This is a genomic window from Microbulbifer aestuariivivens (assembly GCF_039545115.1).
Taxonomy (GTDB): Bacteria; Pseudomonadota; Gammaproteobacteria; order Pseudomonadales; family Cellvibrionaceae; genus Microbulbifer; species Microbulbifer aestuariivivens.
In genome coordinates this window covers 1-57,671 of record NZ_BAABRT010000003.1, presented here as the reverse complement: position 1 = coordinate 57,671, position 57,671 = coordinate 1, and the positions used below count along the sequence as shown (strand labels likewise).

Annotated in this window: 50 protein-coding genes and 1 other RNA gene (1 of these 51 running past the window's edge); 38 read left to right on the top strand and 13 right to left on the bottom strand. The window is 59.1% G+C overall.

The window, feature by feature from the left end; genetic code table 11:
- The 3 genes from murA to hisD all read left to right on the top strand — a co-directional run.
- Nucleotides 1-703 carry the 3' portion of a UDP-N-acetylglucosamine 1-carboxyvinyltransferase gene (gene murA / locus ABEA58_RS02555; RefSeq protein ID WP_345548569.1) on the top strand. The gene continues 560 nt to the left of window position 1, outside the view, so only the last 703 of its 1,263 coding nucleotides appear in the window; the start codon falls outside the window, past its left edge; its stop codon occupies nt 701-703.
- Nucleotides 704-814: 111 nt separating this feature from the next.
- A complete protein-coding gene (gene hisG / locus ABEA58_RS02550) occupies nt 815-1,453 on the top strand; it encodes an ATP phosphoribosyltransferase (RefSeq protein ID WP_345548567.1) in 639 nt (212 codons plus the stop codon).
- Between the two features lie 82 nt (nt 1,454-1,535).
- The gene (hisD, locus tag ABEA58_RS02545; protein WP_345548565.1) at nt 1,536-2,840 is read left to right on the top strand and encodes a histidinol dehydrogenase; all 1,305 of its coding nucleotides are present in this window, start codon (nt 1,536-1,538) and stop codon (nt 2,838-2,840) included.
- 369 nt (nt 2,841-3,209) lie between these two features.
- Here hisD and ABEA58_RS02540 read toward each other — a convergent pair whose 3' ends face one another.
- Nucleotides 3,210-4,352, bottom strand: a complete 1,143-nt coding sequence (locus ABEA58_RS02540) for a S1C family serine protease (RefSeq protein ID WP_345548563.1) — start codon at nt 4,350-4,352, stop codon at nt 3,210-3,212.
- Between the two features lie 123 nt (nt 4,353-4,475).
- Between ABEA58_RS02540 and sat the strand changes: the two genes are divergently transcribed.
- Nucleotides 4,476-5,666, top strand: coding sequence for a sulfate adenylyltransferase (gene sat / locus ABEA58_RS02535; RefSeq protein ID WP_345548561.1), 1,191 nt, complete (start codon nt 4,476-4,478; stop codon nt 5,664-5,666).
- 150 nt (nt 5,667-5,816) lie between these two features.
- On the opposite strand, the gene ABEA58_RS02530 is transcribed toward sat, so the two are convergent.
- Nucleotides 5,817-6,275: a Z-ring associated ZapG family protein gene (locus tag ABEA58_RS02530; protein WP_345548559.1), complete on the bottom strand. Its 459-nt coding sequence runs from the start codon at nt 6,273-6,275 to the stop codon at nt 5,817-5,819.
- Between the two features lie 227 nt (nt 6,276-6,502).
- Between ABEA58_RS02530 and zapE the strand changes: the two genes are divergently transcribed.
- The 9 genes from zapE to ABEA58_RS02485 all read left to right on the top strand — a co-directional run bounded on the left by zapE (nt 6,503) and on the right by ABEA58_RS02485 (nt 14,987).
- The gene (zapE, locus tag ABEA58_RS02525; RefSeq protein ID WP_345548557.1) at nt 6,503-7,621 is read left to right on the top strand and encodes a cell division protein ZapE; all 1,119 of its coding nucleotides are present in this window, start codon (nt 6,503-6,505) and stop codon (nt 7,619-7,621) included.
- Between the two features lie 203 nt (nt 7,622-7,824).
- Entirely contained in the window at nt 7,825-8,253 is a 429-nt protein-coding gene (rplM, locus tag ABEA58_RS02520) for a 50S ribosomal protein L13 (protein WP_345548556.1), read from the top strand.
- A gap of 14 nt (nt 8,254-8,267) precedes the next feature.
- Nucleotides 8,268-8,660, top strand: coding sequence for a 30S ribosomal protein S9 (gene rpsI, locus ABEA58_RS02515; RefSeq protein WP_345548554.1), 393 nt, complete (start codon nt 8,268-8,270; stop codon nt 8,658-8,660).
- Nucleotides 8,661-8,976: 316 nt separating this feature from the next.
- Nucleotides 8,977-9,576 (top strand): ubiquinol-cytochrome c reductase iron-sulfur subunit, encoded by a 600-nt coding sequence (petA, locus tag ABEA58_RS02510; protein ID WP_345548553.1) that lies wholly within the window; start codon nt 8,977-8,979, stop codon nt 9,574-9,576.
- Nucleotides 9,573-11,774, top strand: coding sequence for a ubiquinol-cytochrome c reductase (locus ABEA58_RS02505; RefSeq protein ID WP_345548551.1), 2,202 nt, complete (start codon nt 9,573-9,575; stop codon nt 11,772-11,774). Before petA ends, ABEA58_RS02505 begins: the two co-directional genes overlap by 4 nt.
- Before the next feature lie 113 nt (nt 11,775-11,887).
- Nucleotides 11,888-12,514: a glutathione S-transferase N-terminal domain-containing protein gene (locus ABEA58_RS02500; protein ID WP_345548549.1), complete on the top strand. Its 627-nt coding sequence runs from the start codon at nt 11,888-11,890 to the stop codon at nt 12,512-12,514.
- Between the two features lie 26 nt (nt 12,515-12,540).
- Nucleotides 12,541-12,936, top strand: coding sequence for a ClpXP protease specificity-enhancing factor (locus ABEA58_RS02495; RefSeq protein WP_345548801.1), 396 nt, complete (start codon nt 12,541-12,543; stop codon nt 12,934-12,936).
- Nucleotides 12,937-13,064: 128 nt separating this feature from the next.
- The gene (locus ABEA58_RS02490) at nt 13,065-14,258 is read left to right on the top strand and encodes a GGDEF domain-containing protein (RefSeq protein ID WP_345548547.1); all 1,194 of its coding nucleotides are present in this window, start codon (nt 13,065-13,067) and stop codon (nt 14,256-14,258) included.
- Between the two features lie 111 nt (nt 14,259-14,369).
- The gene (locus tag ABEA58_RS02485) at nt 14,370-14,987 is read left to right on the top strand and encodes a Yip1 family protein (RefSeq protein WP_345548545.1); all 618 of its coding nucleotides are present in this window, start codon (nt 14,370-14,372) and stop codon (nt 14,985-14,987) included.
- A 164-nt stretch (nt 14,988-15,151) separates the two neighbouring features.
- On the opposite strand, the gene ABEA58_RS02480 is transcribed toward ABEA58_RS02485, so the two are convergent.
- Both ABEA58_RS02480 and ABEA58_RS02475 read right to left on the bottom strand, forming a co-directional pair.
- Nucleotides 15,152-17,125, bottom strand: a complete 1,974-nt coding sequence (locus ABEA58_RS02480; RefSeq protein ID WP_345548543.1) for a M48 family metallopeptidase — start codon at nt 17,123-17,125, stop codon at nt 15,152-15,154.
- A gap of 11 nt (nt 17,126-17,136) precedes the next feature.
- A complete protein-coding gene (locus tag ABEA58_RS02475; protein ID WP_345548542.1) occupies nt 17,137-17,733 on the bottom strand; it encodes a LemA family protein in 597 nt (198 codons plus the stop codon).
- A gap of 233 nt (nt 17,734-17,966) precedes the next feature.
- On the opposite strand from ABEA58_RS02475, the gene ABEA58_RS02470 reads away from it, so the two are divergent.
- Entirely contained in the window at nt 17,967-19,157 is a 1,191-nt protein-coding gene (locus ABEA58_RS02470) for an acetyl-CoA C-acyltransferase (RefSeq protein ID WP_345548540.1), read from the top strand.
- Nucleotides 19,158-19,263: 106 nt separating this feature from the next.
- On the opposite strand, the gene ABEA58_RS02465 is transcribed toward ABEA58_RS02470, so the two are convergent.
- The 4 genes from ABEA58_RS02465 to ABEA58_RS02450 form a co-directional block, all read right to left on the bottom strand.
- Nucleotides 19,264-19,854: a BON domain-containing protein gene (locus tag ABEA58_RS02465; protein ID WP_345548539.1), complete on the bottom strand. Its 591-nt coding sequence runs from the start codon at nt 19,852-19,854 to the stop codon at nt 19,264-19,266.
- A gap of 3 nt (nt 19,855-19,857) precedes the next feature.
- Entirely contained in the window at nt 19,858-20,448 is a 591-nt protein-coding gene (locus ABEA58_RS02460) for an SIS domain-containing protein (RefSeq protein ID WP_345548537.1), read from the bottom strand.
- Nucleotides 20,449-20,521: 73 nt separating this feature from the next.
- Nucleotides 20,522-20,920, bottom strand: coding sequence for a YraN family protein (locus ABEA58_RS02455; RefSeq protein ID WP_345548535.1), 399 nt, complete (start codon nt 20,918-20,920; stop codon nt 20,522-20,524).
- Entirely contained in the window at nt 20,907-22,826 is a 1,920-nt protein-coding gene (locus tag ABEA58_RS02450) for a penicillin-binding protein activator (protein WP_345548533.1), read from the bottom strand. The genes ABEA58_RS02455 and ABEA58_RS02450 overlap by 14 nt, the downstream gene beginning before the upstream one ends.
- 37 nt (nt 22,827-22,863) lie before the next feature.
- Here ABEA58_RS02450 and rsmI point away from each other — a divergent pair, with 37 nt between their 5' ends.
- The 21 genes from rsmI to mutT all read left to right on the top strand — a co-directional run bounded on the left by rsmI (nt 22,864) and on the right by mutT (nt 49,328).
- Nucleotides 22,864-23,706: a 16S rRNA (cytidine(1402)-2'-O)-methyltransferase gene (rsmI, locus tag ABEA58_RS02445; RefSeq protein ID WP_345548531.1), complete on the top strand. Its 843-nt coding sequence runs from the start codon at nt 22,864-22,866 to the stop codon at nt 23,704-23,706.
- 81 nt (nt 23,707-23,787) lie between these two features.
- Nucleotides 23,788-24,144: RNase P RNA component class A (rnpB, locus tag ABEA58_RS02440), an RNA gene on the top strand.
- 945 nt (nt 24,145-25,089) lie between these two features.
- Nucleotides 25,090-25,533, top strand: a complete 444-nt coding sequence (mraZ, locus tag ABEA58_RS02435) for a division/cell wall cluster transcriptional repressor MraZ (protein WP_345548529.1) — start codon at nt 25,090-25,092, stop codon at nt 25,531-25,533.
- Nucleotides 25,534-25,552: 19 nt separating this feature from the next.
- A complete protein-coding gene (gene rsmH / locus ABEA58_RS02430) occupies nt 25,553-26,494 on the top strand; it encodes a 16S rRNA (cytosine(1402)-N(4))-methyltransferase RsmH (protein WP_345548526.1) in 942 nt (313 codons plus the stop codon).
- Nucleotides 26,491-26,766 carry a cell division protein FtsL gene (ftsL, locus tag ABEA58_RS02425; RefSeq protein ID WP_345548525.1) on the top strand — a complete coding sequence of 92 codons (276 nt, stop codon included), beginning with the start codon at nt 26,491-26,493 and terminating at the stop codon, nt 26,764-26,766. Before rsmH ends, ftsL begins: the two co-directional genes overlap by 4 nt.
- A gap of 28 nt (nt 26,767-26,794) precedes the next feature.
- On the top strand, nt 26,795-28,558 hold the full coding sequence (locus ABEA58_RS02420; protein ID WP_345548524.1) for a peptidoglycan D,D-transpeptidase FtsI family protein: 1,764 nt from the start codon (nt 26,795-26,797) through the stop codon (nt 28,556-28,558).
- Nucleotides 28,555-30,063, top strand: coding sequence for a UDP-N-acetylmuramoyl-L-alanyl-D-glutamate--2,6-diaminopimelate ligase (locus ABEA58_RS02415; RefSeq protein WP_345548523.1), 1,509 nt, complete (start codon nt 28,555-28,557; stop codon nt 30,061-30,063). The genes ABEA58_RS02420 and ABEA58_RS02415 overlap by 4 nt, the downstream gene beginning before the upstream one ends.
- Entirely contained in the window at nt 30,063-31,448 is a 1,386-nt protein-coding gene (locus ABEA58_RS02410; protein ID WP_345548799.1) for a UDP-N-acetylmuramoyl-tripeptide--D-alanyl-D-alanine ligase, read from the top strand. The genes ABEA58_RS02415 and ABEA58_RS02410 overlap by 1 nt, the downstream gene beginning before the upstream one ends.
- Complete coding sequence (mraY, locus tag ABEA58_RS02405) at nt 31,448-32,533, top strand: phospho-N-acetylmuramoyl-pentapeptide-transferase (RefSeq protein WP_345548522.1); 1,086 nt, start codon at nt 31,448-31,450, stop codon at nt 32,531-32,533. The genes ABEA58_RS02410 and mraY overlap by 1 nt, the downstream gene beginning before the upstream one ends.
- A gap of 151 nt (nt 32,534-32,684) precedes the next feature.
- Nucleotides 32,685-34,070, top strand: coding sequence for a UDP-N-acetylmuramoyl-L-alanine--D-glutamate ligase (gene murD / locus ABEA58_RS02400; protein WP_345548520.1), 1,386 nt, complete (start codon nt 32,685-32,687; stop codon nt 34,068-34,070).
- Complete coding sequence (gene ftsW, locus ABEA58_RS02395; RefSeq protein ID WP_345548518.1) at nt 34,067-35,305, top strand: putative lipid II flippase FtsW; 1,239 nt, start codon at nt 34,067-34,069, stop codon at nt 35,303-35,305. The genes murD and ftsW overlap by 4 nt, the downstream gene beginning before the upstream one ends.
- The gene (gene murG / locus ABEA58_RS02390) at nt 35,305-36,417 is read left to right on the top strand and encodes an undecaprenyldiphospho-muramoylpentapeptide beta-N-acetylglucosaminyltransferase (RefSeq protein ID WP_345548516.1); all 1,113 of its coding nucleotides are present in this window, start codon (nt 35,305-35,307) and stop codon (nt 36,415-36,417) included. Before ftsW ends, murG begins: the two co-directional genes overlap by 1 nt.
- Nucleotides 36,418-36,462: 45 nt before the next feature.
- Nucleotides 36,463-37,929 carry a UDP-N-acetylmuramate--L-alanine ligase gene (gene murC / locus ABEA58_RS02385; protein WP_345548514.1) on the top strand — a complete coding sequence of 489 codons (1,467 nt, stop codon included), beginning with the start codon at nt 36,463-36,465 and terminating at the stop codon, nt 37,927-37,929.
- A gap of 102 nt (nt 37,930-38,031) precedes the next feature.
- Entirely contained in the window at nt 38,032-38,844 is an 813-nt protein-coding gene (locus ABEA58_RS02380; protein WP_345548512.1) for a cell division protein FtsQ/DivIB, read from the top strand.
- 136 nt (nt 38,845-38,980) lie between these two features.
- Nucleotides 38,981-40,216, top strand: a complete 1,236-nt coding sequence (ftsA, locus tag ABEA58_RS02375; RefSeq protein ID WP_345548510.1) for a cell division protein FtsA — start codon at nt 38,981-38,983, stop codon at nt 40,214-40,216.
- 119 nt (nt 40,217-40,335) lie between these two features.
- Entirely contained in the window at nt 40,336-41,541 is a 1,206-nt protein-coding gene (gene ftsZ, locus ABEA58_RS02370; protein WP_345548508.1) for a cell division protein FtsZ, read from the top strand.
- Nucleotides 41,542-42,009: 468 nt separating this feature from the next.
- Nucleotides 42,010-42,921 carry a UDP-3-O-acyl-N-acetylglucosamine deacetylase gene (lpxC, locus tag ABEA58_RS02365; protein WP_345548506.1) on the top strand — a complete coding sequence of 304 codons (912 nt, stop codon included), beginning with the start codon at nt 42,010-42,012 and terminating at the stop codon, nt 42,919-42,921.
- A gap of 237 nt (nt 42,922-43,158) precedes the next feature.
- The gene (locus tag ABEA58_RS02360) at nt 43,159-44,097 is read left to right on the top strand and encodes a M23 family metallopeptidase (RefSeq protein ID WP_345548504.1); all 939 of its coding nucleotides are present in this window, start codon (nt 43,159-43,161) and stop codon (nt 44,095-44,097) included.
- Between the two features lie 161 nt (nt 44,098-44,258).
- Nucleotides 44,259-47,006: a preprotein translocase subunit SecA gene (gene secA, locus ABEA58_RS02355; RefSeq protein ID WP_345548502.1), complete on the top strand. Its 2,748-nt coding sequence runs from the start codon at nt 44,259-44,261 to the stop codon at nt 47,004-47,006.
- A 330-nt stretch (nt 47,007-47,336) separates the two neighbouring features.
- Nucleotides 47,337-48,539: a bifunctional glutamate N-acetyltransferase/amino-acid acetyltransferase ArgJ gene (gene argJ, locus ABEA58_RS02350; protein WP_345548500.1), complete on the top strand. Its 1,203-nt coding sequence runs from the start codon at nt 47,337-47,339 to the stop codon at nt 48,537-48,539.
- Nucleotides 48,540-48,920: 381 nt separating this feature from the next.
- A complete protein-coding gene (mutT, locus tag ABEA58_RS02345) occupies nt 48,921-49,328 on the top strand; it encodes an 8-oxo-dGTP diphosphatase MutT (protein WP_345548499.1) in 408 nt (135 codons plus the stop codon).
- Nucleotides 49,329-49,489: 161 nt separating this feature from the next.
- On the opposite strand, the gene yacG is transcribed toward mutT, so the two are convergent.
- The 5 genes from yacG to pilB all read right to left on the bottom strand — a co-directional run bounded on the left by yacG (nt 49,490) and on the right by pilB (nt 54,674).
- Entirely contained in the window at nt 49,490-49,714 is a 225-nt protein-coding gene (gene yacG / locus ABEA58_RS02340; protein ID WP_345548497.1) for a DNA gyrase inhibitor YacG, read from the bottom strand.
- 102 nt (nt 49,715-49,816) lie between these two features.
- Nucleotides 49,817-50,434, bottom strand: a complete 618-nt coding sequence (gene coaE / locus ABEA58_RS02335; RefSeq protein ID WP_345548495.1) for a dephospho-CoA kinase — start codon at nt 50,432-50,434, stop codon at nt 49,817-49,819.
- A 301-nt stretch (nt 50,435-50,735) separates the two neighbouring features.
- Complete coding sequence (locus ABEA58_RS02330; protein ID WP_345548493.1) at nt 50,736-51,620, bottom strand: prepilin peptidase; 885 nt, start codon at nt 51,618-51,620, stop codon at nt 50,736-50,738.
- Between the two features lie 2 nt (nt 51,621-51,622).
- A complete protein-coding gene (locus tag ABEA58_RS02325) occupies nt 51,623-52,834 on the bottom strand; it encodes a type II secretion system F family protein (protein WP_345548491.1) in 1,212 nt (403 codons plus the stop codon).
- Nucleotides 52,835-52,961: 127 nt separating this feature from the next.
- On the bottom strand, nt 52,962-54,674 hold the full coding sequence (pilB, locus tag ABEA58_RS02320; protein ID WP_345548490.1) for a type IV-A pilus assembly ATPase PilB: 1,713 nt from the start codon (nt 54,672-54,674) through the stop codon (nt 52,962-52,964).
- A gap of 578 nt (nt 54,675-55,252) precedes the next feature.
- On the opposite strand from pilB, the gene ABEA58_RS02315 reads away from it, so the two are divergent.
- The 3 genes from ABEA58_RS02315 to ABEA58_RS02305 all read left to right on the top strand — a co-directional run.
- Entirely contained in the window at nt 55,253-55,717 is a 465-nt protein-coding gene (locus tag ABEA58_RS02315; protein WP_345548488.1) for a pilin, read from the top strand.
- A gap of 63 nt (nt 55,718-55,780) precedes the next feature.
- Nucleotides 55,781-57,181 (top strand): O-antigen ligase family protein, encoded by a 1,401-nt coding sequence (locus tag ABEA58_RS02310; protein WP_345548486.1) that lies wholly within the window; start codon nt 55,781-55,783, stop codon nt 57,179-57,181.
- Nucleotides 57,182-57,573: 392 nt separating this feature from the next.
- Nucleotides 57,574-57,671, top strand: a 98-nt coding sequence (locus ABEA58_RS02305) for a transposase (RefSeq protein WP_345548059.1), incomplete at its 3' end; no start/stop codon positions are given.

The window sequence follows — 57,671 nt, the reverse complement described above, 5'->3', positions numbered from 1 at the left end:
CGCCCGCGAGCCGGAGATCGTCGATCTGGCGGAATTTCTTATCGCCATGGGCGCCCAGATCGAGGGTGTGGGCACGGATACCCTGCGTGTACATGGCGTGCCGAGGCTGAACCCCTGCACCTTCAGCGTCATGCCGGACCGTATCGAAACCGGCACCTTCCTGGCGGCCGCCGCTGCGTCCCGTGGCAAGGTGCGCCTTACTCATACCCGCGCGGACATTCTCGACGCGGTACTGGTCAAGTTCGAGGAGGCCGGTGCCCACCTGAGCACCGGGGGCGACTGGATCGAGCTGGACATGAAGGGTAACCGCCCCAAGGCGGTGAGCTTTCGCACCGCGCCCTATCCCGCGTTTCCCACCGACATGCAGTCCCAGCTGATGGCGATGAACGCCGTTGCCGAGGGCAAGGCGACGGTGGTGGAAACCATCTTCGAGAACCGCCTGATACAGGTGCACGAGCTGAACCGTATGGGGGCCAATATCACCCTCGAGGGCAATACCGCCATCGTAACCGGGGTGGAGAAGCTCAAGGGGGCTCCGGTGATGGCCTCGGACCTGCGGGCCTCGGCCAGCCTGGTGATCGCCGGTATGATCGCCGAGGGCACCACCGTGGTAGACCGGATTTACCATATCGACCGCGGCTACGAGTGCATCGAGGAGAAGCTCCAGCAGTTGGGTGCCCGCATTCGCCGGGTACCCGGTTGATAGCCTGAGATCAGCGGCCGTCGCGATCTTTCCGGCGCCGCGCGGCCTGTTCGCGCGGTGCAAATGACAACAACGACTATTCACTCAGATTAAGTGCCATAAGCAAGTGCCATGCAGATCACCATCGCTCTGACCAAGGGGAGAATCCTCAAGGAAACCCTGCCGCTGCTCGCCGCTGCGGGGCTTGAACCGGCGGAAGATATTTTCAGCAGCCGCAAGCTCATTTTTCCCACCAATCAGGACGGCGTGCGGCTGTTGGTACTGCGCGGTTCCGATGTGCCGACCTATGTCCAGCACGGGGCTGCCGATATGGGGGTGGCGGGTAAAGACACCCTGCTCGAGCACCGCACCGACGGTATCTATGAGCCGCTGGATCTGGGCATCGCCCGCTGCCGACTGATGACCGCGGGCATTCGTGGCGCCAGCCTGCCCCAGGGCCGTATCAAGGTGGCCACCAAGTATGTGGAGAGCGCCCGCCGTTACTACGCCGCACAGGGGCGTCAGGCGGATATCATCAAGCTCTACGGTGCCATGGAGCTGGCGCCGCTGATGGAGCTTGCGGATGAGATCGTCGATATTGTCGATACGGGCAACACCCTCAAGGCCAACGGACTCGAGGCGCGGGATACCATCGCCCAGATCAGCAGTCGGCTGATCGTCAACAAAGCCTCCATGAAAATGAAATACCAGCCGATCCGCGCGCTGATCGACAAGCTTTCCGCCGCCGTGGCTGCGGAGTCCGCAGCCTGATCGGCGCCGCTGTGGCTTTGCGTCCGTCAGCGGATCAACAGAATAGTTAACCAGCAGTCAGTACAAGAGCAGGGTTGCCAGCATGCCCGTCATTCGCCAGTTAGACAGTCTCGCCCCGGATTTCGATGCCCAGCTGGAAATGCTGCTGGCCTGGGAATCGGTGGCGGATCGGCGAGTCGAGGAAACCGTCAACGAGATTATCCGGCAGGTGCGCCAGCGGGGTGATGCCGCGGTCATCGACTATACAAACCGCTTTGACCGCCGGCAGTTGCAGGCGGCGGCGGACTTCACCCTGTCGGCATCCGAGTTGCAGGCGGCACTGGAGCGGATTGAGCCAGAGGCTCGCGACGCTCTGCAAGCCGCCGCCGAGCGCGTGCGCACCTATCACAACCATCAGCGCCAGGAGTCCTGGCAGTACCGTGAAGCGGACGGCACCGTGCTGGGCCAGCAGATCACCGCCATGCAGCGGGTGGGGATTTATGTACCCGGTGGCAAAGCCAGCTATCCCTCTTCGGTGCTGATGAACGCGATCCCCGCCAAGGTGGCGGGAGTCGATGAAGTCGTGATGGTGGTGCCGGCGCCCGATAATCAGATCAGTGACCTGGTACTGGCGGCGGCTGCCATCGCCGGCGTGGACCAGCTGTTTACCATCGGCGGCGCCCAGGCCGTAGCGGCACTGGCCTATGGCACCGATGCGGTGCAGAAAGTGGATAAAATTGTCGGCCCGGGCAATATCTTCGTCGCCTCGGCCAAGCGCGCGGTGTTTGGCCAGGTGGCCATCGATATGATCGCGGGCCCGTCTGAAATTCTGGTGATCTGCGATGGCGCCACCGATCCGGACTGGATCGCCATGGACCTGCTCTCCCAGGCGGAGCATGACGAGCAGGCGCAGTCTATTCTGGTCAGCCCGGATGGTGCTTTTCTCGAGGCGGTGGCGCTCTCCCTGGAAAAATTGCTCGCTGAGCTGCCGCGCCGCGACATCGCCGCCACTTCGCTGGCGGAGCGGGGCGCATTGATCGCGGTGGATTCCATCGAATCGGCCATCGCCATTGCCAACCGCATCGCGCCGGAGCACCTTGAAGTGTCTGTGGACGAGCCGGAGCGCTACCTGCCGATGATCCGCAATGCCGGCGCCATTTTTATGGGACGCTATACCGCGGAGGCATTGGGTGACTACTGCGCTGGCCCCAACCACGTACTGCCCACCAGCGGGACGGCCCGCTTCTCATCGCCGCTCGGGGTTTACGATTTCCAGAAGCGTAGCTCCATCATCCACTGCTCCCCGCAGGGCGCGGACAAACTGGGGCGTGTGGCGGCCACCTTGGCCCGTGGCGAGGGACTTGAGGCCCACGCACGCTCCGCCGAATACCGGGTGGAGAAGGGGTAAAGGCGTCGGTAAGGTGAGGCCGCAAGGCATCAGGGGGCGATGCTGCGAGCGGCTTGGCGTTTAGCGGTGTAGCAGCATACATGCATGAAGTCTGGAGCGAAGCCTGTAGTGAGGCCCATAGTGGGGCCTGGAGTGAGGCCTAGCTAGATGGAAGCCTAGAGTGAAGCCGGAGAGAGACGGGCAAGCCCCAAAAGCGCACAGATTCCCGAGGTGGCGGAAGTGCCCGACCGCCTCAGCTGCTTAACGCCCGCTCAATCGGCCACGTCCCTGGCGCGCCTACGCACTCTTCCCTGTTGTTCCTGTGTTGTTCCTGTGCTGCTCCTGTCGCTCAGTTGGTGACAACTGGGCCAAGATTGCAACGGTGCCCGGTCAATTGCCCCGTCGCGGTTTGGGCTCTTCCGAAACCCTGGCGTTTACCGTGCGCGGCTCGCCCTCGCGAATATAGGTAATGGCCACGGTATCCCCCGGTCGCAGGGTGGCCATCGCCGCCACGCCGCGTTTGCCGTCATTGATGGGCAGCCCATCGATATGGGTGATAACGTCGCCGGGCTGCAGACCCGCCTGGTGGGCCGGTCCCTGGTTGTAAATCGCGGTGATAATCACCCCCGCGCTTGAGCCAAGGTTAAACGCCCGCGCCAGCTGCGGGGTGACTCCCTGCGCCTCGATCCCCAGCCAGCCGGGTACTACACGGCCGTATTCGATAATGTCCTGCATCACCTTGAAGGCGATATTGGCGGGAATGGCAAAGCCGACACCGCCGGCATAACCGCTCTCACTGAGCTGAGTGGTGTTGATGCCAAGCAGTCGCCCGCGCGCGTCCACCAAAGCGCCGCCGGAGTTCCCTGGGTTGATCGCCGCATCGGTCTGCAGGAAATCCTGTAAATAACTGCCGGTGCCGCCGGCGCCAAGATTGAGCGCCCGATCACCCATGGCGCTGATGATGCCCTGGGTTACAGACTGACCGACCCCCAGTGGATTGCCGATGGCGAGCACCACATCCCCCACTTCCGCCCGCTGGGGGTCGCCTACCTCAATGGCCGTCAGGCGCGGCAGGTCCACCCTGAGTACCGCCAGGTCGAAATCCGCATCGCTGCCCACCAGTTCCGCCAGGGCTTCCCGGCCATCGGCAAGCAGTACCACGATGGCGTCGGCCTGATCGATCACATGGTGGTTGGTGAGGATATAGCCCTCGTCATTAACGATAACGCCCGACCCCAGGTTGGACTCCATGCGCTGGCGCTGCTGTGGGTCCATTCGTCGCAGCAGCAGGTGGAAAAAGGGATTGTTGGCCTGGGGGTGGCTGGAAAGCGGGATGCGGCTGTAAATATTGACCACGGCCGGGGCGGCTTTCTGCACCGCTGCGGAATAGGAAACCGGGCCCTGCCAGGGGGCTTCAGGGGCCGGGCGGGAGTCACCGCGGAGCTGTGGAAACAGCAACAGAATCGCGGTGGCCAGAACCAGCCCGATGACAGCGGGGCCGGCCCAGTCTTGCAGGAAACGTTTTGGGGACACGCAGAACTCCTCGATTGGCCCGCCATTATACATGCGCGGTCGTCGTTGGTGATTTGCGCCAGATCCGTATAATGGCGGGTCGAAAAATTAGACCGCCACCGCATTTTCTTGTTGGAGACTCCTATGACCCTGGTTCGGCCCCACGGCAGCGCGCAGCTGCAACCACGCTTCGTTTATGACAGTGAGCGACACCACGAGCTGATGCACGAGGCGGAGTCTCTGCCCTCGATTGTGATCAGTTCGGCAGCTGCGGCCAACGCGGTAATGCTCGGGGCGGGTTATTTCAACCCGCTGCACGGCTACATGAATTTGGCGGATGCCATGAGTGTGGCGGAGACCCTGCGTACGGTGGATGGCCTTTTCTGGCCGGTGCCGGTGCTGAATATGGTTGAGGATGCCAGCGCGATCGAGGGCGCCAGCCGTATCGCCCTGCGCGACCCGAACATGGAGGGCAATCCGGTTCTGGCGGTGATGGATGTCGAAGCCATTGAGACGGTGAGCGACGAGCAGCTCAACACCATGGCGGAGCATATCTTCGCTACCGTGGACGACAAGCATCCCGGTGTCGCGACCTTCAAATCCGCTGGCCGCAAGCTGATTTCCGGCTCCATCGAAGTGTTGAACTTCAGCTACTTCCAGAGTGATTTTCCCGACACTTTCCGCACTGCGGTGGAGATCCGCAATGAATTTGTCGAGCGCGGCTGGAGCAAGGTGGTTGCCTTCCAGACCCGCAACCCCATGCACCGCGCCCATGAAGAGCTGTGCAAAATGGCCCTCGAGGATGTGGATGCGGATGGTGTGCTGATCCACATGCTGCTCGGCAAACTGAAGCCCGGTGATATTCCCGCGACCGTGCGCGATGCCTCCATTCGCAAAATGGTGGAGCTGTATTTCCCGGCCAATACCGTCATGGTGACCGGGTACGGCTTTGATATGCTGTACGCCGGCCCGCGTGAAGCCGTCCTGCACGCGGTGTTCCGCCAGAACTGCGGTTGCAGTCACCTGATCGTCGGGCGTGACCACGCCGGAGTGGGGGATTACTACGGCGCATTCGACGCCCAGACCATTTTCGATGAGAAGGTGCCGGAGGGCGCGCTGGAAATCGAAATTTTCCGCGCGGATCACACGGCCTACTCGAAGAAGCTGAATAAAGTCGTGATGATGCGGGATGTGCCGGATCACACCAAAGAGGATTTTATCCTGCTGTCGGGCACCAAGGTGCGGGAGATGCTGGGTAACGGTATTGCCCCGCCGCAGGAGTTCTCCCGTCCGGAGGTGGCGCAGATCCTGATGGATTACTACCAAAGCCTCTAAGCGCGGGAGCCTAGAGGTTAAGGGCCTCTAGGCATAAGAGCCTCTAGGCAGAAAAGCCTTTGGGAGGATACGAAAAGGGCGGGTATTCAACCCGCCCTTTTTATTGGTCCGAATGTGTCAGCAAAGCTGCGCTGTGGCAGCGTTTCGCTGTCAGCGGTTGCTCGCCGTCTCCGCACCTTCCTGGGGTTCTTTGTCGAGGCCGAAATCCTCTGACAGTGTGCCCTTGGCGCCGGGTTCTTTGGGGGCCCAGTCGCGAGGCGGGCTGACAGACTTGAGGGCCTCTTCGTTTTCGCTGAGCTTGCCGCTGCCGGCTTCAAGCATCTGGCGACCAATGTCCTGGCTGGACAGCCGCATGGCGCTGTTGGCCAGGTATTCGTGTACTTCCCGGTAACTTTCGGTCAGGTTCTGGACCAGTTGCGAAGTCTGGTCAAAGTGCTCGTTCACCTGCAGCTGGAAGTCCTCAAGCTTTTTGTTGGCCTCATGCAGTCGGGCTTCCAGCTCCTGGCTGTTGTGCTCCCCGGAGCGGGTGCGCACGGCGAGGAATGCGAGCAGTGTGCCCAGCGCTACGCCGAGGATGCCTACCAGAATCAAAACCGATGTTGAGTGCACGAAGAATTCTCCTCAAAGTTGACAGTTCACCCGCCGTCCATGACGACCCCGGCATTATACGCTATCCGGGTGCTTTGGGCGGTCGCCGGTGCGGGTGCGGTGGCCATTTTTCCGCAGGGCTGGGCCAATGGGCCTGCGCTGGCAGCTGCATGGTGGTGCTGGTCTGCTTTGTGGCTTATTTGGTAGAGTGCGCACCACTCAACCTGTGAGCAATCGAAACCCCGGTTATGCAGTCGCCTCTTTTCTCTCTTTCTCCTATGCAGCGCTACCAGCGCGATCTTCAGCGCCCGGAGTTTATTGCCGATCCGTCACAGGAGGCGGCGGTGGCGGAGCTTGAAGATCTGTACCGGCGCCTCCTGCGCGATGGGGTCAGCGTTGGTCTATGGGGCCGGCTGCGCAAGCTTTGGAAGGGCGCGCCGGAGCCGGAGCTGGGGCTTTACTTCTGGGGTGGTGTCGGGCGGGGCAAGACCTACCTGATGGATGCTTTTTACGAATCGCTACCTTTCGAGCAGAAGTACCGCACGCACTTTCACCGTTTTATGCGTGAAGTGCACCGTGAACTGAAGTCCCTTGCCGGCGAGAAAAACCCGCTGCAACTGGTGGCCGAGCGCATCGCCCGCAAGACGCGGGTGCTGTGTTTCGATGAGTTCTTCGTGTCAGACATCACTGACGCCATGATTCTGGCCACATTGCTCGATGGCCTGTTTCAGCGCGGCGTAACGCTGGTGGCGACCTCTAATATTGTGCCCGAGGGACTCTATCGGGACGGGCTGCAGCGCGCTCGCTTTCTGCCCGCCATCGAGCTGCTGAAACGCCACACCAAGGTGGTGAATGTGGATGGCGGTGTCGATTACCGCCTGCGCGCCCTTGAGAAGGCGGAGCTCTACCACAGTCCGCTGGATGAGGCGGCGGGCCGCAGTCTGGAGCGGAGTTTCAGCGCGCTGACCGTCGAGGGTGCCGAGGTGCGTGAGCGGGTCGGGCTCGAAATCGAAGGGCGCACCATTACCGCCGTGCGCGAGGCGGACGATGTGGCCTGGTTTGAGTTTTCCGAGCTGTGCGACGGCCCGCGCTCGCAGAACGATTACATCGAGCTGGCGCGGGAATATCACACCGTGTTACTGGCCAATGTGCCCCAGTTTGACGAGCGTATGGATAGTCAGGCGCGCCGCTTCATTAATCTGGTGGATGAGTTTTATGACCGCTGTGTCAAGCTGATCATCTCGGCGCAAGTGCCCGCTGAGGAGCTCTACCGGGCGCGTCACCTGTCGTTTGAGTTCCAGCGCACAGTGAGCCGGCTGCTGGAGATGCAGTCCAGGGAGTATCTGGCTCGGCCTCATCGGCCCTAGTTCCGCTCGTTCCTATCCTTATCGGTTTCCCTCGGCTTGGATAAGGGGCAGGAGCGGGTGTGAACAGGGGCCCTGTGTCAGTCTCGCAGTTGGTTGAAAATTGAGCCTAAACTGCTTGAAATGGCAGGGGCGCTTATGTAGTATTCGCGCTCTTTTTGTGGGACGGCCTCCATTCCGGAGGCTCAATGCAGGTGTTTTATAACATGAAGACATACAGTGCCAAGCCGGAAGCGGTAAAACGCGACTGGTTCATTGTCGACGCTGCGGACAAGACTCTCGGCCGTATTTCCGCCGAGATCGCTCACCGTCTGCGCGGCAAGCACAAGCCTGAATATACGCCCCACGTGGACACTGGTGATTACGTGATCGTAATCAACGCAGCAAAGGTCCGCGTGACCGGCAATAAGGCCAAAGACAAGATCTACCACAGCCACTCCGGCTACCCCGGTGGTCTGAAGTCAATCAGCTTTGAAAAGCTGATTGAGAAGGCGCCCGAGCGCACCATTCAGAGCGCCGTGAAAGGCATGCTGCCGAAGGGTCCGTTGGGTCGTGCCATGTTCAAGAAGCTGAAAGTCTACAGCGGCAGTGAACATCCTCATGCGGCACAACAGCCGACTGAACTGGCGATCTAAACGGGAAGAATCTCATGGCAACAACTCAATACTACGGTACCGGCCGCCGCAAAACCTCCACCGCTCGCGTATTCATCGCGGCGGGTGAGGGCAAGATTACTGTGAACGGTCGCAGTCTGGACCAGTACTTCGGCCGTGAAGTGGCTCGCATGATCGTGCGTCAGCCGCTGGAAAAGGTCGACATGGTCGAAAAGTTTGACATCAACGTCACTGTCAAAGGTGGTGGTTCCTTCGGTCAGGCGGGTGCAATCCGTCACGGCCTGACCCGCGCCCTGATGCAGTATGACGAGGCGCTGCGCCAGCCGCTGCGCGCCGAGGGTTACGTAACCCGCGACGCCCGCGCTGTGGAGCGTAAGAAGGTCGGTCTGCGCAAAGCGCGCAAGAAGCCACAGTTCTCCAAGCGTTAATTCGCTTATCTGCTTGCAAAATTGCAAAGCCCGGCACTTGCCGGGCTTTTTTATGTCCGCGAGACTCGGTCGCTGTGTGGCATATGGCGTCGCGCTGCCGGTTCGGTTTGCGTTCTCGTCATTTAGCCGCCGGATTACTGGTCTTCCGCCGGGGTTCGCCTTGTATCAATTTGGCATTTTCTTTAACATTGCGCGGATTTGTATCCGCTTGATTTCTGGGGTTTCTTGGCGTCGGCGACATGCCGGCGGCGCCTCGTTTCGGGACATTTTTTGGGTTTGGGCCAGCGAATTTTCGCTGTGATGGGAGATATACGTCATGAGTGATGACGGTGTAAACGTAGGTCGGCGCCGGTTTCTGACGGCCGCCACCTCGGTAGTTGGTGGCGTTGGTGCCGTGGGGGTAGCTGTCCCCTTCGTCAAATCCTGGAATCCGAGTGCAAAGGCCAAGGCGGCCGGCGCGCCGGTAAAGTTTAATGTCAGCAAGATGGAGTCCGGCCAGATGGTCACCGTAGAGTGGCGCGGCAAGCCGGTCTATGTTGTGCGCCGTTCTGAAGAGACGCTGCAGAATCTCGAGCGGGTTACCCCCGAGCTGCGCGACCCCAATTCCGAGGAATCTATTCAGCCGCCGTATGTGAACCCACAGAACCGCTCGATCAAGCCGCACCTGCTGGTGTTGGTGGGCCTCTGTACGCACCTGGGCTGTGCGCCTATGTACCGCCCCGAGGTGGGTGCTGCCGATTTGGGTGGCGATGACTGGTTTGGCGGTTTCTTCTGCCCCTGCCACGGCTCCAAGTACGATATGGCTGGCCGTGTCTACACGGGTGTTCCTGCACCTACCAACATGGATGTACCGCCATACTCCTATGAAGGCGACGACATCATTGTAATTGGCGTAAATCCGGAGGGCAGCGCATGAACTGGCTAACCGCACTGGGTGACTGGGTCGATCAGCGCCTGCCGATTTATCGTGCGTGGGACACGCACATGGGCAAGTACTACGCGCCCAAGAACTTCAATGTCTGGTACTTCTTCGGCGTTCTGTCGATGGTGGTGCTGGTCAACCAGCTGCTCACCGGTATCTGGCTGGTGATGAGTTTCAATCCGTCGGCAGATGGCGCCTTTGCCTCTGTCGAATACATCATGCGCGATGTTGAGTGGGGCTGGCTGATCCGCTATCTGCACTCCACCGGCGCCTCCGCCTTCTTTGTGGTGGTGTATCTGCATATGTTCCGCGGACTGATGTACGGTTCGTACAAGCCGCCGCGCGAGCTGGTGTGGATTTTCGGTATGTGCATCTACCTGGTGCTGATGGCAGAGGCCTTTATGGGTTACGTGCTGCCATGGGGACAGATGTCTTACTGGGGCGCACAGGTGATCGTATCCCTGTTCGGTGCCATCCCTGGCATTGGAGAGGACCTGGTGCAGTGGATTCGCGGTGACTACCTGATTTCCGGTATTACCCTGACCCGCTTCTTCTCCCTGCACGTGATTGCCCTGCCGCTGGTGCTGGTGCTGCTGGTTGTGCTGCACATCCTCGCCCTGCACGAAGTGGGTTCCAACAACCCCGACGGCATTGAAATCAAGAAGCACAAGGATGAGAACGGTGTGCCCCTGGACGGTGTGCCTTTCCACCCTTACTACACCGTTCACGACCTGGTGGGTATCGCGGTATTCCTGTTCATCTTCTGCGTTGTTGTGTTCTTCTTCCCTGAAATGGGCGGCTTCTTCCTGGAATACGCCAACTTCGAAGAGGCCAACCCGCTGAAGACCCCGCCGCATATTGCGCCGGTATGGTATTTCACACCCTTCTACGCGATTCTGCGTGCGGTGACGATTGACATTGGCCCGCTGACCGCCAAGTTCCTCGGACTGGTGGCCATGGGTGCGGCCATCGCGATCCTGTTCGTGCTGCCGTGGCTGGATAAGAGCCCGGTGCGTTCGATTCGTTACAAGGGCGTGCTGCCGAAGGTTCTATTGCTGTTGTTTGCGGCAATGTTCATCGTGCTCGGTTATCTGGGTGTCAAATCCCCGACTGCGGGCCGTAACTTCCTGGCTCAGGTAGCGACTCTGTTCTACTTCGCCTACTTCATCACCATGCCGATCTGGACCAACCCGCAAGAGCGCAAGGGCGCCCTCTCCTGGGTGGTGAGCGTTATCTTCGGCGTGCTGTTCCTATGGATGGCCGTGGCCAACTTCAGTGCCAGCCTGTTCGTGGGCCTGATGAGCCTGGTGATGGCGGTATTCTTCGCCGCGCTGCCATGGCTGACCAGCCGCGACTATGTCAAGCAGCCGCCTGAGCGTGTTACCAGCCCATCCGGCGAGAAGAGCTTTGGCATCCTGTTTGGCGGCATCATCATTGTCGGCTTGCTGGCATTCCTACCCATCAAGGCGGTTGCCGCGGGCGCTGAAGTCGAGCTCGACACCATCAATATCGACCTGCAGAACAAGCCTTCCCTGCAGAATGGTGCCAAGTATTTCGTCAACTACTGCATGGGCTGTCACAGCGCCAACTTTTCCCGCTGGGGCCGTGTGGCCACAGACCTGGGGATTCCTAACGAGCTGATGATGGAGCACCTGGTACTGGGTGACGACAAGATCGGCGACCTGATGGAAATCTCCATGCGCCCGGAAGACTCCAAGGTGTGGTTTGGTGCCGCGCCAGTGGACCTGACCCTGGCGGCCCGCGCGCGCTCTCCGGAATGGCTCTACACTTATCTGCGCAGTTTTTACAAGGATGACAGCCGCCCGACCGGTGTAAACAACAAGGTATTCCCGAATGTGGGTATGCCGCACGTGTTGATGGAGCTGCAGGGCCTGGCCGAGTGTGCGCCGGGGCCGAAGAAGGAGCACGGCCATGTGGTTCGTGACGAGCTGGGCAACCCGATCATGGACGCCGATTGCGGCAGCCTTGAAGTTGGCAGCGTCAAGGGCTCCATGAGCGAGGCCGAGTTCGACCAGGCGGTGTACGACCTGGTGAACTTCCTCGAGTACATCGCCGAGCCGGTGGCTGAAGAACGCAAGCGCGTAGGCTTCTTCGTTCTGGCTTTCATCCTGGTGTTCTTCGTCTTTGCCTGGCTGCTCAACCGCGAGTACTGGAAAGACATCAAGCACTGAGGTTGCTTCGGACTTCTGATTCCGGGGGTGGTGGACTCGCTCTACCACCCTTTTTGTATTTAAGCTCGATCGCCGGCAACACCGCCGGCCTCCAATCTTGAGGTAGTTACAACATGGGTGTGCCGACCAACAAGCGCTCCTCAATGACCTTCTTCTCCGATGGTCGCAGTCATCTCAGTCACCGCGTGCGTATCGTCCTGGCGGAAAAGGGCGTATCTGTCGATATCATTGATGTAGATCCCGACAACAAGCCCGCGGAACTCGCTGACCTCAACCCCTACAACTCCCTGCCGACTCTGGTGGATCGGGACCTGGTCCTGTTTGAAACCAAGGTGATGATGGAGTATCTGGACGAGCGTTTCCCGCATCCCCCACTGCTGCCGGTCTACCCGGTTGCCCGTGCCCAGAGCCGGCAGATCATGTACCGCATCGAGCGCGACTGGTGTCCGCTGGTGGATAAGATCCTGGCCGGTGGTAAAGACGCTGCCGCCGCCCGCAAGGAGCTGCGTGACAGCTTCGTGGGTCTGGCGCCGATGTTCACGGACCTGCCGTTCTTCTTCAACGAGGAATTCTCCCTGGTCGACTGTTGCATGGCCCCCCTGTTGTGGCGGCTGGAGCAGTTTGAGATAGCGCTGCCCAAGACCAAGCAGGCCAAGCCGCTGCTGGATTACATGGATCGCCTGTTCAGCCGCGAATCCTTCCAGCAAAGCCTGACCGAATATGAGCGCGAGATGCGCTGAGGGGAGAAGGTTTGAGTAAACCGGAGATGACTTCCAACCGCCCGTATATCCTGCGGGCGTTCTATGAGTGGATTACCGACAACCGGTGCACTCCGTATATTCTCGTTGATACCCATTTGCCCGGTGTGCTGGTGCCCCAGCAACACGTCAACGAGGATGGGCAGATCGTGCTCAATATTTCCGAGAGCGCTGTAGTCGGCCTCAATATGGATAATTACGCGATACGCTTTAATGCCCGGTTCGGCGGTGTGCCCACGGACATTCAGGTTCCGGTGGGTGCGGTGGTCGGCATTTACGCGCGGGAGAATGGTCAGGGCATGGTCTTTGAGGCTGAAGAGACCCCGGAGCCACCGGAGCCCACCCCGCCCACCAGCCTGGGAAAAAAATCTTCTAAAAAGCCCGCATTGCGCGTGGTCAAATAATGTCTTTCGGGCGGCCGGTACTCGGTGCCGGCCGCCGCGATGGCTAGCGGGAGCACGGCCAAACCTGCAAAGCGAAGCGGGCGCTGGAATGCCGGCTCCACAGCAAACAGGGACTGTGCATTTTAACTATGATCCTTCTACGCCAACTGTTCCTTCCTGTTCTGCTGTTTTTTCTGGTCGTTGCCCAGTGGCAGCAATGGCTGTCTCTCGATCTTCCCCTCAGTACATTAATCGCTCTCAGCATCAGTGCCTCCGCCCTCGCACTGGGGGTTTTCTTCAAGGCCAGCCGCATTGCCACAGCGGCAATTCTTTTGCTGGCGCTGCTTGTTGGTATGGAGTACTCGCAGTGGTCTCCCTCTGGGGATGAGTTGCGCTTCTGGCTGGCTTTGGGCGCGCTGAATGTCGCGCTGGTTTCACTGACACGGGACCGCAGTCTGTTCAGCCTTTTTGGCCTGGCGCTTTTGCTGCTGTTTGTGGCACAGGCCACCGGTGGCCATTACCTGCTGCAGGGCTGTTGTGGCGATGTGTTGTCCGCGCAGTGGTCGCCCGCTGCAGGGCTGCCCCTTGTCGATGCACTGCTGGGCGATATGCGCTTGTCAGATCTGCTGCTCTGGTCCTCGCTGCTTGCTGCTGTTCTGGCCGTTTTCTGGCACCGGGACCAGGTTAGTATCGGTCTGCTGGGTGCGATTGCCCTTTTGGTCATTGCCTATATCGGAGGGGAGGGTGCCCTGCTGCTGGTAACAACGGCGATCGGGCTGCTGCTGATACTGCTGGTCCTGCGCACAGCTTATGATCTGGCGTTTCTGGATGAGCTGACCGGTATCCCTTCCCGCCGCGCTTATAGCCGCTATCTGCTGACCCTGGGTAGTAAATACACCATCGCGGTTGTCGACATCGACCACTTCAAGAAACTGAACGATACCCATGGGCACCAGGTTGGTGACCAGGCCTTGCGTATGGTGGCGGCGAAGATTGCCCGTTACTGCGGTGGTCGCGCCTTCCGTTATGGTGGTGAGGAGTTTGTGGTGGTTATGCGCGGGGCGAACCGAGAGCGGGCCGAGAAGGCACTGGAGCGCATGCGCAAAAAGATTGCCGATTATCCCATGGGGATTCGCGCGGCCAACCGTCCCAAGAAGGCCGGCGCCAAGGGTCGCAAGAATCGGGGGCAGGGCGGCGGACGCAAAATCCACACAACCGTCAGTGTCGGGCTGGCCATGAGTGGGGCCAAAACCCGCACTCCAGAAGAGGTGCTGGAAGCTGCCGATAAGGCTCTATACCGCGCCAAACGGGGCGGTCGCAATCAGGTATGCGCCGCCTCCTAGCCTGTTGGCCAGCGGATAGGAAAAAGTTGGCGGTCGTTTCTTTTTTTTGATTGGTTAATCGCAGGTGCCCCCCCGATACTGCTAGACAAAGCAGAGAAGGGAGAGAAAAAAATGCGACTACTCAGTCACACTATTGGTATCTTCACCAACCCGGACAAAGAGTGGGAGGCGATTCGGCGCGACAAGCACTCGTTCGCCCAGGTTTTTCTCAGTCACGTGCCGATTCTGGCGCTGATCCCGACCATTTCGGGCTATATTGGCGTCACTCAGGTGGGGTTCAGTATCGGTGACAATGTGGAGAAGTTGACCCCCGGGAGCGCCCTGAGTCTGGCGGCCATGACCTACTTCTGTATGTTGGTCGGAGTTTACCTTTTTGGTGAATTCATCAATTGGATGGCCAAGACCTACAACGTCGAGGGCGATGAGCCCACCCGCCACTATGAGGGCACGGCACTGGCGGTATTCGTCACCACGCCGATTTTCCTGGTCGGTTTTGTCGGCCTTTATCCCAACCTCTGGCTTAACGCTGCGGTAACCATGCTCGCAGCGGGCTACTCAATCTATCTGATCTACGAGGGAATCCCCATCCTGATGAATCTGGATAAGGATCGGGCGTTCCTCTATGCCAGCTCTGTGGTCACCGTGGGTTTGGTGCTGCTGGTGACTGTGCGGATCGGGGCGGTAATCCTCTGGAGCATGGGTATCGGTCCGGTTTACCAGAATACGTGAGTGACGGGCCTGTGGCAGAGCGCGTAGGAGCGTTTTTGTAGGGAAAATTCTTGAGAAAAGTTCAATAAGAATTGCGGGATAGCAAAGACAAAGCCGGCCTTTAGGGCCGGCTTTGTTGTTCTAGGGTCAGGATGCGGTTTATTGGTCGTTGAGCTCGCGCAGCCTCAATGCGCCGATTCCGTGGCCCGCAGCAGAGGCTCGCCGCTGGTCATGTCCGCGCACATTGGTGGCATCGGGCAGTCGAGACTGTCCGCCACAGCCCGCAGCAACTCGATTTCCTCCGCTTGCAGAACGCCATCATGGGCCATGCAGGCGGCCAGCCCCTTCAGCAGGCGCGGCTTTCGCAGCGGCGGCAGGGTGCGGGCGATGGCGATCGCCTTGTCCAGGCGCGGCAGGGTCAGGTCCGTTCGTGCGGGGAGCGGGGCTTTATCCAGGGCGAGGGCCTCCAGCCCTGCGCTGTACGCCCGGTTGGCCTCCAGGTAATCGGTGTGCCCGGCATGCGCAAGAGCGGCCAGCAGGTAGCGGGCGGCATCAGTCTGGGCGCCTTTCTTGGGGCTTAGCCGGTGTTCGTCTGGTCTGCTCTCGATGCCATGCATGGCGACGCGATAAAGCGCCCACTCCCAAAGGTCAATACGGTCATCGCTATGCAGAAGCTTGATCAGGTTGCGCCTGAATACCTGATACTGTTGCGGCACCAGTGCCCGCAGGGCGGGCATACACAGGTCGAGCAGTGGCAGTCGGGCGCTGGCGGGCATGGCGGAGATGGATGCAGAGAGTCGTTTTATCTCCCGGTAAACACCGGGGTGGGCGATTTGCTCAAGCAGGGCAGTCTGCTGTTTTCGAGCCGCTCCATCGCGCTGGCAGAGCAACAGGTAGACGATGGCGCGGGCGGCAAACGGATCGTGTGCCGCTGCGCGCAGGCTCGCTGGGATACTGGCCAGCAAACGCTTGCCCAGCTCGATATGGTCCTGGCCTGGATTGCCAATACTGTTGTCGACTGACGCATTAAGATTCTTCAGGCGCGTGCCCGAAGCCAGGGGTGCGGCAGCCGCAAAAGCGGCCACACGGGCGTCACCAGTTTGCCTGGCCGCTGGCTCAGCGAAGGACTCAGAGGATGCCTCAGTGGATGGAAAGAGTCCGTTCCAACTGGGTTCAAGCCGGCGGATTCGCGCCGGTAGCGGCGGGTGGGTGGCAAACATATTGGTGAGGGATTGCCTCAGCCCGCTGGCAAAATACATATGGCTGAACTCGGCCGCCTGGCTGGAGGCTAGCCGGGAGCCGGTGCTGAGTCCGCCGATTTTTTTCAGCGCACCGGCGATGCCGGCGTTGGTGCGGGTGAATTGCACCGCAGAGGCATCGGCGAGATATTCACGCTGGCGACTGACCGCTGATTTGATCAGGTTGCCGAAGAATGTGCCGGTATAACCGAGCACCATCAGGGCCGCTCCTAAACCCAGCAGTGTCCCGCGACCTCGGTTGTCGCGATTGCCAGAGCTGGAGCCGCCTGCGGCTGCGCGCAGCACCCAGTAGCCCAGCAGGCCAATCACCAGGATGCCGTGCAGTAGGCCCACCAGGCGGATATTGAGCTTCATGTCACCGTTGAAAATATGACTGAACTCGTGGGCGACCACCCCCTGAAGTTCGTCCCGGTTGAGATGTTCGATACAGCCCCGGGTCAGGCCGATGACGGCATCCTGCGGGTTGTGACCGGCGGCGAAGGCATTGATGGAGCTCTCGTCCAGCACATAGACTTCCGGCACCGGAGTGCCGGAGGCGATAGCCATTTCCTCCACCACGTTGAGGGCCCGCTTTTCCGCTTCACTGCGCGGAGCCAGGTTGATTTTGTGGCCGCCGAGCGCTTCCGCTACCGCCCGCCCCCCGGCGGAAAGCTGGTGAAGCTTGTAAATGCTGCCCAGCACAATCACCGAGGCAATCGTCAGCGCGATCATGCCAACGGTGTCCCAGCCCAGCAGAGAGCCAATTTCCAGTGGGTTGAACGGTTGGTCGCTGGCATAAGATACCAGCGCCACGACAGTCAGTGTCGTGATGCCGACCAGCAGCAGTACAGCCAGGAGCAACAGTCCCACAAGCAGGGCACTGTTGCGGCGGGCTCGGTCCTGGTACTCGAAAAAATTCATCGGCGCTTACCCTAGAATTCCACTCGGGGAGCCGCCTGAAACTGCTCCGAGTCGGAAAATTCCAGCAGTCGGGCATCGTTGCGGTGGCCCAAGAAACCGGCGAAAAATACTGGTGGGAAGCTCTGCTTGTAGATGTTGTAGGCGGTCACCGAATCGTTGAACGCCTGTCGGGCGAAAGAAACCTTGTTCTCGGTGCTGGTCAGCTCTTCGGTCAACTGCAGCATATTCTGGTTTGCCTTCAGGTCCGGGTAGGCCTCCATCACCACGTTGAGGCGGCCCAGAGCGCCGGCGAGTGCGCCTTCTGCCTGGCCCAGTTGCGCGATGGCGCTGGGGCTGTCGGGGTGCGCAGCGGCATTCTTGAGCCCGCTCAGGGCAGTATTGCGCGCGCTGATCACCGCTTCCAGAGTCTCGCGCTCGTGTTTCAGGTAGCCTTTGGCGGTGTCGACGAGGTTGGGGATCAGGTCGTAACGGCGCTTGAGCTGAACTTCGATCTGCGCGAAAGCATTTTCGTAGCGGTTTTTCAGGGAGACGAGTTTGTTGTAGACGCCGATCACATAGAAGAGCAGTGCGGCGGACACTACGAGCAAGACGATGGTAGAGGTTTCCATGGTTTTCCTTCTTTGGGTGTGAGGTCCAGGTCGCGAGGCTGGCGGCCTTGTCGTCGGATCATACCACGTGGCCAGTGGCCAGAAATGGCCAGAATCCGGGCTCAGCGAATCTCGCCAAGGTGAATAGCGGAGTGGCGGCAGGCTTCGGGTATAATGCGCCGGGATATAACGATTCAACCCGCCATCGTCGTCACTAAGGAGTGTCTCGCGGGCCAACAAAGGGAGCAGTCAGTATGAGCGAAGTAAATTCAGATCCGGTCGTCATTGTCGGTATTGCCCGAACCCCTATGGGTGCCATGCAGGGAGCGCTGTCCGCTGTCAGTGCGCCGAAGCTGGGCGCGGTGGCGATCAAGGGGGCGCTCGAAGACGCCGGTGTCGCGCCTGCGGATGTGGACGAGGTATTGATGGGCTGCGTACTGCCCGCGGGCGTGGGGCAGGCTCCTGCGCGCCAGGCGGCGCTGGCTGCCGGTCTCCCGCAGGGCACACCGACAAGCACGGTGAACAAGGTGTGCGGCTCCGGTATGAAAACCGTGATGATGGCCCGTGACGCCCTGCTGGCTGGCGATGCCAAGGTGATCGTTGCTGGCGGCATGGAGAGCATGAGCAACGCGCCTTACCTGCTGCCGGATGCCCGCAGCGGCATGCGCCTGGGTCACGGCAAGGTGCTGGACCATATGTTCACCGATGGCCTGGAGAACGCCTACGACGGAAAGTTGATGGGCACTTTCGCCGAGTGCACCGCAGACAAATACAGTTTCAGCCGCGAGGAGCAGGATGCCTTTGCCCTCGAGTCCCTGGCCCGCGCAAGCAGCGCCATCGAAGGCGGCGCTTTTGAGCGCGAGATTGCCCCGGTAACCGTCACCTCCCGTCGGGGTGAGACCGTCGTCTCTGTTGACGAAGGTCCGGGCAGTGCCCGCCCAGACAAGATTCCGCAGCTGAAACCGGCTTTCCGCAAAGATGGCACCGTAACCGCTGCCAACGCCAGCTCCATCTCCGATGGCGCAGCGGCTCTGGTTTTGATGCGCGAGAGCGAGGCCAAGGCGCGGGGTTTGAAGGTGCTGGCGGTTCTGAAGGGCCAGACCCAGTTCGCTCACGAGCCTGAGTGGTTTACAACCGCGCCGGTTGGGGCCATGCAACAGCTGCTGGAGAAGACCGGCTGGAGCGCGGAAGAAGTTGACCTGTTCGAGATCAACGAAGCTTTCGCAGTGGTAACCATGTCGGCCATGAAAGAGCTGGCGCTTCCGCACGAGAAGGTCAATGTGAATGGCGGCGCCTGTGCGCTGGGGCACCCGCTGGGGGCCAGCGGTGCGCGTATTCTCGTCACCCTTTTGGCTGCACTGGAAAAGCGCGGCCTGAAAAAAGGTATCGCCAGCCTCTGCATCGGCGGCGGTGAAGCCACGGCGGTGGCCATCGAGCGGGTCTGATCATTCGTCCCCTCCGCCCATAAAAAACGCAGGCTCAGGCCTGCGTTTTTTATTTCTGCTAACGGACTATTGGCAAGCGGATATAGGCAGCCGGCCGCACAGGCTGTCAGTCGATGTATTCCACCGCCTTGACCACCTTCTGCACGCCGCCGATGCTGCGAGTCGCGTCGGCAGCCTGTTCCGCTTCCGCCCGGGTCAGCAGCCCCATCAGGTAGACGACCCCATTTTCGGTGATCACATTGATACGGCCGCTGTCGATTTCCTTGTTGGCCAGCATGGCCCCGCGGACCTTGGTGGTCAGCCAGGCATCACTGCTGCTGGCGAGCAGAGAGACTTTGCCGCGCACCTGAATTTCGTTGTAAACCTGGCGCACATTCTTCACCTGCTGCGCCGTGCGGCCTGCCAGCAGGCGCAGTTCGTTATTCGACACCTGGCCGGTCAGCAACACCACGCCGTTGTAGACACTGACATTGATATTGGCCGCTTTCAGGTCCGGGTGCGCCTTGTTGATATTGACCATGGCGACCGCCTCGATTTTTTCATCGTCGAGGTAGGTGCCCAGGGAGCGTTCACCGGGATCTTCCTGAATCGGCCCGTCGGTGGTCGCTTCAAGCACGGTTGCACAGCCCCCCAGGGACAGGGAAGCCAGCAAAACCAGCGACAGGAATTTTTTTTCATTGTTAAAAAATAATTTCATTGGTCAGTCCTCGTAGCCACCGAACAAGCTGCTGTCGATCAGGTCGCACAGGCAGAAAATGGTTAACAGGTGCACCTGGTGTACCTCCGCTGCGACTTCAGAGGGAACGCGCAGTTCAATATCGTCCATATCCAGCAGTGCCGCGCAGTCACCGCCATCGCCGCCGGTGAGCGCCAGGATACCCATGTCGCGATCGCGGGCGGCGCGCATGGCCTGTACCAGGTTGGAATCGCGCCCATCGTTGGAGACGATCACCAGCAGGTCGCCGGGCTGGCCCAGTGCCCGCACCGGCCGCGCGAATGACTCGGCCCTGCCGTGGTTGCGCACCACGGTGCCGAGAGAAACCGCGTCGCTGCTCAGTGCTATAGCTGGCAGCGCCGGGCGTTCACGCTGGAAGCCCCCTTGCATCTGCGCGGCGAAACTCTGGGCCAGTGCGCCGCTGACGCCGTTACCGCACAGCAGGAGTTTGTTTTCGCCCAGCAGCGTGTGCACGATCATGTCGCTGGCTTCGGCGATCAGGGGTGCCAATACCTCGCCGGCATTCATGGTTGCCTCGAGGCTGTGGTGAAAAAGGGTGACGACTCTCTGTTCCATTCCCTGCCTTATGATGCGGGGCGCTATGCCCGCTTGTGAATTTCAGTGGGGCCCTGTGTGGCCCGGTTACAGCTCACAGCGCCTCAAAGGCGCCTTTTATCCAATCAATACTCTGCCCGCTGTCGCTGCCCTCGATGGCAATGACATCGAAACGGCAGGGGCTGTCCAGACGTCGTTGCTGCAGGAAGCTGTTGGCAGCGGCCAGCAGTTTCTGTTGTTTGCGCCGGTCGACACTGGCGGCGGCACCACCAAATGTGCGGTTTTTGCGGAAGCGGACCTCGACGAACACCAGAGTCTCGCCATCCCGGGCAATCAGGTCTATTTCACCACAGCGGGTGTGAAAATTCTGTTCTATGACCTGAAGGCCCGCTCGCGTCAGATGCTCAGCCGCGATCAGCTCCATTCGCGCGCCAACCTGGCCCGCACTGGAGGCCGGCTTGGTACCGTGATGACGGCCCTTAAAGATTTTCACCGCTACCCGACAGTTCGATGGCATCCGCCGGCAGCGACAGTCGCTCCACCCCGGTGGTGATGGGTGCGGGAGCGCCCTTGTCGATGCGTGCCCAGACCTGCTCGCGCACGATTCGGCCATCTGCTGTCAGGCTCAGGGCGCCCGTCAGGCCGTGGACCCGCTGTTCGGGAAACTGGCGCAGCATGGGCAGGCGCGGGAACAGGCGGAAAGCGTCAGCCCCCAGCGCATACAGGCGCGCGAATGCCGGTGCCGGAGCCGCCTGCGATTCGATGACTTGCCTGGTCTGGTTATCGCTTTCAAACAGCCACGGCAAAGCGGTAAAGCGCACGCCGTTGATGTCCCGGTCCCGCTCCCGGTTGACGGTACCGGCAAAGACCTGCGAGGTGGCGAATACCGGCAGGTCACTGGCATAGAAGTAGGCCAGCATGGGATTGATCTGGCGAGCCTGCTGCGGCTGGGCCAGCAGCATCAGCATATCCACATCGCCGCGACGGCGCGGGGTGAACTCCAGCCCCGTGGCCAGCTGGCGGCGCAGCGCCGCCTCGCGTGCCTTGCTTTCCGGTATCAGCAGGGTGTCGCTGACCAGTTTGGAGAAGTCACTGCGGTCATGAAAAGTGCGGCGTGTAGTGACGGTGCCGCCCATTCGCTGGAATTCCTCGCTGAAGGCATCGGCGCCACGCTGCCCCCAGCCGGAGTCGGCGGCGAGGATCATGGCCTGGCGATGCCCCTGCCGGTAAGTCTGACGGGCCGCCTGGCGGGCTTCGTCTTCAATCGCGAGGCCAAACTGCACCAGATCGCCGGTGAGGCGGCCGCTGTCTGCATAGTTGAGCGCCAGGGTGGGCACCGGCAGTTTTTCCGTGGCCAGCAGGTTGGCGACTTTCTGTTTGTCCAGCGGACCGATAATGGCCTGGGCGCCACCGTTGACGGCTTCCTGATAGAGTTCTTCGAAGGGCCTGTCGGTACCGCTGTCGTAAACCCGTACTGCTGGTGTGGCGGAGCCGGCGTTCAGGGAGCTGTAATAGGCCGCCATAAAGCCATCGCGGATCGCCCGTCCGGCACTGCCAAGGGGACCGGAGAGCGGCAGCAGCAGAGCCACCCGGTCCGGCTGCTGGGCTGCCAATTGCTCCAGCAGGCGCAGGGCCTGGGGCGGGTTGCTGGCGGCGCCGTGGCGCGGCCACTGCTGCCGCCAGCGATTCAGCGCGGCGAGCTGCGAACCGATATCTGCCTGGGTATCGCGGCCCAGCAGGGCCAGCTCGTACCAGCCCTTCATCATCGGGCTATTGGACTCATCGGCGCGCAGCCGCAATTCACTGGAGGGCAGCTGGGTCAGCAACTGCCAGAAGCCGTTGTTGTTCTCGGCGATCATCTCCTCGCTCTGGGCCAGTATGGCGATCTGCTGGCGCTCCTCGATGGCGCTGTCCAGATCGCCCAAGAGGCCCCAGAGGTCGGCGCGCAGGTCGCGCAGGGGCAGGGCGGTTTCACTGGGCAATTGCAGCCAGGTGCCATCGAGGCGCGGGGAGGTGGTCAGGTCGAGCGCGTCGAAAAATTCGTCCTGCGACGTCAGCAGGTTGCCATAGACATGGGCGTAGCGGGCAAACTGCACATCGTCCAGCTGCTCGGGTGCGACCAGGGTCACCGCGTCGAGGGCGCCCTCAGCGTCGCCCAAGTCGTATAGAATGGCCGCCGCCTGCAGGCTCAGCTGGTCCCGCTGTGGGGAGGGGGATACCCTCGCGCTCTGCAGCAGTTGTTGAGCGCTGGCGTAACTGGCAGCGCCGCCGCTGACAGACACTGGGGACCCTGTACCGGAGTTGGGTGCAGGCGCCTGGCAGGCTGCCAGTGTCAGGGCCAGCGCGCCGGCGACAACTCTGGTGAACATCTGGGGCGCGCGCCGGGACTGGACGGACATATGCTTCTCCAGCAATTTTTTTATTTCGGAGTGAACAATGGGGCCGGATCAGGTGCTTTACGTAGTAGCAACACCGATTGGTAATTTGGCGGATATGGTACCGCGAGCCATCGAAGTTCTACAATCCGCCGATCTGGTCGCGGCGGAAGACACCCGTCACAGCCAGAGGCTTTTTTCCCACTTCAGCATCAACACCCCTCTGGTTGCCTATCACGACCACTCGGACGACAAGCGCACTGCCGAGCTGCTGGCGCAACTGGAGGCTGGGCGGACCATTGCCCTCATCTCCGATGCGGGCACGCCGCTGATCTCCGATCCCGGCTACCGGCTGGTGCGCGAGGCCCGCAACCGCGGCATCAAGGTGGTTCCGGTGCCCGGAGCCTGCGCATTTGTCGCCGCGCTCAGCGCCGCCGGCTTGCCCAGCGACCGCTTCAGCTTCGAGGGTTTCCTGCCCGCCAAGCCGGGCGCGCGTGCCAATGCCCTGCAGGCGCTAGCGGGTGACCCGAGGACGCTGGTGTTTTACGAGGCGCCGCACCGGGTGGCGGATACCCTCGATGCCATGGCCGCAGCCTTCGGCGATGAGCGCGAGGCGGTGATCGCCCGCGAAGTGACCAAAGCCTTTGAAACCTTCCATATGGCGCCGCTGGCGGAGCTGGCGGCCTGGGTGCGGGCGGACAGCAACCAGCAGCGGGGCGAGATCGTCCTGCTCGTGCGCGGTGCCGAGGGCGGGGAGAGCGGTGAGGTGGATGCGGAAGCCCAGCGGGTCATGGGGCTGCTGATGGCGGAGCTGCCGCCAAAGCGCGCCGCCGCCCTTGCCGCCGAGATTACTGGAGTTAAGAAAAAGGCTCTCTATAACTGGGCGCTCGCGCAAAAGGACTGACCGCAGCGGCATGCGGCTGCAGCTGCGTGCCGATCGAAAATAGTCCTTGCGCGGGGACGCCGCCCTCATTAGGCTTGCCCGCGAGCTGGCCGGGCAATCGCTGTTTCCCCTCGGGGAAGTGGAGGAAAGTCCGGGCTCCATAGGGTGGAACGCCAGGTAACGCCTGGGGGGCGCGAGCCTACGGAAAGTGCAGCAGAGAGTAGACCGCCGATGGCCTGTTCGCAGGCACAGGTAAGGGTGAAAGGGTGCGGTAAGAGCGCACCGCGCGACTGGTAACAGTTCGCGGCACGGTAAACCCCGTTCGGAGCAAGACCAAATAGGCCCTCTACAGGTGTGACCCGCACTGAGGGCGGGTAGGTCGCTTGAGGTGTGTGGTGACATACATCCCAGATGAATGATTGTCCTCGACAGAACCCGGCTTACAGGCCAGCTCGTCAAATTCCACCGCTGTGGCCTCGCTCAATGAAGTGGCCACTGTTCATAGTGACCACTGTTCATAGTGGTCGCGGTTAAGCTGCGGCCGGCATCGGTGCCCGTTTAGTTTCGCCGGTCTTCAACCTCTGCAGTCTGATGGCAGGGGATGCTCTACCGCTTCTCTTTCGCCTTCATGTCGCCTCTCGTTACCGCGCGCTCTTTTGTCAGTTAGTCGTTAGAGTGGCTGGCGGCTGCCTGCCCCGTTGATATTTTCTTTTTGGTTTCTGGAGTGCATCCCGGCTTTTTGTCGAGTCTTGCGGGTCTTTCCAGGGTCAAGAGGTTCTCTGCTGGCTCTGCCCCCCTTGATTCTGGCTGAAGCCTTCTGCCGTTCCTTTCGGGCTTTCCTGTCAAGCCCCCCCCCCAAGCCCCCCAAGCCCCCCAAGTCTTACAGGCTTATCGGATTTCTCGGGTCGCGCCCGGTTTTCAACCTGGTTTGCGGCTGGGTTTGCGGTCAGGTGGTGACATTTTGTGCGGCGATGACTTGCGGTAGGTGCGACAGGCATCACAAAAAGCCTGTGATGCACTCTGGTTTCCGGCGCCCTTCTTGTAATCAAGGCTCTCGGGGCGAAAGTTAAAGTGGACTGTTAACTCGGGAGAGTGAGCGCTCGCTTCATGGCGGAGAGTTTGGCGCTTAATTGTCCCAATTTAATCCCTATTAACTCCGCAGCCCGCGAATTTACTGGCCTCTCCAGGCTCGCATCTCAGCTATTTCCTTGACTTTGCACCATGCAGATTTATAGTGTCGTTGGTGGTGAAAAGTGGTGTTTTGTGGGTTTTGGTGGTTTCTGAGAGGGGGTGAGTGGGTATTGAACGCCTCCTGAATGAAAAGCACACGGTACTTTTCCATTAACAACGGCGCGCCCAGGCGGTTTAGAGGGGGCAGAACTCGGGCATCAAGCGGACACTTTTGTGTATCTCGGCAGCCACGCGATCAATATGGACGCCAAAGGGCGTCTGGCGATTCCAGCGCGCGTACGCGACACGCTGTTGCACGAGTGTGCCGGTAACTTGGTGGTGACCGCCCATACCGAAGAGCGCTGTCTGTTGGTGTATCCCGAGCCTCAGTGGCAGGAAATCCTTCCAAAAATCGAAGCGCTGTCTAGTTTTAATAAAGTGGCCCGTCGCGCCCAGCGGCTGTTGATCGGTTACGCCTGTGAACTGCAGGTGGACGGCAACGGCCGTGTGCTGATTCCGCCGACCCTGCGTGAATACGCGGGGCTGGAGAAGAAGTTGATGCTGGTGGGGCAGGGTAAAAAATTGGAGCTGTGGAGCGAGGAGCGCTGGATGGACTGGCTCGACAGCAGTGAGGGTGAGGGCGATATGCCGGAGGAAATGGCGTCGCTGTCGCTGTAATAGCAAAGGAGATGACCGGGTGTCACAAGAGTTGCATCGCAGTGTGTTGTTGCGCGAGGCCGTTGACGCCCTGGTCACCGATCCGGGCGGCTTCTATATAGACGGCACATTTGGGCGCGGAGGGCATAGCGCCGCGATTCTCGAGCGGCTGAATGAGCACGGCCGGCTGCTGGCGATAGATAAAGACCCCGAGGCGGTAGCCTACGGCAATCAACGTTTTGCGGGAGATGCCCGTCTCTCTATCTGGCATGGCTCTTTCGCCGATATGGATCGCGCCGCAGCCGCTGAAGCGGGCCGGGTAACCGGCATTTTGCTGGATCTCGGTGTCTCATCCCCGCAGCTGGATCAGGCTGATCGCGGTTTCAGTTTTATGCAGGATGGTCCGCTGGATATGCGGATGGACACCAGCAGGGGAATCAGCGCGGCGGAGTGGGTCAATAGCGAATCCGAAGCCGAGCTGGTGCGGGTGTTCAAGGAGTATGGAGAGGAGCGGTTTGCGCGCCGTATGGCGGCGGCCATCGTGCGCCGCCGTGCCGAGCGCCCGTTTGAAAGAACTCTGGATCTGGCGGCTGTGGTGAAAGAGGCCAATCCGGCCTGGGAGAAGGGCAAGCATCCGGCTACACGGGTGTTCCAGGCGATTCGCATTCATGTGAACGGGGAGCTGGAAGACCTGCGCAGCGCGCTGGACAAGTCCATCGAGCTCTTGGCGCCCAACGGCCGACTGGTGGTGATCAGCTTCCACTCTCTGGAAGACCGCATGGTGAAGCGGTTTATCCGCGACAAGGAGCGCGGGCCGGTATTGCCCCGTGGATTGCCGGTGATGGATAGCCAGATTGCCAAAACCCTGCGCGGGGTTGGCAAGGCGGTTAAGGCTGAGGCCGAGGAGTTGGGTGAAAACCTGCGCTCACGCAGTGCGGTGATGCGGGTGGCGGAAAAACTTGGCCCCGGGGCTTCGCAGTGAAAGTACATCGGGGGCTGCTGCTGGCGGTTCTGTGGCTGTGCGTGATGGTCTCGGCGCTGGCGGTTGTACATACCACCCACCGCAGTCGGGTGCTGACCGGGGAGCTGGTGGCAGCGCAGAAAGCGCGCGATGAGCTGCGCTTTGAGCAGGAAAGGCTGCTGCTGGAAAAGGGCGCCTGGTCGGCCTACGGGCGCATCGAGCAGGTGGCGCGGGAAAAGCTGAATATGCATGTGCCGGGATCAAACGAGCGGGTACTCGTTCCGGAGCAATAATTAAACAGGGGGCCTCTGGGGACTTGCCATGGGTGCGGTGAAAAAACAGCAGTTACAGCCGGGTATTGCCCGCTGGCGCTATGCGCTGGTGGCGGTATCGCTGTGCCTGCTTGCCGTGGCCCTGGTGTTCCATCTGGCGCGTTTACAGGTGCTGCCGGAAGAGGAGCGCGGTTATCGGTTCCTGCAGGATCAGGGGCGTGCGCGCACTATTCGCACCGAAGAATTGGCCGCCTATCGCGGCGCCATTGTCGACCGCAACGGCGAGCTGCTTGCGGTCAGCACGCCGGTTCAGACTCTTTGGGCCAATCCCCAGCACCTGCGCGAGGCCTCCGCGGAGGAGCTGCGCCGTCTCGCCGCCGCTTTGGAAATGAAGCCGGCGGCACTTGCGCGGCGCCTGCAGAAATACGGCAGCAAGGAATTCATGTACCTGCGCCGGCACCTGTCGCCGGAGCAGGCCGCGCGCGCCCTGTCACTGGATCTTCCCGGTGTCTACAGCAAAAAAGAATACCGCCGCTTCTATCCCGCCGGCGAGGTGGTGGCGCAGCTGCTCGGGTTTACCAATATCGACGATCACGGCCAGGAAGGGCTTGAACTGGCCTATGACGAGTGGCTGTCGGGGCAGCCGGGTCAGCAGCAGGTGCTGAAAGACCTCAAGGGCCGCACCGTGCAGGATCTGGCCACCAAGCGTGAGGCGCGCCCGGGTCGCGATTTGCGTCTGTCGATTGATATGCGCCTGCAGTACCTGGCGTATCGGGAGCTGAAGCGGGCGGTGAATGAAAATGGCGCCGCCTCCGGCTTTATGGTCATTCTCGATACCAGGAATGGCGATGTGCTGGCCATGGCCAACCAGCCCTCATTCAACCCCAACAATCGCAAGGGGGCGACAGCCGCCGCCATGCGCAACCGGGCGCTGATCGATCAGTTCGAGCCGGGCTCCACCGTGAAGCCCCTGACGGCGCTGGCGGCTTTGGAGAGTGGTCGCTATCAGCCGCACACGGCGATCAATACCAGCCCGGGTTACATCCGCCTGCCGGGCAAGACCCTGGTGGACCCGGTGAACTATGGTCGTATCGACCTGACCCGGGTGATCACCAAGTCGAGCCAGGTTGGCATCACCAAAATCGCCATGGATCTGGACCCCGACAATCTGCGACAACTCTTTTTCCGTCTCGGGCTCGGCGAGGCCGTTGGCAGCGGCTTCCCCGGAGAGGCCGCCGGCATCCTGCCCAGCCGAAGTCGGTGGCATCCAATCGAGCGGGCCAACTTTGCCTTCGGCTACGGTTTAACAGTCAACGCCGTACAACTGGCTCAGGCCTACAGTGTCATCGCCAATGCCGGGCTCAAGCGCCCGGTTTCGCTGATTCTGGCGGAGGGCAAAACCGCCCGGGCTGACGCGGAGCGGGTGGTCGAGGATGCGCTGACTCGTCAGGTGACCGCCATGCTGGAGACGGTGATCGGCGAAGACGGCACCGGCCGCCGGGCGGGCGTGCCAGGGTATCGCGTCGCCGGCAAGACCGGCACGGTGCACAAGGTTGGCAGCGCCGGCTATGTGGACAATCGCTACCGCTCGGTGTTCGCGGGTTTCATTCCTGCGGACAATCCACGCCTTGCCGCGGTGGTGGTGATCGACGACCCGAGTCAGAGCAAGTATTACGGTGGTGAGGTAGCGGCACCGGTATTTGGCGCCGTCATGGAGGGCGCCATGCGCTTGCTGCAGGTGCCGCCGGAAGAGATTCCGCCGGCGGAAGAGCAGCTGGCGGTGCAGCTGAGCGAGAGAGGTATTAAATCGTGAATCAGCGCAAAATTTCCCTGCAACAGCTCGTGCCCGGCTATGCGGGCATTCCGGATGTGGCGGTCACAGGTGTCGCCCTGGACAGCCGCCAGGTGCGCGCGGGCGACCTGTTTATGGCGCTGCGTGGCAGCGTCGTCGACGGCCGCGAGTATATCGGCAAAGCCATTGCGGCCGGGGCCGCGGCGGTGCTGGCCGACGGCGAGCAGCTGGAAATCGCCACCCGTGAAGGGGTTCAGGTTGTCACTGTGCCGGGGCTGGCCAAGCGTGTGGGCGAGATCGCCGCGCGTTTTTATGGCAATCCCACCGAAGAGATGTATCTGGTGGGGGTGACAGGAACCAACGGCAAATCGACCTGCGCCTATCTGGCCGCGCAGCTCTTGGCGCAGCACTTCGGTAGCGCCGGGGTTATGGGCACCATTGGCAATGGCATCTGGAAAGACGGTCAGATTCAACTGGAAGATACCGGCCTTACCACGCCGGACCCGGTACGCCTGCAGGCGGATTACGCCGCATTTCGCGATCAGGGCGTGAAAGCCGCGGCGATGGAAGTGTCCTCCCACGCTCTGGCGCAGGGCCGTGTGCACGGTCTGATCTTCGATAGCGCTATTTTCACCAACCTGTCGCGGGATCACCTCGATTACCACGGCAGCATGGCCGCCTATGGAGCCGCCAAGGAAAAGCTGTTCGGTTTGCCCAAGCTGAAGCGCGGCATCATCAATCTGGATGATCCCTTCGGCGCTCAGCTGGCGGAGCGCTGCAAGTTGCGCAATCTCAAGGTCATCACCTACGGCCTGCAGGCCGGGGATCTACACGCCACCGAGCTTCAGCGCCATGAAAGCGGTTTTTCCGTGCAGCTCACTACGCCGTGGGGTTCGGGGCGTCTTGAAGCTCCGCTGATCGGCGACTTCAATATTTATAACGCCCTCGCAGTGGTGGCGGCGGTAGCGGCATCGGGCATGACCTTAGAGGACATCCTCGCCGCTTTCCCCAACATTCGCCCGGTGCCCGGACGCATGGAGCGTGTGCGCCTCGATGGCATTGCGGAAGACATCAGCGTGCTGGTGGACTACGCCCATACGCCGGATGCGCTGCGCGCAGCACTGGCGGCGGCGCGTCCCTATTGTCGCGGGCGCCTGTGGTGCGTGTTTGGCTGTGGCGGCGACCGTGATACCGGCAAGCGTGCGCCGATGGGGCGCATCGCCTCGGAAATGGCCGATCACGCCATTGTCACCAGCGACAACCCGCGCAGCGAGGACCCGCAGCAGATTATCGATGACATCCTCGAGGGCGCGGCCAGCAATGTCGAGGTGCAGATCGACCGCAGCAAGGCAATTCAGCAGGCGGTGGCGGGCGCCCAGCCCGGCGACATCGTGCTCATCGCCGGCAAGGGTCACGAGGATTACCAGATCATCGGCAGCGAGCGTTTGCACTTCTGCGATCGCGAGCAGGCCGCGGCCGCGCTGGCCAGCCGTCATGGTTATACGGTTAACGGAGGGCAGCTGTGATGATCGCCCCTTTGACCCTGGAACAGTTGCAGTGCCGCTTTGGCGGTGAGCTGATCAACGGTTCGGTGGCTTTCGAGCGCGTCTGCACCGATACCCGCAAGCTGGACCCGCAGGCGCTGTTTGTGGCGCTGGTGGGGGACAATTTCGATGCCCACGACTTTGCCGCGGAACTGGAAGGCAAGGTGCTGGGGCTGGTGGTGGAGCGGCAGATTCCCGGTATTTCCCTGCCGCAGTGGCGGGTTGAGGACAGCACCGTGGCGCTGGGCCAGATTGGCCTGCTTTGCCGGGAGCAGTTTCAGGGGCCGGTGATTGCGATTACCGGTTCCTGCGGCAAGACCACCGTAAAAGAGATGCTGTCGTCGATCTTTGCCCAGCGCCACACCATCTGTGTGACCCAGGGCAACCTGAACAACCAGTTTGGCCTGCCGATGACTCTGTTCGGCCTTACCCCGGCGCACGAAGTTCTGATTCTGGAAATGGGCGCCAACGGTCCCGATGACATCGGTTACCTGTGTGGCATTGGCAAGCCGCAGATCACCGCGGTCAACAACGTGAAGCCGGCGCATGTGGAGGGCTTCGGCTCCGTTGATGGTATCGCCGCGGCCAAAGGCCAGATCTATACCAGCCTGGCGCCCGGCGGCACTGCCGTGATCAATGCCGACGACAACTACGCCCGCTACTGGCGGGAGCAGATGCCGGAAGGGGTGAAGACTCTGTCAGTGGGCCTCGGTCACGGCTGTACAGTGCACGCGGATAATATCCGCATGGACGAGCGCGGCTGTGCCAGTTTTGATTTGGTGATCGATGAAGTGGCCCACCCGGTGCGGCTGCAGGTGCTCGGCGAGCACAATGTGCACAACGCCCTGGTGGCGAGTGGCTGCGCTCTGGCTGCGGGAATCCCCGCAGCGGAGATCGTCAGCGGACTGGAGGGCGCGGGATCGGTAGGCGGGCGCCTGCAGGTGCTGACAGGCCTCGCCGGCGAGACCGTAATCGACGACAGCTATAACGCCAACCCGGGATCCGTCAGTGCGGCGATCGAGCTGCTGGCGCAGCGGCAGGGCAAAAAAATACTCGTACTCGGCGACATGGCAGAGCTGGGCGCGGACGCGGAGCGGATGCACCGTGAAATGGGAGAGCTGGCCCGCGACCGCGGACTGGATGCGCTCTATACCCTGGGGCCGCTTGGAATGGCGGCCTGCGTGGCATTTGCTGAGGGAACCGGCAAGCCGCGGCATAACTTTCGTGAGCATCGAGCGCTGGTGGAGGCGCTCAGCCGCGAACTGGATGACAGCACCACGGTGCTGGTGAAAGGTTCCCGCAGTGCCCGCATGGAACGGGTGGTGCAGGCGCTGACGGAAAGCGCGGATGCGCAAGAGGAAAACTGATGCTGCTCTGGCTGGCAGAACTACTGCAACCACATTTCAGCACCCTTGCGGTGTTCAATTATCTGACCGTGCGCGCAATCCTGGGGGCGCTGACCGCGCTGGGTATTTCCCTGCTGGTCGGTCCAAGCATGATTACCTGGCTGAACCAGCTGCAGGTGGGCCAGGCGATCCGCGACGATGGCCCGCAGACCCACCTGAGCAAGTCAGGTACCCCGACCATGGGCGGCACCCTGATTCTGGCGGCGATCTTCTTCGCTGCGTTGCTGTGGTCCGACCTCAGCAACCGTTACGTGTGGGTCACACTGTTGGTCACATTCGTATTCGGTGCGGTGGGCTTTGTCGATGACTACAAAAAAGTGGTGGAAAAAAACCCCCGTGGCCTGATCGCCCGCTGGAAATATTTCTGGCAATCCATCGCCGGACTGGGAGCCGCCATTTATCTCTACATGAGTGCTGTAACCCCGGCGGAAACCCAGTTCTTTGTGCCGTTTTTCAAAGATGTGGCCATCAATCTCGGCCCCGTGTTTTTTATCCTGCTCACTTACTTCGTGATTGTGGGCTCCAGCAATGCGGTGAACCTGACCGACGGGCTTGATGGCCTGGCGATTATGCCGACGGTGATGGTGGGAGGTGCCCTCGGCATCATTGCCTATCTGGTCGGCAATGTGCAGTTCGCGGATTATCTGCATATTCCCTCGATTCCCGGCGCCGGCGAACTGGTGGTCTTCTGTGCCGCGCTGGGCGGTGCGGGACTGGGGTTTCTCTGGTTTAACACCTACCCGGCTCAGGTATTTATGGGCGATGTGGGTGCGCTTGCGCTCGGTGCCGCCTTGGGGGTTATCGCGGTGATTACCCGTCATGAAATTGTTCTGTTCATTATGGGCGGTGTGTTCGTGATGGAGACCGTCTCGGTCATTCTGCAGGTGGCCTCCTTCAAGCTCACCGGCAAACGTATTTTCCGCATGGCGCCACTCCACCACCACTTTGAATTGAAAGGCTGGCCGGAGCCGCGGGTGATCGTGCGATTCTGGATTATCACCGTGGTGCTGGTCCTGCTCGGTCTGGCAACGCTGAAACTGCGTTAAGCGGGCATATTAACTGAAAAAAGAAGCTGGAAAGCTGCCGCAAAAAGTCATGCGAAGGCGACACAAGCACAGCTCGAAAGCAGTACACAAGCAGCAGAAAAAAATAAAAACGTGAAGGCTTAAAATCGCAAGCCCACTGGAAAAGAGACGGATGAACCTGATCGCAACTTCACAGCAGAAAGTCGTTATCGGCCTGGGCGCCACCGGTGTATCGGTGGTGCGCTATCTGCTGCGCGAGGGAATTGTCCCCGTTGTGCTCGACAGTCGGTGTAATCCTCCGGGTCTTGAGCGCTTTCGCGACGAGTTTCCGCATGTGCCGCTGCAGCTGGGGCCTTTGCATGAGGATGCGCTGCTATCTGCCGGTGAGATTATCGCAAGCCCCGGAGTCGCTCTGGCGGAGCCTGCCCTGCAGCGCGCTCTGGCGGAGGGGATTCCTGTAATCGGTGATATCGAACTGTTTGCGCAGGCAATGAATCGCCTGCAGCAGCCACCGAAGATTGCCGCCATCACCGGATCGAACGGCAAAAGCACCGTGACCACCCTGCTGGGGCTGATGGCACAGCGCGCGGGGGTGCGGGTCGCGGTCGGGGGCAATATCGGCGTGCCCGTGCTGGACCTGCTGGTTCAGCCACTGCCGGAGCTTTTTGTTCTGGAGCTGTCGAGCTTTCAGCTGGAAACCACGCATACCCTAGCGGTAACCGTGGCGACGATCCTGAATCTCAGTGAAGACCACATGGACCGCTATGCGGACATGGCCGCATATCATGCCGCGAAGCAGCGAATCTATCGCCACGCAGAGCAGCTGGTAGTGAACCGCGACGACGTGCTGACAAGAGCACCCCTGGCGCAGGGAGTCCGCGAGTGGAGCTTCGGCCTGGATACTCCGGATCTCGGTCAGTTTGGAATCCGCCGGATGGATGGCGAAGAGTGGCTGGCGCAGGGGGTGGAGAAGCTGATGCCGGTAGCCGAGATGGCCATGGTCGGCCGTCACAACGCGGCCAACGCACTGGCGACACTGGCACTTGGCCATGCAGTTGGACTGCCGATGCAGGCCATGCTGGAAGAGCTGCGGGATTTCCCCGGTCTTACCCACCGTTGTGAACGCATCGGTGATGTCGACGGGGTTGTTTTCGTCAACGACTCCAAGGGCACCAACGTCGGAGCCACCCGTGCGGCACTGGAAGGTCTCGGTTCCACCGATCACAAAATCGTATTGATCGCCGGCGGCGAGGGCAAGGGCGCCGATTTTGCGCCGCTGGCCAAGACTGTCGGCAACCTGCGCGGACTGGTGACCATCGGCGTTGATGGAGAAAAAATTGCCGCGGTGCTCGAGGGCGCCTGCCCGGTCAAAACCGCCGAATCCATGCAGGAGGCGGTGGCAGCGGCCAAGGCAATGGCGAAGCCGGGTGATTACGTTCTGCTGTCTCCGGCCTGCGCCAGTTTTGATATGTACCGCAATTTTGAGGCCCGCGGTGAGGACTTCCGCAATGTGGTGGCGGCGCTCGGCGCCAGTATGCCTGCGGGAGGTAGCTCTTGAGTCGCGCCACAGAAAAACGCCAGCAGCTTGCTCTGGCTGAAGAGCAGGGCTTCAGGCCGGAATGGGTACTGCCCTTCAGTGTGCTGGCACTGGTTAGCATCGGCGTGGTGATGGTGGCCTCGGCCTCCATTGCCTTTGCCAGCGATGCCTACGCTGACCCGTGGTTTTTCCTCAAGCGACACCTGATGTATCTGGTGGTCGGTGCGCTGGTGGCGGTTGTCGTCAGCCAGATACCACTATCAGTGTGGTCGCGCCTGTCGTGGCCGCTGCTGTTGTTTTCCGGCTTGCTGCTGCTGATTGTGCTGGTGCCTGGGATCGGCCGCGAAGTAAACGGCAGCCGGCGCTGGTTGTCGTTTGCCCCGATTACCGTACAGCCCGCGGAAGTGGCAAAGTTTTGCCTGCTGGTGTTTTTTGCCAGCTTTCTCACCCGCCGCAACCAGCAGCTCCGTCACTGGAGCAGCTTTATGGTGCCGGTGGTGATTCTGGGGCTGGTGGCAGTGCTGCTGCTGTTGCAGCCGGACTTCGGCTCAGTGGTGGTTATCTCCGGCACAGTGCTGGCGATGGTTTTTCTAGCCGGCGCCCGCCTGCCGCATACCTTTACGCTGGTTGGCCTGGCGGCCAGCGCCCTGGCACTGATGGCACTGATGAGTCCCTACCGGTTGCAGCGATTGACGACTTTTTGGGACCCATGGCGGGACCAGTTCGCCAGCGGTTATCAGCTGACACAATCGCTGATTGCCTTTGGGCGCGGTGAGTGGTTCGGGGTCGGTCTGGGCAACAGTGTGCAGAAACTCTTTTATCTGCCGGAGGCGCACACAGATTTTATTTTCGCCATTCTCTCCGAGGAGTGGGGCATGGTCGGCGGCCTGCTGGTTATCGGTCTGTTCGCCACACTGACATGGTCGCTGTTGCGACTGGTGCGCCAGGCGCTGGCCAGGCAGCAGTTTTTTGCCGCCCTGCTGGCATTTGGCATCGCGGTACTGCTGGCGGGGCAGGCCTTTGTGAATATGGGTGTTGCCTCCGGCCTGTTGCCCACCAAGGGGCTCACCCTGCCGTTTGTCAGCTCCGGTGGCAGCAGCCTGGTGATTTGCTGTGCGCTGTTTGCTCTGGCACTGCGCATTCAGGGGGAATTACAGCAGCCAGCAGCGGAGAAAAAAGCTACGGGCAGTGTGCGCAAGCTGCCGATTTTTAACCCGCTGCAGCTGGGCGATAGTGCGCGAGGGGAGGCGGCCTGATGGAAAAGCAGACAGAGGCCGTGGGGCAAGCATTCAATTTTTCCGGTCGGCGTTTTTTGCTGATGGCGGGCGGTACCGGCGGTCATGTTTTTCCCGCGCTGGCGGTGGCGCGGGCGCTACAGGAGCGCGGGGCCGAGGTGGAATGGCTGGGAACGCAGCGCGGTATCGAGGCGCAGCTGATTCCGGATGCCGGAATTCCCCTTAATTGCATTACCGTCGAGGGAGTTCGCGGCAAGGGCAAGTTGGCATTGCTGAAGGCGCCGCTGAAGATATTGGGCGCGCTGCGCCAGGCGCTGGCAGTGATGAAAAAAGTGCGGCCGCATGCCGTGCTTGGTTTCGGGGGCTATGCCACAGGGCCCGGTGGAGTCGCGGCGCGACTGCGCGGTATTCCATTGCTGATTCATGAACAGAACGCGGTGGCGGGGACCACCAACCGCCTGCTGGCGAAAATTGCCAACCGTGTGCTGGAGGCATTTCCCAGCGGCCTGCCCGCTGGCGAACAGGTGGGTAACCCGGTGCGCGAAGAGATAGTGCAGCTGCCCTCGCCGGAAACCCGTATAGCCCGCGAGCGGCCCCTGCGCCTGCTGGTGCTGGGGGGAAGCCTGGGGGCGGTAGCGATCAATGAAGTGGTGCCGCAGGCACTGTTACTGATGGATAAGACGCTGCGTCCGAAAGTGTTACATCAGGCCGGTCAGCGACATCTGGATGTGGCCCGCGAAGGTTACCGCCAGACCGGTATCAATGCCGAAGTGGTGCCGTTCATCACGGATATGGCCAAGGCTTACGAGCGGGCCGATCTGGTGATCTGCCGAGCCGGCGCCTTGACCGTTTCGGAAATCGCCGCGGCCGGGGTGGGTGCGATCATGGTGCCGTTTCCGTTTGCGATTGATGATCATCAGACCAAGAACGGTGAATGGCTGCAGCAGGCCGGCGGGGCGATTGTGGTGCAGCAGGACAAAATGAGTGCCGAGCAGATGGCTGGATTGTTGAGTGAGCTCTTTTCCCGGCCGGAGAAATTAGTGGAAATGGCAATCGCCGCCCGCAGTGTGGCTCGCACCGATGCCACCACCCGGGTGCTGGGTGCCTGTGCGGCCCTAGTGGCCAGTCAGTGAGAGTGCGGCGGACGTTGAGGGTTGGAAATGAATAAAGAGGCAGCAATGGAAAACAGCAGCTATATCGTGCCTGCCATGCGCCGCATCCGCCGTATCCATTTTATTGGTGTCGGCGGTGCCGGCATGAGCGGTATTGCCGAAGTGCTACAGAATCAGGGGTATGAGGTTTCCGGCTCTGACTTGAAAGAGTCGTCGGTCACCCGCAGATTGCGCGACCTGGGGATTGAAGTGCAGATCGGCCACAGTGCGGACAACGTGCGTGATGTGGACGTGGTGGTGAACTCCTCGGCGGTGCACGAGGACAACCCGGAACTGCTGGCAGCGCGAGAGCACCGTATCCCGGTAGTGCGTCGTGCCGAGATGCTGGGGGAGTTAATGCGCTACCGCTACGGTATCGCAGTGGCGGGCACCCATGGCAAGACCACCACGACCAGTTTGATCGCGTCGATTTTTGCCGCAGATGGCAAGGATCCCACGTTCGTTATCGGAGGCCTGGTCAACGCTGCCGGTGCCAATGCGGCCCTCGGTGAAAGTCGCTACCTGATCGCCGAGGCCGATGAAAGCGATGCGTCTTTTATCCACCTGCAACCGATGGTGACGGTGATCACCAATATCGATGCAGACCATATGGAGACCTATGGCGGCGATTTTGAAAAGGTAAAGCAGATCTTTATCGATTTTGTGCACAACCTGCCGTTTTATGGACTGGCGGTGGTGTGTGGCGATGATGAAAACGTGCAGGAAGTGATTCCGAGATTTTCGCGACCAGTCTCAACTTACGGATTTGATGAGGGCAATGATTACCGGATCGTCGAGGTCAATCAGGAACCGCTGCGCAGCCATTTCAAAGTTCGCCGCCCGGGCGGTGATGTACTTGAGGTATGTGTGAATACCCCTGGCCTGCATAACGTGCTGAATGCGACAGCGGCGATTGCCGTGGCCACCGAGGAGGGCGTCAGCGACGCCGCTATTCGCGAGGGGCTACTGGGCTTTCAGGGCGTCGGGCGTCGTTTTCAGATCTACGGCCACTACGCGGTCAGTGATGATGGCAGTGCGGAAAAAGTCATGCTGGTGGACGACTATGGCCACCACCCCCGCGAGGTGGAAGCCACCATCAAGACGGTGCGCGACGGCTGGTCGGAGCGCCGCCTGGTGATGATTTACCAGCCGCACCGTTACACGCGCACACGGGACTTGTTTGAAGATTTCGTGCAGGTACTGTCACAAGTGGACAAGCTGATACTGCTCGACGTTTACAGTGCCGGCGAGGCGCCGATACCCGGTGCCGATGGCCGCACCCTGGCACGCAGCATTCGCAACCGGGGCCAGGTAGACCCGATATTTGTGGAAAATATTGATCAGGTGCCGCCGATCCTGGCGGACCTGCTGGAACCGGGGGATATTGTCCTGACTCAGGGGGCCGGCAATGTCGGTGCCCTGGCTCAGCAGCTGGCGCAATGGCGCTTGGGCGATACCGACGAAAGCGAAAGCGAAAGCGAAAGCGAAAGCTAGCAACGCAGCCAGAAATTCAGGCTGAAACCCAACAGAAAACCAAATAAAAAATCGCTACCAGACCAAGACGCATTAGCGATTTTTAAGGAGAGCACGCCACCGGTGAAGAAGACCGCCGCCAGCAGTGACAAGCGACAGCGCAGCGTGCGCGGCGCCAGTCCCAGATCGGACTCCGTCACCACAGCCGGCGGCGGGCTGCGGATGCTGTTGATCGCAATGCTGGCGACCTGCGCGATGATCTGCGTGGCCTACAGCGCAGTGTGGCTATGGCGGCAGTTACCCGTGAGCGATTTAAGCCGTGTAGATGCGTTGCAGAAGGTGCGGGTCAAGGGTCCGTTCAAGGCGGTTTCCCAGCGGCAGGTTGAGGAACTCCTGTTGCCATTTTTACAGCGCGGGTTTCTCACTGTGGATATCCGCGGGATGCAGAACGCTCTTCTGCAGCATCCCTGGATCACCGAGGCGGCCGTGAGTCGCCGCTGGCCCCGGGGTGTTGATGTGGCGGTGAAAGAAGCCCGACCGCTGGCGGTCTGGGGTGGGGACAAGTTACTGGTTGCCAGTGGTGCTTTGTTGCCGCGCCCTGAGGGACTGGAAACCGGCCAGCTGCCTGAACTTGCCGGCGATGAAGAGTTGGTGGAGCGCATTTTGTTGCAGTATCAGGCTCTGGCCGGGCTGTTGACCACCCGTGATATGGAGGTCAAGCGATTGACCTTTGACGATCTTGCGGGTTGGCACCTGGAGCTGGTTTCGGGGGTGGAGCTGTATCTCGGACACGATGAGTTGCTTGAACGGGTCAACCGTTTTCTGGGGCTCAGCCGGGGACTGCTGGCCCCGCACCTGGAAAAGGTCGCGCGGGTGGATACGCGCTACAGCAACGCGCTGGCGGTCAGGTGGCGGGAAGCAGGAGCGGGACAATAGATGGATGCAATAAACGGAATTTCAGCAATAAACGCGGCCAAAAGCCGACACAATTAAAAAACGTAAAAGTGTGAACCCGTTCCTGGCCGATTATTAACAATAACGGGCGGGGAGGTTCAGCGAGGTTGGAAGCAGAATGACACAAGTATCCGATAACCGCATGATCGTGGGGCTGGATATCGGCACGTCCAAGGTGGTGGCCATTGTCGGCGAGGTGACCGGTGATGGCGAGCTGAACATTGTCGGTATCGGGTCACACCGTTCCACCGGCATGAAAAAGGGCGTAGTGGTCAATATTGAGTCTACAGTGCAGTCCATACAGCGGGCGGTGGAAGAAGCCGAGCTGATGGCCGGCTGTGAGATCCATTCCGTTTATGCCGGTATTGCTGGCAGCCATATCCGCAGCCTCAATTCCCATGGCATCGTGGCAATCAGAGACCGCGAGGTAACCCAGCATGACCTGGACCGGGTCATCGATGCCGCGCGTGCGGTAGCGATACCGGCGGATCAGAAAATTCTGCATACCCTGCCGCAGGAATACCTGATCGATAACCAGGAGGGCGTGAAAGAACCCCTGGGCATGTCCGGTGTGCGCCTGGAGGCGAAAGTGCACCTGGTCAGTGGTGCGGTCAATGCGGCACAGAATATCGAGAAGTGCATTCGCCGCTGTGGGCTCGAAGTGGAAGACATCATTCTTGAGCAGCTGGCTTCCAGCTATGCGGTACTGACCGACGATGAAAAGGAACTCGGCGTGTGCATGGTGGATATTGGTGGCGGCACCACGGATATCGCCGTGTTTACCGGAGGTTCCATTCGCCATACCGGGGTTATCCCGATTGCCGGCGATCAGGTCACCAATGATATCGCCATGGCGCTGCGCACTCCGACACCGCACGCGGAAGAGCTGAAAATCAAATACGCCTGCGCGTTGGCAAAGCTGGCGCGTGAGGGGGAGACCATCAAGGTGCCGAGCGTCGGCGATCGGGCGCCGCGGGACCTCTCCCGCCAGGCGCTGGCGGAAGTGGTGGAGCCGCGTTATGACGAGCTGTTTACGCTTGTGCAGGCGGAGCTGCGCCGCAGTGGTTTCGAGGATCTCTGTGCGGCCGGTGTGGTGCTGACCGGCGGCTCGTCAAAAATGGAGGGGGCCGTGGAACTGGCGGAGGAAATTTTCCATATGCCGGTGCGTCTGGCTGTGCCACAGGGTATTGCTGGCTTGACGGACATTGTCAGCAACCCGATCTACTCCACCGGCGTCGGCCTGCTGATGTACGCCAGACAGCGCGAGGAGACTTCCGAGAATCGCCAGCGACCACGAAGAGACGATAACCAGTGGTGGGACAAGGTGAAGCACTGGTTCAGGGGAAATCTGTAAAAACAGGGGTGGTTAAAAGTCGCCGGGGCGGAGCTGGAGTTTGGCAGGCCTGCGAGACATTTAACGGGACGTTAAGAAACAAATAACAATTTTGACATGAGCAAAAGAGGGGAACAGCAATGTTCGAACTAGTCGATAGCGTACAGGACAAGCCTGTCATCAAGGTGATCGGTGTCGGCGGCGGTGGTGGCAATGCCGTTAAACATATGATCGCCAGCGAAGTGGAAGGGGTGGACTTCATCTGCGCCAACACCGATGCGCAGGCGCTCAAGGACATTGAGGCGCGCACAATCCTCCAGTTGGGAAACAACATTACCCGTGGGCTGGGTGCCGGTGCCAACCCGGACGTTGGTCGTCAGTCCGCCATGGAAGATCGCGAGCGTATCGCAGAAGTACTGCAGGGCGCTGATATGGTGTTCATCACTGCCGGCATGGGCGGCGGTACCGGAACCGGTGCGGCGCCAATCGTGGCCGAGATCGCCAAGGACCTGGGTATTCTGACCGTTGCCGTTGTCACGCGCCCGTTCAAGCTCGAAGGCAAGAAACGCACCGCGGTGGCGGAAGAGGGCATCCTCGAGCTGCGCGACAAGGTCGACTCCCTGATCACCATTCCCAATGATCGCCTGATGGAGGTGCTCGGCGCCAAGGTGACCATGAAGGGTGCCTATAAAGAAGCGGATAATGTTCTGCTGGGCGCGGTGCAGGGAATCGCCGATCTGATGATTCGCCCCGGTGAAATGAATGTGGACTTTGCCGATGTGCGCACGGTCATGTCCGAGATGGGGATGGCAATGATGGGCTCCGGCGCGGCAATTGGTGAAAACCGCGCCCGCGAAGCTGCGGAAAAAGCCGTGCGCAGCCCGCTGCTCGACAACGTCAACCTGCAGGGCGCACGCGGTATTCTGGTGAATATCATTACCGGCAGTGAAGAGGCCGGCTGCGCTGAGTTGACCCTTGGCGAGTATGCCGAAGTGGCGGAAATCGTCCAGGAGATCGCCTCCGACGAAGCCACCGTCGTTATCGGTACCGCAGTGGACGACAAACTGGGCGATGAGATGCGGGTAACCGTAGTCGCCGCCGGTCTTGGCGATGGCGCACAACAGGCTGCGCGCCCCACCAAAGTGGTGGACAATACCCGCCGCCAGGAACTGCGCGAGGGACGTGAAGCTCAAAGTGCGCAGACCAGTATTGGCCGCGAAGCCATTGACGGTCGCCAGCGTGCCGAGACGGAGCGTCCCAAGCGTCAGGCCCCCAGCCTCAACCCAGCGGATACCGATATGGAATACCTGGACATCCCGGCATTCCTGCGCCGCCAGGCTGACTGATCCACCTGCGCTTGACCCGTCAGCAGGAGGCCGAGCCGCCGTTCAGGCGAGGCAAACATACTGCTCATGTCCGCCCGGCCCTCGGGCCGGGCATCCACGCTTCGGCGGCGAGCGGTTTGGCCTCTGACCTTCTGGTCAGGTGCTGGGAGGCGAGGGTCTGGGGTTTTAGCAGGCCGATGCGGCACCGGCGGGATACCCAGTGTCGCGCGGTTTGCTTCAGTTAACAGTGTGTTCACAGGGAGTGGCGTTAAAATAGGGTGCTGGCGCAGCAGTCTTTTCGCTGGGCTAAGCTGAGAAGGAGGAGGAAAGGAGGCCATTTTCCGCTCTGTGCGTTGGCGAAATGGCCAGCCGCGGCAGGGAAGTCAGGATGACTGTCATCTTATTGGTGGTTCTGGCGTGGAAATTCTGCTAGGATTGCCGGCTTGCTGCGGCCAGTGCCGCTCTGACTGACTGGGAATACACGAATACATGATCAAGCAGCGCACACTGAAAAATGCTATTCGCGCCACTGGCGTGGGCCTCCACAGCGGTAAGAAAGTCGTGCTGACTCTCAAGCCTGCGCCTGTGGATACCGGTATCATTTTCCGTCGCACCGATCTCGATCCAGTGGTTGAGATTGAAGCCCGTGCGGAAAATGTGGGTGACACCCTGTTGTCCACCACCCTGGTCAAAGGTGATGTCCGTGTGGCCACCGTAGAGCACCTGCTGTCCGCCATGGCGGGACTGGGTATCGATAATGCCGTGGTGGAGCTCTCCGCGCAGGAAGTGCCGATCATGGACGGCAGTGCCGGTCCGTTTGTCTTCCTGATACAGTCCGCTGGTATTCAGGAGCAGTCTGCGCCGAAGAAATTCCTGCGCATCAAGAAGCCGGTGACGGTGGAAGATGGCGATAAGGTGGCGACTTTCCTGCCCTTCGACGGCTTTAAGGTGTCGTTTACCATCGATTTTGATCACCCGGTATTCCAGGGCCGCAACCTGACCTCCTCGGTGGACTTCTCCAGTACCTCCTTTGTGAAGGAAGTCAGCCGGGCGCGCACCTTTGGCTTTATGCACGAGATCGAGTATCTGCGCTCCAAGGGTCTGGTGCAGGGTGGCAGTGTCGACAACGCTATCGTCATTGACCAGTACCGTATCCTGAATGAGGGTGGCCTGCGCTATGAGGATGAGTTTGTTAAACACAAGATTCTTGATGCCATCGGCGACCTGTATTTGCTGGGCACCAGCCTGATCGGCGAATTCAAGGCATTCAAGTCCGGTCATGCACTGAACAACAAATCCCTGCGCACTTTGGTGGCGCAGGAAGACGCCTGGGAGATGGTGACCTTCGAGGATGAAGAAGAGTCCCCCATTTCCTACGTCAAACCAATCCTGGCAGTCTGAGCTGGGGTTATGAAAAACCGGCATGAAAATTGCCGGTTTTTTTATGGGGCGCAATTGGAGAACTGTGTCCCAGGCAATATTTCACACTGATACACCAGTGGTACAGTAAGGGGAGTTGTCGGTTCGCACACCTGTGACCGGTGTGACAGAGCAGGGCTAGAGGGAAGAGGTTGCGCTCTATTTAGAGCAGCAGATACGGAAGACAACAATAAACTGCCAGATCCAAACACGCCTTATATGAAAGTAATCCTTGTCAATGAACGCGGTGGCATGTCGCGTACCTTTAGCTTCGGCGGCCTCAGCAAGGCCTTGCTGGGCTTGTGCCTGCTCGGGTTACCTGTGGGAGCCTTCCTGATTGGTGCCAGCCTGCCGGTTTCCGACAGCGATGTATTTGATTCCCGCACCGCCAAGGCCTGGAACAAGGCTCTGCGCAAGCAGCAGGAGCAAATCGAAGCGGCCGACCGCCACGCACGGGAGCAGCTCACCGCCCTTACCGTTAAAATGGCGGAAATGCAGGCGCGACTGACTCGTATCGACGCCCTCGGCGAACGACTGACCACTGTCGCCAAGCTGGATGAAGGCGAGTTCCAGTTCGGCGCCGCACCGGCTTTGGGCGGTCCCGAGGATCCGGGTATCGCCGGCGCTGCGGAGCTGCCTTATCAGCCGCCCGGGTTTGTGGATGCTCTGAGCGAGCTGTCAGATCAGATCGAAGACCGGCAGATGCAGATGAGCACGCTGGAATCCCTTATGGCGCGCCGCCAGCTGCAGGAGGAGCAGTTCCTCGCCGGGCGGCCCATCTCCCGCGGTTGGATGTCCTCCCGTTACGGTTACCGCACCGATCCTTTCAGCGGCCGCCGTTCCTGGCACAAGGGAGTGGATTTCGCCGGCAAGAACGGCTCCGATGTGGTGGCTGTGGCCTCCGGCGTTGTGACCTGGGCTGAGGACCGCTACGGCTATGGCCAGCTGGTAGAAATCAATCATGGCAATGGCTACAAGACCCGCTACGGTCACAACAGTGAAATCAAGGTCAAGTTGGGTGACGTGGTCAAGAAAGGCCAGGTGATTGCCCTGATGGGTTCCAGTGGTCGCTCCACTGGCCCGCATGTGCACTTTGAAGTGTACAAGAACAACCGCCCCGTAGACCCGGCCAGCTATATCCGCCGCACCGGCCGCTAACAACTATCCTTCCCTATGCGCCAGACCGGCTCCCGACGGGAGTTGCGAGTCTTGGCGCCTTCCTGTTTACTTGCACCCCTTGTTGTTCTCCGGCACCCGCGCCGTGAGACGCCGGCCCCGAGAGGGTCGGATCGGAACTTTGATTGAGTGGTTTCTAGATAATGATTGGCACACTGATAAAAACGGTCTTCGGTTCAAAAAACGACCGCGAGATCAAGCGCATGCGCAAGGCTGTGGCGAAGATCAACGCCTTCGAGGACGAGTACAAGCAGCTGGATGATGCGGCGCTGAAAGCCAAAACTGATGAGTTCAAACAGCGCCTGGCTGATGGGGAATCCGTTGACCAGTTGCTTCCAGAAGCCTTTGCCGCCGTGCGCGAGGCCGGCAGCCGCACTCTCGGCATGCGCCACTTTGATGTTCAGATGATTGGTGGCATGACCCTGCACGAGGGGCGTATCGCCGAGATGCGCACCGGTGAAGGTAAAACACTGGTAGCCACACTGCCCGCCTACCTGAATGCACTGACGGGCAAAGGCGTGCATATTGTCACCGTAAATGACTATCTGGCCCGTCGCGATGCCAACTGGATGCGCCCTGTCTACGAGTTTCTGGGCATGCAGGTGGGTGTGGTTATCTCCGGTCAGGCCCCGGAAGAAAAGAAAGCCGCTTATCAGGCGGATATTACCTACGGCACTAATAACGAATTCGGTTTTGACTACCTGCGCGACAATATGGTGCTGCGTAAGGATGACCGGGTACAGCGTCCCCAGCACTTCGCCATCGTGGATGAGGTTGACTCGATCCTGATCGATGAGGCGCGCACGCCACTGATTATTTCCGGCGCCGCCGAGGACTCCTCTCAGCTCTACATCGCTATGAATAAGCTGGTGCCCCAGTTGGAGCGGGCCGAGGAAGGTGGTGAGGGGCACTACTCTGTAGACGAGAAGACCCGCCAGGTTGAACTGACCGAAGAGGGTCATCAGCTGGTGGAGGATCTGCTGGCCAGGGGTGGTTTCATCAAGCCGGATGAGTCCCTGTACGCCCCCGGTAACCTGGGCCTGCTGCACCATGTGCACGCCGCCCTGCGAGCCCACGTGCTGTTCAACCGCGATGTGGATTATATCGTGCAGAACGGCCAGGTGGTTCTGATCGACGAGCACACCGGGCGCACCATGCCGGGGCGCCGTCTGTCTGAGGGGCTGCATCAGGCGCTGGAAGCCAAGGAGGGGGTGCAGATCCAAAGCGAGAGCCAGACACTGGCATCTACCACCTTCCAGAACCTGTTCCGTTTCTACCCCAAACTGGCGGGTATGACTGGTACCGCCGATACCGAAGCGTTCGAGTTCCGCCAGATTTACGGCCTGGATGTGGTGGTGATCCCCACCAACAAGCCCAAGCAGCGGGAAGACCTCAACGATCTGGTCTACCTGACCAAAGAGGAGAAGATGGACGCCATCGTCGAGGACATCAAGTTCTGCCGTGACAAGCAGGCTCCCATCCTCGTCGGTACCGCCTCCATTGAAACCTCCGAGGAAATGTCCCGCCGGCTGACGCGGGCCGGCATCAAGCATCAGGTGCTGAACGCCAAATACCATGAGAAAGAGGCGCAGATCATCGCCCAGGCAGGTCAGCCGGGCACGGTCACCATTGCCACCAATATGGCTGGCCGCGGCACCGACATCGTGCTGGGCGGTAATTGGGAAGCTGAAGTCGAAGAGCTGCGCGAGAAGAAGGGAGTCGAGCCCACTGAAGCCGAGATAGAGCAGATCAAGTCGGAGTGGAAGAAACGCCACGACACCGTGATTGAGGCCGGGGGCCTGCATATTATCGGTACCGAGCGCCATGAATCCCGTCGCATCGACAATCAGCTGCGCGGTCGTGCCGGCCGCCAGGGCGACCCGGGCATGACCCGTTTCTACCTGTCTTTGGAAGACAGTCTGATGCGCATCTTTGCCTCCGACCGGGTGAAGAACTTCATGCAGATGCTGGGTATGGAAAAGGGCGAGGCCATCGAGCATCGGATGGTTTCCAACGCTATCGAAAAGGCCCAGCGCCGGGTGGAAGGCCGCAACTTCGATATCCGCAAGCAGCTGTTGGAATACGACGATGTCGCCAATGACCAGCGTCAGGTGATTTATGGCCAGCGCAACGAGCTGCTTGAGGCGGAAAGTATCAGCGACACCATTACCGCGATTCGCGCGGATGTGGTGGAAGAGCTGATCTCCGCTTTTGTGCCGCCGCAGAGTGTGGAAGAGCAGTGGGATATCCCCGGGCTGCAGAAGCAGCTGGCCGCAGAGCTGGGCTTACAGTTGCCAATACAGCAGTGGCTTGACGAAGACAGCACTCTGCACGAAGAGAGTCTGCGCCAGAAGATTGTCACTGCCGCGCAGGAAGCCTACGACGCCAAGGTCACCCGTGTTGGCGAGTCCACTGGCGATACCAACCTGATGGGCACCATCGAGCGGCAGATCATGCTGCAGGTGCTGGATCAGCTGTGGAAAGAACACCTTTCGAGCATGGACCATCTGCGTGCGGGTATCGGTCTGCGGGCTTACGCCAACAAGAACCCCAAGCAGGAGTTCAAACGCGAGTCTTTCCACCTGTTCCAGAGCCTGCTGGACAACCTCAAACACGAGGTTATCCGGGTGCTGGCTCATGTGGAGCCGATGACCCGCGAACAGATGGAAGAGATGGAAACGCGCCGTATCGAGGCCCAGCGCAGGCAGCAGCTTGAATTGCAGCACGCCCAGGCTTCCGCCATGGCGGAGGCCGGCCCGGCGCAAGAGGCCATGCCGGAACCGGCCCGCCGTGGCCCCAAGGTGGGCCGCAACGATCCATGCCCCTGCGGGTCGGGCAAGAAGTACAAACAGTGTCACGGTAAGCTGGCTTCGTCGGCCCAGCAGAGCTGACGCGCCGCTATGGCGTAATGCGCTGGTTGCTTGCATGTCTGGCGCCAGGGCTAGCCCGGCACTTGGGGCGCAGGACGTCAAGCAAGCCGCTTTTGTACAGCTGCATCATACTGCCGAGGCCAGTATGAAAGGCGCAAAAACAAATGCCCCGCTCAGTCGGGGCATTTTTCTAAGCCGCGATAAAATATAATGCTGTTTTCTTTACTTCATCCGCAGAAAATTCAGATTCAGCCTTGTTGGCTGCAGCATCCTCTTTGATAATGCCACTTTTGTCATTCTGCCATCTCTACGGGGTGGTCCTTTTGGGGGAGGCCTGTCGGCCGATAAGTTATGTCCGAACATCCATTACCGCAAATTCAGGGAATTCGTCTGGCCGCTGTGCCGGCACATATCAAGAACTGGTCGCGGGATGATCTGCTGCTGGTCGCCATCGACGAGGGGTCGAGTGTCTCTGCAACTTTTACTCAGAATACCTTCTGTGCGGCTCCGGTAACCGTCGCTAAAGAACATATCGCGAGCGGCTCAGTGCGCGCCTTGCTGGTCAATGCAGGTAACGCGAACGCCGCAACGGGAGAGCGGGGCATTGCCGACGCGCGTGCCTGTTGCAGGGCGGTTGCCGCCAGTCTCGGTATCGAATCCAGCGAGGTGCTGCCGTTTAGCACCGGCGTGATTGGAGAGCACTTGCCCCTGCAGCGTCTGCTCGACGCGATTCCACAGGCAGCCGATCGCCTCTGCAGTAATGGCTGGGGGCAGGCCGCCAAGGCGATTATGACAACAGACACCGCCCCCAAAACCGCGACTCGCGAGCTGGAAGTGGCCGGTGAGCGGGTCCGTATTGTCGGTATTGCCAAGGGCGCAGGAATGATCCAGCCCAACATGGCCACCATGCTTGCCTATGTCGCAACGGATGCGGCGATCGAACAATCCCTGTTGAATGACTGGGTGCAGGAGGCCGTTGCAGCCTCATTTAATCGCATCAGCGTGGATGGCGACACCTCCACCAACGATGCCTGTGTGCTGATTGCCACGGGGGCCAGTGCTCCGCCTAGCGCCAACCCGCAGGATGATGACTATGCGCGCCTCAAAGCAGCCATCATCGCCGTTCATATCGAACTCGCTCAGGCGATCGTCAGGGATGGCGAGGGCGCGACTAAGTTTGTCACTGTTCAGGTCACCGGTGCCGCCAGCAGTGAAGAGGCCTTAAAAGTGGCTTTCGAGGTGGGCGAGTCTCCACTGGTGAAAACCGCCCTTTACGCTTCTGACCCCAACTGGGGCAGGCTGGTGATGGCCGTTGGCAACGCGGGTATCGAGGGGCTGGATACCGGCGGGGTGAATATCTATCTGGACGACGTTCAGGTTGTGGAAGCCGGTGGACGTGCTGCGGGCTATCGCGAAGAGCTGGGGGAGGCCGTCTTTTCAAAGCCGGAGTTCACTATCACTGTGGATCTTGGGCGTGGCGACAGCCGCGAACATATCTGGACCTGCGACTTCTCCCACGACTATGTGACGATCAATGCGGAATACCGCACCTGAGTACCGATTTTGCACTTGTCCGCCGTCATCGGCAGTATCACGAGGGGTGGGTGCTGCAGGCTTTCAGGCGTTGATTGCGTGAAAGCCGCTAGAGAGTCAAACCAGCCGCTGCCGTTGGGGGGGCTCAGCCACTATGAAGAGGGCTACGGCATGAAGAGTACTGCGGTATGAAGATTAACGGCGAGGCGCGTTAAGGCAGTCTGCCACGGCTTGTGGGCAGCCTCTGGCAATCGTCAAAGCGAGAACGAAATGCTCAAACCAGGCCGACGGGCTGTTATTCCCGTTGAGAAAAGTCTGGTAGCCCCGCATAACGTCTCCCCTCCCCTATAAAGGCATAGAAGAATTCGTTGACGGTGAGTAATGAGTAATGAGTTATGAGTCATGAGTGAGGTCATCCACGTTGCTGTCGGTGTAATCCTGGGTGCAGATGGCCGAATTCTGATCGCCCGGCGCCCAGACCATCAGCATATGGGGGGGCGCTGGGAGTTTCCCGGTGGCAAGGTCGAAGCTGGAGAGACTGTGCAGGAAGCGTTGGTCCGCGAACTGCGCGAGGAGATTGCTATCGAGGCGGAAGCGCTCCACCCCCTGACTGAGATTTATCACGACTATGGGGAAAAATCCGTGCTGCTGGATACCTGGTGGGTGACTGCCTTCAGTGGCGAAGCCGCAGGGCGGGAAGGGCAGGAGATTCGCTGGGTTGGCCGGGCTGAGCTGGGTAGTTACCAGTTTCCGGATGCCAACCAAGCGATTATTGACAAGATCTTAGCCGGTGCAGAAGGTAACGGCTAGCCCGCATTGGCGGCTTGGTTTCGGGGGCTCGGTTTCTGCTGCCAGCTTTCTGGGGCTAGCTTTCTGGGGGCTTATGGGTTGCGCAGTGCAGAGCTACAAAAAAGGATAAGAGCAAACTGCCATAAGACTGCGGAACTTGTAACTTGCTCTTGCCAAGGGTGCTAATGGCGTGTCTTGGTCGGGTCCAGGTCGTCGCTCAACACATCATCGTACACTGGCTGCCCGGGGATCTTGTGTCCCTCTCTGGCCCATTCACCCAGGTCGATCAGTTTACAGCGCTCACTGCAGAAAGGACGGAAGGGAGAATCCCCGCTCCATTCAACGGGCTTTTTACAGGTAGGGCAGGGAACCGAGGGATGCTCGGATACTTTGTTCTTACTACTCATAACTCCGCTTATCATTCATGTGACGGTTTAAATTGCAGTTCCAATGCTAATGCCTGGCCCACAAGCAAAGCTCATAAGCAAAGCCCAAAAGCCTAGGCGAATTCACTGTTGCTGCCTTGTCAGTTGCGCCAGCTGAAGGTACTGCTCGTGCAGTGTCTGTACCTGGGATTCAAGGCTGGCCCTGTCTGCGGCATTGTCCAGCACATCGTCGGCCTGTTGCAGCCGCTCCTGGCGCGGCAATTGGGCGGCCATGATCCGGCGTATCTGCTCAGGTGCGTTGCTGTCACGGGCACAGGCTCGAGCGATCTGCAACTCCTCAGGTAAATCCACCACGCAGGTGCGCTGCACCAGTGTATCCTGTCCGGACTCGATTAGCAGCGGCGACTCCAGAATGGCATAGGGGCTGGTGGCGGATTCCAACGCAAGCTTAATCTCCTCGCGGATCAGAGGGTGCAGCAGCGCCTCCAGCCAGCGACGCTCGCTGTCCTGCTCGAATACCAGCTTGCGCAGTTTTGCCCGATCAAGTTCGCCACTTTCAAGCAGCACATCCGCACCGAAATGAGTGGCAATCTGCTCCAGTGCGGGCTGGCCCCGCTGCACAACCACCCGCGCAGCCCAGTCGGCATCGACCACCTTGATACCCAGTTGCCGGAAAGCGTCCGCAGCGGCAGATTTGCCGCTGCCGATTCCACCGGTTAGTCCCACAATGTACTGAGCCATAGGTTTACCTGTATATACCCAAGTCCTTCCATGTCAAATAAGTCTGAGTTGTATCTTTAATACCATGGCTGGCACAGGCGGCGCTCTTTGTGACGATAGTCGAGGTGTGAGTGCGGTTAAAGGCTGGTGGGGCGAGGGGTGTCGGCTCCTGAGCGCGAATATGCGAAAAGTACCTGCAACTCTGCGCATCTGCCGACACATTCTGCCGGCACACTCTCCCGACAGATCAGAGGTGACAGATAGAGCGGCGAAGAGTGACCGGAAGGCCACTCCGTGTGCGATCAATTTTTGGCTGTTCAGGCTAAGATGCGAGCCCCGAGTAAGACAGGTACCAGCCAACAATTTGCTCACCCCACAGCATGGCAATCCAGCCGGCACCCGCCAGGTACGGGCCGAAGGCAATGGGCAGGCTCTTATCCCTCCCGGCAATCGTGGCCCAGGTCAGCCCGGCAACCGCGCCTACGGCGGCAGACAGCAGGATGACCAGCGGTAGCATCTGCCAGCCAAACCAGGCACCGATGGCCGCGAGGATTTTAAAGTCCCCAGCGCCCATGCCCTCCTTGCCGGTCACCAGTTTAAAGATATGATAAACCGCCCAGAGAGACAGATAGCCAGCCATCGCGCCTATCACGGCATCCTGCAACGGCACGAATACCTCCCAGAGGTTAATGACCAGCCCGCCCCACAGTAAGGGCAGGGTGATCTGATCCGGCAGCAACTGCCGATCAAAGTCGATCCCGGTCAGTGCAACCAGTGCCCAGGTGAACACGCAGCCAGCCAGAGCCTGCCAGGTAAAGCCAAGCTGCCATACCACGATAGCGGTGAGAAGACCGGTAACCAGCTCCACCAGCGGATAGCGCATGGAGATTTTAGTGCCGCAGAAGCCACACTTGCGCCCGAGCAGCAGGTAGCTCACCACCGGAATATTGTGCCAGGCCTTGATCTCGGCATCACAGTTGGGGCAGTGGGAGTGAGGCAGGATCAGGTTGAAGGTTTCTTCGAGGACCTTCTTTTCCGCAGGCTCCGGTTCCTTAGCAAAGTAGCCATAAAAATCCTGTTTGTACTCCCGCTCCATCATGATCGGAAGACGGTAGATGACTACATTCAGGAAGCTGCCAACCAGCAGGCCTAAAATAAGAGCGCTGCCGAGCAGCAGCGCTTGCTGGGAAATTAGTGTCTCTAACATCTTTATACAACATTACCCAGCTGGAAGATCGGCAGGTACATGGCGACCATCAAACCGCCTACGAGTACACCTAATACAGCCATAATCATGGGTTCAAGCAACGCTGTAAGGTTGTCAACCATGTTGTCGACAGCCTCTTCGTAAAAGTCAGCGGATTTTGCCAGCATTTCATCGAGGGCGCCTGACTCTTCACCAATTGCCGCCATCTGTACCAGCATGGAAGGGTAAAGCCCGGAGCCCCGCAAGGCAGTATTCAGTGGAACGCCGGTGGCGACTAAATCCCGGATTTGGAGAGTTGCTTTCTCGTAAATACTGTTCCCGGTGGCACCAGCTACGGACTTCAACGCGTCAATTAATGGAACGCCGGCTGCGAATGTTGTTGAGAGCGTTCTGGCAAACCGAGCGGCAATAGAGTTGTAGGTGATCATGCCCAGAATAGGTAGCTTTAAGATAAGCCTGTCAAACAACTGGTCCACTTTCTTGTTGCGCTTCTTGGCTTCCATAGTGCCGCCAATGACAAATGCGACCGCGATAAGTGCAAACAGCCAGTTGGCCTGCATCCACTCGGACATGCCGACAACAAGCTTTGTAAAGGCTGGCAGATCTGCGCCGAAGCTGGAGAAAGTTTCGGCAAACTGCGGTACGACTTTAATCAAGAGGATAGATGTGACAATAATTGCGACTACAAGTACGGCAATCGGATAGGTCATGGCCTTCTTGATTTTGGCTTTTAGCTGCTCGGTCTTTTCCTTGTATGTGGCGATTCGATCAAGCATTGTTTCCAATGCGCCGGATTGTTCACCTGATGCGACCAAGTTGCAGAACAAGTCATCGAAGTAAAGGGGGTGTTTACGAAGCGAGTCTGCAAAGGAGGTACCAGAAGCGACATCATCTCGAATCTTGAACAGCAGCTCCTTTACTCCTTCGTTTTCTAGTCCATCTGCAACGATTTCGAAGCTCTGCACCAGCGGTACACCGGCTTTCATCATGGTGGCCATTTGACGGGTAAATAATGCGATATCCGCCGGCGTTACCTTTTTTTTAGTATTAAAAAGCGCTTTTGGCTTCTTTTGAACTTTGTTGGCAATAATACCTTTCTTGCGAAGTTGCGCTTTGATCAGGGCGGGGTTGGTGCCATTGATTTCACCCTCAACCTTATTGCCCTTGCTATCTACGCCCTTGTAGATATAGGCGACTGCGGTGGCGTTAGCCATGGTTTGGCTCCTGTTGTTATTCATCTGCGCCTCGTTAGCGCATGATAGACCGTTTGTTACTGACAAGGGGCTTGACCCGTAATGTTCAGCAGTCGACAAAAGTCACTGTTTTAGGGCCCGCTCATAACTAGTCTTGAGTCACTCGATTGGCCTCTTCGAGGCTTGTTACACCCATTACAACCTTGCGCAGGGCTGAAGTGCGCAGGTTATGAAAGCCTTCTTTTCTGGCCTGGTCAGCAATCTGGATAGAGTTGCCTCCTTCCATGATGATTCGCGAGATACCATCGGTGATGCGAACCACTTCATACACTCCCACACGCCCCTTGTAGCCCTTGGAGCAATGTTCACACCCAACTGGCTGGTATAGTTTCCACTCAGTTTTGGGAATACTGACAGCGTCAAAACCTTCGTCCTTTAATACCTCTTCAGGCAGGGTGACTGGTTTCTTGCACTCGCTGCAAAGCCGACGTGCAAGGCGCTGGGCGATAATTAGGCTAACCGAGGTGGCAATGTTGAAAGTGGGTACGCCCATATTCATCAGGCGGGTCAAGGTTTCCGGGGCGGAATTGGTGTGCAGTGTTGACAGTACAAGGTGGCCTGTTTGGGCAGCCTTGATGGCGATCTCTGCGGTTTCCAGATCACGAATCTCGCCGACCATGACAATGTCAGGGTCCTGTCGCAGGAAGGAGCGCAACGCATCGGCGAAGTTCAGCCCTACCTTGGCGTTCACATTGACCTGGTTGATGCCTTCCAGGTTAATTTCAACCGGGTCCTCTGCAGTAGAGATATTGCGCTCGGCGGTATTGAGGATGTTTAGGCCAGTATAGAGTGAAACCGTTTTACCCGAGCCGGTAGGGCCGGTAACCAGAATCATGCCCTGAGGCTGCGCCAGTGCATCCAGGTACATCTTTTTTTGTTCTTCCTCGTAGCCGAGGGCATCAATACCAAGTTTTGCCGAGGACGGGTCAAGAATCCGCAGAACGATCTTTTCCCCCCATAGGGTCGGCAGGCTGTTGACGCGAAAGTCGATGGCTTTGGTCTTGGACAGCTTCATCTTGATACGGCCGTCCTGAGGTACCCTGCGCTCGGAAATGTCCATCTTGGACATCACTTTCAGACGGGCCGAGATGCGGGCTTGCAGCTGGATTGGTGGCTTGGCGATCTCGTGTAGTACCCCATCGGTCCGAAAACGTACGCGGTAGGCCTTTTCGTAGGGCTCGAAATGAATGTCGGATGCTCCGGAGCGGATCGCATCGAGAAGTACTTTGTTTACAAAGCGTACAACCGGGGCCTCATCACCACCGGGATCATCATCCTGGTTCTGATCTGGCTGCCCCCCTTCTACATCAAGTGCATCGAGCTCCTCATCGTCCATGCCATCGAGGCCGCCATCCATATCGGAGCTATTGGAAATGTAGCTCTCGATGGCTTTGGCCAGTTTGTCAGCTTCCACCAAGACTGCATCGGTATTCAGGCCTGTATTGAAATTGATTTCGTCCAGTGCGGCCAGGTTGGTGGGGTCGGCGACGGCCACAAACAGGCGGTTACCGCGCTTGAAGAGAGGCAAGGCGAAGTGTTTGCTGATCAGGCGGTCATCCACCAGTCCCTGGGGTATCAACTCGAAGTTGTAGCCGCCGAGGTCAAAGAGCGGCGAGCCAAAGGCATTGGCAGCAATGGTGGCGAGCTCACGGCTTTTTATCAGCTTGGACTCCACCGCGTGCTGGGCAAATGTCTGGTTTTCACGTTTGGCGGCCTTCATGGCGGAAGCTGCCGTAGCTTCGTCCAGTTTCTTGTCGGCTACCAGACGCTTGGCCAAACCACTTAAGGGAATGCTGCTCATGACTTACCGTTTTGAGACTTGGTGAGGGCAATCCCATTGTGATTGCCGTTGGCTTATCTTTAGAAATACGCTCTCGGAACCATACATGACCTACGTATGAATCACCTCAATATAGCTAATTCGGTGCGTCAGGCCAATCGAAGAAATTATCAGCCGGTGGGTCGTTTGGGTTCGTAAGCGCTAGAGGCCAGGGTTTTTGCGAGCTTGCAGTGCTGAGAGTGAAGCCTGATTTGCCTAAGCGGCATAGCATTGCAAAGGGATGGCTTTGGGTGCAGGGCGGCTTTTCCGTAAAGAGAGTTCTGCACCTGTGTGCTCTTTGCCTGGTGAGTAGCTGAGCCCACCAGCCTAGAAAGGGCAATATGTGTCAGTCTCGAGTGACAATTGTTGTCACATTTAGTCGCAAATTGGCTCTGACGAAATTTCTTCCGCTAAAATGTGATGTAATATATTTTATTTTTGTGATGGGTGCCGCGCTTGTGCGTGTTGGCACAAAGCTTGTATTGTACTTGGGGACATCCTCATGGGTTTACTCTCACGGGATTCATTACAAAAACAAGTTTTGTACGGAGACGTTTACAATGAAAAAGCAACAGGGTTTTACACTGATTGAATTGATGATCGTGGTTGCGATCATCGGTATTCTTGCAGCCGTTGCGCTGCCGGCTTACCAGGACTACACCGTCCGCGCCAAGTTGGCCGAGCCGGTAAGCTTGATGGCTTCAGCCAAGATGGATATTTACGAGCGCATGGTTTCAGGTGGCGGCTGGCCCAATGATACTGACGGTGAGGCGATCGTTGATAAAATCGAGGCTAACTCTGATTTGGTAAATACGGCAGAATATGAGAAGGGTACCACAAGCGCGGATCCTACTAAAGTCACTCTTACATTAGAAAAAACAGGTGACGCTGCTGTCGATACTAAGGATTTGGTTTTCACCCTCACTGCAACTGAGAATGGTCTGAAGGTGGCCTGTACTACTAATGTGAAAGCCGAAGCTTACAACAAGCTTCCCTCTCAGTGTCGCAGTGCAGCTAGCACCTGATATATTTACGTTTTAGTACCCTCTAATAGGCCACAGACGTGGCCTATTTTTTTTGGTGATCACATGCGGGAATCTATAAAACTTGCTTGGTTCTTTGTTGTAGCCATAGCCGCATGGTTTTTTTTAAGTATTGACCCTCTTGATACGGCTCTACCCATTGGTTATTACAATAACAAGAGGATTGTTCAGGTCGCTCTGGTCTGTGTAATTGTTTCTTTTTTCTGTCTGAGAATATTCAGGTGTACCCTCTTTGCGCTTTCCCGGGAGCAAGGCCTTTCACGGCCATGGGGGGTATCACTTGTATTCATCCTTGCAAGCACCTTGCTTTCGGCTAACCCTGTACATTCTGGGTTGGAAACCTTGCACTGGGTTTTGCTGATCGGGCTCTTTACTGCCGGCGTGTTTGTTGCTCGTGCAGGCCTGAGTGAGACACTACTAGCTTTGTTGTTAGTAGCTCACGGCCTCTTGGTTTTCAAAGCCATGCTCAATTTGGCCTTTGAGCTTTGTGGTGGGGTGGGGTTGCGTCCCGAGCTGATACTGCCATCAGTTGATAACATCCGTTTTTTTAATCAGGTGCAGGCTTTTATTATCCCATTGCTTTTAGTTGCTTTGCGCTCACCAAAGTTTGGCAGGTTTGCGGCTCTTTTCCTGTTTTTGAATTTTCTGCTGATGCTGGTTTCTGGTGTTCGTGGTCTCCCGTTGTCATTGATGATTGTCGGGATTGCAGGCTGGATCTTATTGCCTAGATTGCGGTCTAATTTTCATTACACCTTACTGCTGTTTGTTTCTGCATTTGTCAGCTACCTGTTGATCAGGGTCTCTTACCCAGAATCACATTTACATAACGACATATTTAGAACGCATAGCTCAGGTAGAGTCATGATCTGGGGTGAGTTAATTGAATCCCTGAGCTGGTCACATCTTGTCTTGGGCTCTGGTTCTGGCTCCTATTCCTATTCTGATTTTGAGCGTATAGAGGGGCACCCACACAATAGTATTTTGCAGTTTGTATTCGAATGGGGCGGTATTGCTACGATTGCATTATGTGTCGCAGTGCTACGAGTCCTGTTTCAGGCCTGGAAAAGCATTCAGAATAATCTTCACGAGGTGCCAACTATTGCTCGTGAGGGTGTGTTAATTGCTGCGGCTGTCTCGGCTTTGTACTCTCTATTTAGTGGTTTGGTTGTAATGCCGGTGCCGCAGACTCTGATCTTTCTGTATATGGGGCTTCTTTGGGGGGGGCGAATTGATGCCTGGGAGGTTCATAACCGCCGAAGGTTATCGTATAGGTCCCTAGTTTCGTACCCATTAATATTTTTGACCCTATTGACCTACGTGACATTGTTTTCAGCTTATTTTGTTCAGCAAGGCAGTGATCCTGATGCCAAGCGTGGCCCCCGGCTGTGGGTGGAAGGTGAGCAGTTTCAGGAGTTTGACCAAATCAAGTTGTTGGCTCTGCCTTAATGAGGTTGCCCCGGGGTAGGTCTGTACTTCTATACTGACTGTTTTGTACGAAGGCCTGTAAAATAGGTTGTACTTTAGCCTGTGTAAAATTTTTTTGACCACACCGATGCCTCGGTTTTGTAGCCCGCCACCCCCTCCTCCGTTCCGGGATTCGATTAAGTCAGCGTTATGGAGAGCTCGACTTCGGGAATCAACAAAACACACCTCTTGCTAATACCGCAGCTCTCAGGAAAAACTACCCTAGAATGGCTGCACCCTAACGAATGATTGTCGGTTACTAAAGATGGAGCACAGGGATTACTTGCTGTTTTGAGGGCTGCCATATATTTTGGGTTCTACCCCGTTACTGCGGACACTTCTAAGAAGAGGCACACTATGCCAAAGGAGTGTTTATGAGTAAGCGTAGAAAGTACAGTCCCGAGTTCAAGCATGAGGCCGTGGAACAGACTCGCCACCCAGGCGTGAGCTGCCGGCAGGTGGCACTGGAACT

Excerpts from the sequence above, each read along its gene's own strand:
- ABEA58_RS02360 (WP_345548504.1), top strand. The coding sequence starts at position 43,159 with ATGAAAGTAATCCTTGTCAATGAACGCGGTGGCATGTCGCGTACCTTT.
- ABEA58_RS02505 (WP_345548551.1), top strand. The coding sequence starts at position 9,573 with ATGAACTGGCTAACCGCACTGGGTGACTGGGTCGATCAGCGCCTGCCG.
- rpsI (WP_345548554.1), top strand. The coding sequence starts at position 8,268 with ATGGCAACAACTCAATACTACGGTACCGGCCGCCGCAAAACCTCCACC.
- yacG (WP_345548497.1), bottom strand. The coding sequence starts at position 49,714 with ATGAGTAGTAAGAACAAAGTATCCGAGCATCCCTCGGTTCCCTGCCCT.
- ABEA58_RS02310 (WP_345548486.1), top strand. The coding sequence starts at position 55,781 with ATGCGGGAATCTATAAAACTTGCTTGGTTCTTTGTTGTAGCCATAGCC.
- murD (WP_345548520.1), top strand. The coding sequence starts at position 32,685 with ATGAACCTGATCGCAACTTCACAGCAGAAAGTCGTTATCGGCCTGGGC.
- rplM (WP_345548556.1), top strand. The coding sequence starts at position 7,825 with ATGAAGACATACAGTGCCAAGCCGGAAGCGGTAAAACGCGACTGGTTC.
- pilB (WP_345548490.1), bottom strand. The coding sequence starts at position 54,674 with ATGAGCAGCATTCCCTTAAGTGGTTTGGCCAAGCGTCTGGTAGCCGAC.
- mutT (WP_345548499.1), top strand. The coding sequence starts at position 48,921 with ATGAGTGAGGTCATCCACGTTGCTGTCGGTGTAATCCTGGGTGCAGAT.
- ABEA58_RS02480 (WP_345548543.1), bottom strand. The coding sequence starts at position 17,125 with ATGAATTTTTTCGAGTACCAGGACCGAGCCCGCCGCAACAGTGCCCTG.
- petA (WP_345548553.1), top strand. The coding sequence starts at position 8,977 with ATGAGTGATGACGGTGTAAACGTAGGTCGGCGCCGGTTTCTGACGGCC.
- hisG (WP_345548567.1), top strand. The coding sequence starts at position 815 with ATGCAGATCACCATCGCTCTGACCAAGGGGAGAATCCTCAAGGAAACC.
- rsmI (WP_345548531.1), top strand. The coding sequence starts at position 22,864 with ATGGGGCCGGATCAGGTGCTTTACGTAGTAGCAACACCGATTGGTAAT.
- ABEA58_RS02410 (WP_345548799.1), top strand. The coding sequence starts at position 30,063 with ATGATCGCCCCTTTGACCCTGGAACAGTTGCAGTGCCGCTTTGGCGGT.
- ABEA58_RS02450 (WP_345548533.1), bottom strand. The coding sequence starts at position 22,826 with ATGTCCGTCCAGTCCCGGCGCGCGCCCCAGATGTTCACCAGAGTTGTC.
- argJ (WP_345548500.1), top strand. The coding sequence starts at position 47,337 with ATGTCCGAACATCCATTACCGCAAATTCAGGGAATTCGTCTGGCCGCT.
- ABEA58_RS02315 (WP_345548488.1), top strand. The coding sequence starts at position 55,253 with ATGAAAAAGCAACAGGGTTTTACACTGATTGAATTGATGATCGTGGTT.
- hisD (WP_345548565.1), top strand. The coding sequence starts at position 1,536 with ATGCCCGTCATTCGCCAGTTAGACAGTCTCGCCCCGGATTTCGATGCC.
- murC (WP_345548514.1), top strand. The coding sequence starts at position 36,463 with ATGGAAAACAGCAGCTATATCGTGCCTGCCATGCGCCGCATCCGCCGT.
- ftsA (WP_345548510.1), top strand. The coding sequence starts at position 38,981 with ATGACACAAGTATCCGATAACCGCATGATCGTGGGGCTGGATATCGGC.
- ABEA58_RS02465 (WP_345548539.1), bottom strand. The coding sequence starts at position 19,854 with ATGAAATTATTTTTTAACAATGAAAAAAAATTCCTGTCGCTGGTTTTG.
- ABEA58_RS02330 (WP_345548493.1), bottom strand. The coding sequence starts at position 51,620 with ATGTTAGAGACACTAATTTCCCAGCAAGCGCTGCTGCTCGGCAGCGCT.
- lpxC (WP_345548506.1), top strand. The coding sequence starts at position 42,010 with ATGATCAAGCAGCGCACACTGAAAAATGCTATTCGCGCCACTGGCGTG.
- zapE (WP_345548557.1), top strand. The coding sequence starts at position 6,503 with ATGCAGTCGCCTCTTTTCTCTCTTTCTCCTATGCAGCGCTACCAGCGC.
- ABEA58_RS02420 (WP_345548524.1), top strand. The coding sequence starts at position 26,795 with ATGGGTGCGGTGAAAAAACAGCAGTTACAGCCGGGTATTGCCCGCTGG.
- ABEA58_RS02495 (WP_345548801.1), top strand. The coding sequence starts at position 12,541 with ATGACTTCCAACCGCCCGTATATCCTGCGGGCGTTCTATGAGTGGATT.
- ABEA58_RS02470 (WP_345548540.1), top strand. The coding sequence starts at position 17,967 with ATGAGCGAAGTAAATTCAGATCCGGTCGTCATTGTCGGTATTGCCCGA.
- ABEA58_RS02460 (WP_345548537.1), bottom strand. The coding sequence starts at position 20,448 with ATGGAACAGAGAGTCGTCACCCTTTTTCACCACAGCCTCGAGGCAACC.
- murG (WP_345548516.1), top strand. The coding sequence starts at position 35,305 with ATGGAAAAGCAGACAGAGGCCGTGGGGCAAGCATTCAATTTTTCCGGT.
- mraY (WP_345548522.1), top strand. The coding sequence starts at position 31,448 with ATGCTGCTCTGGCTGGCAGAACTACTGCAACCACATTTCAGCACCCTT.
- ftsZ (WP_345548508.1), top strand. The coding sequence starts at position 40,336 with ATGTTCGAACTAGTCGATAGCGTACAGGACAAGCCTGTCATCAAGGTG.
- ABEA58_RS02500 (WP_345548549.1), top strand. The coding sequence starts at position 11,888 with ATGGGTGTGCCGACCAACAAGCGCTCCTCAATGACCTTCTTCTCCGAT.
- ABEA58_RS02485 (WP_345548545.1), top strand. The coding sequence starts at position 14,370 with ATGCGACTACTCAGTCACACTATTGGTATCTTCACCAACCCGGACAAA.
- ABEA58_RS02325 (WP_345548491.1), bottom strand. The coding sequence starts at position 52,834 with ATGGCTAACGCCACCGCAGTCGCCTATATCTACAAGGGCGTAGATAGC.
- secA (WP_345548502.1), top strand. The coding sequence starts at position 44,259 with ATGATTGGCACACTGATAAAAACGGTCTTCGGTTCAAAAAACGACCGC.
- ABEA58_RS02490 (WP_345548547.1), top strand. The coding sequence starts at position 13,065 with ATGATCCTTCTACGCCAACTGTTCCTTCCTGTTCTGCTGTTTTTTCTG.
- coaE (WP_345548495.1), bottom strand. The coding sequence starts at position 50,434 with ATGGCTCAGTACATTGTGGGACTAACCGGTGGAATCGGCAGCGGCAAA.
- ABEA58_RS02475 (WP_345548542.1), bottom strand. The coding sequence starts at position 17,733 with ATGGAAACCTCTACCATCGTCTTGCTCGTAGTGTCCGCCGCACTGCTC.
- sat (WP_345548561.1), top strand. The coding sequence starts at position 4,476 with ATGACCCTGGTTCGGCCCCACGGCAGCGCGCAGCTGCAACCACGCTTC.